Annotated in this window: 57 protein-coding genes (1 of these 57 running past the window's edge); 39 read left to right on the forward strand and 18 right to left on the reverse strand. The window is 50.4% G+C overall.

From position 1 onward, the window contains the following. The 4 genes from BDT_RS02810 to BDT_RS02825 all read right to left on the reverse strand — a co-directional run. Positions 1-336, reverse strand: the 5' portion of a protein-coding gene (locus BDT_RS02810) for a D-alanine--D-alanine ligase family protein (protein WP_015089747.1). 756 nt of this gene lie to the left of the window's left edge; only the first 336 of its 1092 coding nucleotides appear in the window; it begins with the start codon at positions 334-336; its stop codon lies off the left edge, out of view. A gap of 63 nt (positions 337-399) precedes the next feature. Then, positions 400-1053 (reverse strand): isoprenoid biosynthesis glyoxalase ElbB, encoded by a 654-nt coding sequence (elbB, locus tag BDT_RS02815; RefSeq protein WP_015089748.1) that lies wholly within the window; start codon positions 1051-1053, stop codon positions 400-402. A gap of 66 nt (positions 1054-1119) precedes the next feature. Beyond that, complete coding sequence (locus BDT_RS02820) at positions 1120-1989, reverse strand: hypothetical protein (protein WP_015089749.1); 870 nt, start codon at positions 1987-1989, stop codon at positions 1120-1122. Continuing rightward, complete coding sequence (locus tag BDT_RS02825; protein ID WP_015089750.1) at positions 1986-3077, reverse strand: GNAT family N-acetyltransferase; 1092 nt, start codon at positions 3075-3077, stop codon at positions 1986-1988. Before BDT_RS02825 ends, BDT_RS02820 begins: the two co-directional genes overlap by 4 nt. A 289-nt stretch (positions 3078-3366) precedes the next feature. Here BDT_RS02825 and BDT_RS02830 point away from each other — a divergent pair, with 289 nt between their 5' ends. From BDT_RS02830 to BDT_RS02855, 6 genes are read left to right on the forward strand one after another with little or no spacing between them, the layout of a single operon-like run. Then, entirely contained in the window at positions 3367-3603 is a 237-nt protein-coding gene (locus BDT_RS02830) for a ferredoxin (RefSeq protein ID WP_041576914.1), read from the forward strand. After that, positions 3590-4243 (forward strand): endonuclease III, encoded by a 654-nt coding sequence (gene nth, locus BDT_RS02835; protein WP_015089752.1) that lies wholly within the window; start codon positions 3590-3592, stop codon positions 4241-4243. The genes BDT_RS02830 and nth overlap by 14 nt, the downstream gene beginning before the upstream one ends. Positions 4244-4257: 14 nt before the next feature. Beyond that, the gene (locus BDT_RS02840; RefSeq protein ID WP_015089753.1) at positions 4258-4740 is read left to right on the forward strand and encodes a DoxX family membrane protein; all 483 of its coding nucleotides are present in this window, start codon (positions 4258-4260) and stop codon (positions 4738-4740) included. A 3-nt stretch (positions 4741-4743) separates the two neighbouring features. Next, positions 4744-5784: a thiamine ABC transporter substrate-binding protein gene (locus BDT_RS02845; protein ID WP_015089754.1), complete on the forward strand. Its 1041-nt coding sequence runs from the start codon at positions 4744-4746 to the stop codon at positions 5782-5784. Positions 5785-5813: 29 nt separating this feature from the next. Beyond that, positions 5814-7244 carry an ABC transporter permease gene (locus tag BDT_RS02850; RefSeq protein ID WP_235046238.1) on the forward strand — a complete coding sequence of 477 codons (1431 nt, stop codon included), beginning with the start codon at positions 5814-5816 and terminating at the stop codon, positions 7242-7244. Then, positions 7216-7848, forward strand: coding sequence for an ATP-binding cassette domain-containing protein (locus tag BDT_RS02855; RefSeq protein ID WP_235046239.1), 633 nt, complete (start codon positions 7216-7218; stop codon positions 7846-7848). The genes BDT_RS02850 and BDT_RS02855 overlap by 29 nt, the downstream gene beginning before the upstream one ends. A 229-nt stretch (positions 7849-8077) precedes the next feature. Here BDT_RS02855 and BDT_RS02860 read toward each other — a convergent pair whose 3' ends face one another. Continuing rightward, positions 8078-10807 (reverse strand): ATP-binding protein, encoded by a 2730-nt coding sequence (locus BDT_RS02860; RefSeq protein WP_015089757.1) that lies wholly within the window; start codon positions 10805-10807, stop codon positions 8078-8080. Between the two features lie 104 nt (positions 10808-10911). Between BDT_RS02860 and BDT_RS02865 the strand changes: the two genes are divergently transcribed. From BDT_RS02865 to BDT_RS02900, 7 genes are all read left to right on the forward strand, one after another. Continuing rightward, positions 10912-11652 carry a substrate-binding periplasmic protein gene (locus tag BDT_RS02865; RefSeq protein ID WP_015089758.1) on the forward strand — a complete coding sequence of 247 codons (741 nt, stop codon included), beginning with the start codon at positions 10912-10914 and terminating at the stop codon, positions 11650-11652. 110 nt (positions 11653-11762) lie between these two features. Continuing rightward, entirely contained in the window at positions 11763-12476 is a 714-nt protein-coding gene (locus tag BDT_RS02870) for a 3D domain-containing protein (RefSeq protein ID WP_015089759.1), read from the forward strand. Positions 12477-12536: 60 nt separating this feature from the next. Beyond that, positions 12537-13574: an alpha/beta hydrolase gene (locus BDT_RS02875; RefSeq protein ID WP_015089760.1), complete on the forward strand. Its 1038-nt coding sequence runs from the start codon at positions 12537-12539 to the stop codon at positions 13572-13574. 123 nt (positions 13575-13697) lie between these two features. Continuing rightward, a complete protein-coding gene (locus BDT_RS02880; protein WP_158320221.1) occupies positions 13698-14606 on the forward strand; it encodes an N-acetylmuramoyl-L-alanine amidase-like domain-containing protein in 909 nt (302 codons plus the stop codon). 468 nt (positions 14607-15074) lie between these two features. After that, the gene (locus BDT_RS02885) at positions 15075-15899 is read left to right on the forward strand and encodes a flagellin N-terminal helical domain-containing protein (RefSeq protein WP_015089762.1); all 825 of its coding nucleotides are present in this window, start codon (positions 15075-15077) and stop codon (positions 15897-15899) included. Positions 15900-17010: 1111 nt separating this feature from the next. Next, positions 17011-17844, forward strand: coding sequence for a flagellin N-terminal helical domain-containing protein (locus tag BDT_RS02895; protein ID WP_041576920.1), 834 nt, complete (start codon positions 17011-17013; stop codon positions 17842-17844). Between the two features lie 330 nt (positions 17845-18174). Beyond that, positions 18175-20322, forward strand: a complete 2148-nt coding sequence (locus tag BDT_RS02900) for a zinc-dependent metalloprotease (protein ID WP_148278680.1) — start codon at positions 18175-18177, stop codon at positions 20320-20322. On the opposite strand, the gene BDT_RS02905 is transcribed toward BDT_RS02900, so the two are convergent. Further along, positions 20312-22660: a phosphoenolpyruvate carboxylase gene (locus tag BDT_RS02905; protein ID WP_148278681.1), complete on the reverse strand. Its 2349-nt coding sequence runs from the start codon at positions 22658-22660 to the stop codon at positions 20312-20314. The genes BDT_RS02900 and BDT_RS02905 overlap by 11 nt on opposite strands. Before the next feature lie 144 nt (positions 22661-22804). Here BDT_RS02905 and BDT_RS02910 point away from each other — a divergent pair, with 144 nt between their 5' ends. The 14 genes from BDT_RS02910 to BDT_RS02975 all read left to right on the forward strand — a co-directional run bounded on the left by BDT_RS02910 (position 22805) and on the right by BDT_RS02975 (position 35707). Next, on the forward strand, positions 22805-23188 hold the full coding sequence (locus tag BDT_RS02910; protein ID WP_015089767.1) for a flagellar protein FlaG: 384 nt from the start codon (positions 22805-22807) through the stop codon (positions 23186-23188). Between the two features lie 196 nt (positions 23189-23384). Continuing rightward, the gene (gene fliD, locus BDT_RS02915) at positions 23385-24725 is read left to right on the forward strand and encodes a flagellar filament capping protein FliD (protein WP_235046240.1); all 1341 of its coding nucleotides are present in this window, start codon (positions 23385-23387) and stop codon (positions 24723-24725) included. A 35-nt stretch (positions 24726-24760) separates the two neighbouring features. Beyond that, positions 24761-25171: a flagellar export chaperone FliS gene (gene fliS / locus BDT_RS02920; protein ID WP_015089769.1), complete on the forward strand. Its 411-nt coding sequence runs from the start codon at positions 24761-24763 to the stop codon at positions 25169-25171. A 23-nt stretch (positions 25172-25194) separates the two neighbouring features. Continuing rightward, positions 25195-25620, forward strand: coding sequence for a hypothetical protein (locus BDT_RS02925; protein WP_015089770.1), 426 nt, complete (start codon positions 25195-25197; stop codon positions 25618-25620). A 146-nt stretch (positions 25621-25766) separates the two neighbouring features. After that, positions 25767-26813, forward strand: coding sequence for a tetratricopeptide repeat protein (locus tag BDT_RS02930; protein ID WP_015089771.1), 1047 nt, complete (start codon positions 25767-25769; stop codon positions 26811-26813). Between the two features lies 1 nt (position 26814). Continuing rightward, entirely contained in the window at positions 26815-27426 is a 612-nt protein-coding gene (locus tag BDT_RS02935) for a hypothetical protein (protein ID WP_041576925.1), read from the forward strand. Beyond that, entirely contained in the window at positions 27427-28935 is a 1509-nt protein-coding gene (locus BDT_RS02940; RefSeq protein ID WP_015089773.1) for a glycosyltransferase family 9 protein, read from the forward strand. Between the two features lie 56 nt (positions 28936-28991). After that, positions 28992-30446, forward strand: coding sequence for a glycosyltransferase family 9 protein (locus BDT_RS02945; RefSeq protein WP_041576927.1), 1455 nt, complete (start codon positions 28992-28994; stop codon positions 30444-30446). Then, the gene (locus BDT_RS02950; protein WP_015089776.1) at positions 30433-31116 is read left to right on the forward strand and encodes a hypothetical protein; all 684 of its coding nucleotides are present in this window, start codon (positions 30433-30435) and stop codon (positions 31114-31116) included. The genes BDT_RS02945 and BDT_RS02950 overlap by 14 nt, the downstream gene beginning before the upstream one ends. Positions 31117-31150: 34 nt before the next feature. Further along, positions 31151-33073: an ATP-binding protein gene (locus BDT_RS02955; RefSeq protein WP_015089777.1), complete on the forward strand. Its 1923-nt coding sequence runs from the start codon at positions 31151-31153 to the stop codon at positions 33071-33073. After that, entirely contained in the window at positions 33070-33417 is a 348-nt protein-coding gene (locus tag BDT_RS02960) for a response regulator (protein WP_038451406.1), read from the forward strand. Before BDT_RS02955 ends, BDT_RS02960 begins: the two co-directional genes overlap by 4 nt. Before the next feature lie 2 nt (positions 33418-33419). Then, positions 33420-34019 carry a 16S rRNA (guanine(966)-N(2))-methyltransferase RsmD gene (gene rsmD / locus BDT_RS02965; protein ID WP_015089779.1) on the forward strand — a complete coding sequence of 200 codons (600 nt, stop codon included), beginning with the start codon at positions 33420-33422 and terminating at the stop codon, positions 34017-34019. Then, positions 34012-34494: a pantetheine-phosphate adenylyltransferase gene (gene coaD, locus BDT_RS02970; RefSeq protein ID WP_041576929.1), complete on the forward strand. Its 483-nt coding sequence runs from the start codon at positions 34012-34014 to the stop codon at positions 34492-34494. Before rsmD ends, coaD begins: the two co-directional genes overlap by 8 nt. Positions 34495-34504: 10 nt before the next feature. Continuing rightward, complete coding sequence (locus tag BDT_RS02975; protein WP_015089781.1) at positions 34505-35707, forward strand: pyridoxal phosphate-dependent aminotransferase; 1203 nt, start codon at positions 34505-34507, stop codon at positions 35705-35707. Positions 35708-35763: 56 nt separating this feature from the next. Here BDT_RS02975 and BDT_RS02980 read toward each other — a convergent pair whose 3' ends face one another. After that, the gene (locus tag BDT_RS02980) at positions 35764-36984 is read right to left on the reverse strand and encodes a hypothetical protein (protein ID WP_015089782.1); all 1221 of its coding nucleotides are present in this window, start codon (positions 36982-36984) and stop codon (positions 35764-35766) included. A 161-nt stretch (positions 36985-37145) separates the two neighbouring features. Between BDT_RS02980 and BDT_RS02985 the strand changes: the two genes are divergently transcribed. Continuing rightward, positions 37146-38054 carry a DUF2802 domain-containing protein gene (locus tag BDT_RS02985; RefSeq protein WP_041576933.1) on the forward strand — a complete coding sequence of 303 codons (909 nt, stop codon included), beginning with the start codon at positions 37146-37148 and terminating at the stop codon, positions 38052-38054. Between the two features lie 351 nt (positions 38055-38405). Then, positions 38406-39203, forward strand: coding sequence for a S1 family peptidase (locus tag BDT_RS02995; RefSeq protein ID WP_015089785.1), 798 nt, complete (start codon positions 38406-38408; stop codon positions 39201-39203). 36 nt (positions 39204-39239) lie between these two features. Here the strand turns inward: BDT_RS02995 and BDT_RS03000 are convergent, their stop codons facing one another. Both BDT_RS03000 and BDT_RS03005 read right to left on the reverse strand, forming a co-directional pair. Beyond that, a complete protein-coding gene (locus BDT_RS03000; protein ID WP_015089786.1) occupies positions 39240-39749 on the reverse strand; it encodes a hypothetical protein in 510 nt (169 codons plus the stop codon). Between the two features lie 119 nt (positions 39750-39868). Further along, positions 39869-42823 carry a TolB family protein gene (locus tag BDT_RS03005; protein WP_015089787.1) on the reverse strand — a complete coding sequence of 985 codons (2955 nt, stop codon included), beginning with the start codon at positions 42821-42823 and terminating at the stop codon, positions 39869-39871. 131 nt (positions 42824-42954) lie between these two features. Here BDT_RS03005 and pal point away from each other — a divergent pair, with 131 nt between their 5' ends. From pal to smpB, 6 genes are read left to right on the forward strand one after another with little or no spacing between them, the layout of a single operon-like run. Then, the gene (gene pal, locus BDT_RS03010; RefSeq protein ID WP_015089788.1) at positions 42955-43461 is read left to right on the forward strand and encodes a peptidoglycan-associated lipoprotein Pal; all 507 of its coding nucleotides are present in this window, start codon (positions 42955-42957) and stop codon (positions 43459-43461) included. Positions 43462-43483: 22 nt separating this feature from the next. Further along, positions 43484-43795 (forward strand): DUF4398 domain-containing protein, encoded by a 312-nt coding sequence (locus tag BDT_RS03015; RefSeq protein ID WP_011163199.1) that lies wholly within the window; start codon positions 43484-43486, stop codon positions 43793-43795. After that, positions 43792-44463 (forward strand): tetratricopeptide repeat protein, encoded by a 672-nt coding sequence (locus BDT_RS03020; protein WP_015089790.1) that lies wholly within the window; start codon positions 43792-43794, stop codon positions 44461-44463. The genes BDT_RS03015 and BDT_RS03020 overlap by 4 nt, the downstream gene beginning before the upstream one ends. A gap of 4 nt (positions 44464-44467) precedes the next feature. Further along, positions 44468-45505 (forward strand): tRNA (adenosine(37)-N6)-threonylcarbamoyltransferase complex transferase subunit TsaD, encoded by a 1038-nt coding sequence (gene tsaD, locus BDT_RS03025; RefSeq protein WP_015089791.1) that lies wholly within the window; start codon positions 44468-44470, stop codon positions 45503-45505. Next, positions 45502-46326, forward strand: a complete 825-nt coding sequence (rsmA, locus tag BDT_RS03030; protein WP_015089792.1) for a 16S rRNA (adenine(1518)-N(6)/adenine(1519)-N(6))-dimethyltransferase RsmA — start codon at positions 45502-45504, stop codon at positions 46324-46326. Before tsaD ends, rsmA begins: the two co-directional genes overlap by 4 nt. Next, the gene (smpB, locus tag BDT_RS03035) at positions 46327-46785 is read left to right on the forward strand and encodes an SsrA-binding protein SmpB (protein ID WP_041576937.1); all 459 of its coding nucleotides are present in this window, start codon (positions 46327-46329) and stop codon (positions 46783-46785) included. It begins immediately after the preceding gene. Here smpB and BDT_RS03040 read toward each other — a convergent pair. Further along, positions 46730-47371, reverse strand: a complete 642-nt coding sequence (locus BDT_RS03040) for a hypothetical protein (RefSeq protein WP_041576939.1) — start codon at positions 47369-47371, stop codon at positions 46730-46732. The genes smpB and BDT_RS03040 overlap by 56 nt on opposite strands. A gap of 96 nt (positions 47372-47467) precedes the next feature. On the opposite strand from BDT_RS03040, the gene BDT_RS03045 reads away from it, so the two are divergent. Next, the gene (locus BDT_RS03045; protein WP_148278682.1) at positions 47468-48277 is read left to right on the forward strand and encodes a hypothetical protein; all 810 of its coding nucleotides are present in this window, start codon (positions 47468-47470) and stop codon (positions 48275-48277) included. 71 nt (positions 48278-48348) lie between these two features. Here the strand turns inward: BDT_RS03045 and BDT_RS03050 are convergent, their stop codons facing one another. From BDT_RS03050 to BDT_RS03065, 4 genes are read right to left on the reverse strand one after another with little or no spacing between them, the layout of a single operon-like run. Next, positions 48349-49191 carry a DMT family transporter gene (locus BDT_RS03050; RefSeq protein ID WP_015089795.1) on the reverse strand — a complete coding sequence of 281 codons (843 nt, stop codon included), beginning with the start codon at positions 49189-49191 and terminating at the stop codon, positions 48349-48351. A gap of 60 nt (positions 49192-49251) precedes the next feature. Next, complete coding sequence (locus BDT_RS03055) at positions 49252-49929, reverse strand: flagellar brake protein (RefSeq protein ID WP_015089796.1); 678 nt, start codon at positions 49927-49929, stop codon at positions 49252-49254. Beyond that, positions 49902-50804 (reverse strand): SAM-dependent methyltransferase, encoded by a 903-nt coding sequence (locus tag BDT_RS03060; protein ID WP_015089797.1) that lies wholly within the window; start codon positions 50802-50804, stop codon positions 49902-49904. The genes BDT_RS03055 and BDT_RS03060 overlap by 28 nt, the downstream gene beginning before the upstream one ends. Next, entirely contained in the window at positions 50801-51103 is a 303-nt protein-coding gene (locus tag BDT_RS03065) for a hypothetical protein (RefSeq protein ID WP_041576941.1), read from the reverse strand. Before BDT_RS03065 ends, BDT_RS03060 begins: the two co-directional genes overlap by 4 nt. A gap of 207 nt (positions 51104-51310) precedes the next feature. Here BDT_RS03065 and BDT_RS03070 point away from each other — a divergent pair, with 207 nt between their 5' ends. Next, positions 51311-52537, forward strand: coding sequence for a hypothetical protein (locus BDT_RS03070; RefSeq protein ID WP_015089799.1), 1227 nt, complete (start codon positions 51311-51313; stop codon positions 52535-52537). A 64-nt stretch (positions 52538-52601) separates the two neighbouring features. Here BDT_RS03070 and BDT_RS03075 read toward each other — a convergent pair whose 3' ends face one another. The 4 genes from BDT_RS03075 to map form a co-directional block, all read right to left on the reverse strand. Continuing rightward, positions 52602-53129, reverse strand: coding sequence for a MarR family winged helix-turn-helix transcriptional regulator (locus BDT_RS03075; protein WP_015089800.1), 528 nt, complete (start codon positions 53127-53129; stop codon positions 52602-52604). A gap of 226 nt (positions 53130-53355) precedes the next feature. Further along, complete coding sequence (locus BDT_RS03080) at positions 53356-53751, reverse strand: hypothetical protein (RefSeq protein ID WP_015089801.1); 396 nt, start codon at positions 53749-53751, stop codon at positions 53356-53358. Between the two features lie 92 nt (positions 53752-53843). Beyond that, a complete protein-coding gene (locus BDT_RS03085; protein WP_015089802.1) occupies positions 53844-54350 on the reverse strand; it encodes a GlcG/HbpS family heme-binding protein in 507 nt (168 codons plus the stop codon). Between the two features lie 72 nt (positions 54351-54422). Next, positions 54423-55181: a type I methionyl aminopeptidase gene (gene map / locus BDT_RS03090; protein ID WP_015089803.1), complete on the reverse strand. Its 759-nt coding sequence runs from the start codon at positions 55179-55181 to the stop codon at positions 54423-54425. A 25-nt stretch (positions 55182-55206) separates the two neighbouring features. Between map and BDT_RS03095 the strand changes: the two genes are divergently transcribed. Further along, positions 55207-56055 (forward strand): NAD(P)H-hydrate dehydratase, encoded by an 849-nt coding sequence (locus tag BDT_RS03095; protein WP_015089804.1) that lies wholly within the window; start codon positions 55207-55209, stop codon positions 56053-56055. Between the two features lie 90 nt (positions 56056-56145). Next, entirely contained in the window at positions 56146-57084 is a 939-nt protein-coding gene (locus BDT_RS03100; RefSeq protein WP_015089805.1) for a hypothetical protein, read from the forward strand. Positions 57085-57408: the final 324 nt, after the last annotated feature.

Here is a 57408-nt window from a genome sequence, read left to right on the forward strand (position 1 = left end):
GCCGTCTTCGCCCATGGTTCCATGCAGAATAGGGAACGCCACATCCACTGCCGTTTTAGACTGATCTTTCAAAGAATAAAGAACCGGCTTGCCTTGCAAGGACATCAAAGCCACCGATTCTGCTTTGGATGGAAGGGCACTGTCAACAATCTTGGTCGCCTCAGTGAAAACACCCATATCCGGGAAACGATACCAGCTGCCTTCTTTGCTGATGCCAATCAATACGGGCGTAAACTGATCCTTATCCAAAGCATCAGCCACATTCTTCGCTGAACGCAAAGAAACTTCATGCTCCGCAGATTTACCACCAAAAATCAAAGCCACAATTTTTTTCATACTCAAAATCCTCTAACGTCCTACGACCTGTTTCCTACGCCAATTCCCAATATCTAATATCCACTAAGCCCATTCCACGATTTCGTGGGCCAAACCAAAGATGCCGGCAAAGACTTCATTTGGTTTTGCATCTCCGTACATATAAGCCGGAGTCGTTACAACTTTTCTTTCGCGGTCGGTGATATAATCATTCACCGGGCATTCTTCGTGAATGGCACCGGTTTTCTGAATTTCTGCCGCGGTGGCAGCGTCATCACCAATGGTCACAGTGACCTTTTTGTCGCCCAGAACTTTGGCCACCAGAACCGGAGCAATACAAAGAGCTCCGATTGGTTTGCTGGCCGAATGGAACTCCAGAATCACACGTTTTACATCCGGATTCACGTCACACTGAGCGCCTTTTTCAGCCCAGTTGCTCAGATTCTTCGCAGCGCCATAGCCACCGGGGAACACAACCGCATCAAAGTCTTTGGCGTGAAGTTTATCCAGGCTTTGGATGTCACCGCGAGCGATGCGGGCCGCTTCAGTCAGCAGACTGCGTTTTTCGTTTTGGGCTTCGCCATTGATGTGATTGGTGATGGGAATCTGAATGTCAGGTGCGAAGCAGTGAACTTCGGCACCAGCCTGGTGAAGGCCGATCAACAAACTGACGGATTCAGTGATTTCACTTCCGTCGCGGTGACCGCAGCCGGAAAGTACAACGGCAATTTTTTTCATAAAACCTCCACAGGAGGTTTTAGCCTACAAGATTCACCAGGTGTTGGCAACGAATCGCGGGGCGGACTAGGTGCCGCCCGGTTTATAATTTTTCAATCGAGTGCAGACGGTCACGAGAGCTTTTTGTGATCCGGCTTGCGCCAGCGCACGATAGCAGTAGTCAGTCACACGGGAAAAGAATGGCAGGTCCGGAGTAATGGAGATGCTGTAATTGACCTTCTGCTTCTCTGTGGTTTCACCTTTTTTATAGTAAGCAGCCCAGTCAAATGAAACGGTTTTCACTTTCATGGTGCAGTTGGCAAGTCCACCGCAGTTGGCCTGAGTTTTCATCAGATCCGGAGCCGGACGCATTTCTTCCGTCACCTGCAGGTTGGAACACTTCACCTCGCAGCTGTCATAGCCAAGAGTTTCCGTGCAGATTTTCATCTGGTCACTTGTCAGCTGGCAGGCATAAGCCAAGCCAATCAGGCGCTCAAAACCCAGGGACATTTGCAGGTCGTCGGCTTTGGCAGAGATTTCACCTTTCAGTTTCGGACCACGGGCGAAGACTTCCATCGCCGGTTCAGCTTTGGTGACTGAGCGGTGGTCTTCGCGGGTGGACTGCTGGGTGTTGCCGTCAGAGGTCAAAGACTCGGTCTGGTACAGATACGTGTACAGCCAGTCATTGGTGCGCTCTTCTTTTTTGGAAATGGTGATGCCTTCCTGCAAAAGCATGCGGTCTTCGCCAGTTTCAATTTTTCGGAAGGTCTGCTGCAGCAGGAAATCGTTCGGAGTCATGGTCATCGGGTCCGCAGAACCCCAGGCTTCAGACAAAGAGTCCTGAACCTGCGCCAATGATGACGGGTTTTCTTCTTCTTCCAGTTCCGGGGTTTTAATACATGACACGGCCGTCGCCGCCAGAAGCAGCGGCAACAGGGGTTTTAAAAATCGGTTCATATAGAGTCCCATCCCCAGATCCACAGATTCAGTGGCAGAATTTTTTCAAGTTTGATCGCGGTTTCTTCTTTAAAGATGCCCAAGCCACGGAAGTCCACCGGGCCAAACAGCAGGCGCACCATGTCTGTTTCGTTGTTGATCGTGTAAAGATCCTGACCCACTCCAAAGACAAAGTGATTCGGATGTTTTTCCAGAACGATGTCGGCAATGCCTTCAGCGCGGAACGCACGTTTGATCTTGGCGGCCAGCTGGTCAAAGTTCACCAGCTTGATCATGCCCAGATAGCCGTGATTCATTGTCACGTCTTTGGTTTGCAAAGCCTGGATCAGGTTCGTTGCGTGGCGCGGGCAGATGATTGTGTAAGGCTGATCTTTTTGCGCACGGATGAATGCAAACAGCGCCATCAGTTTTGAAACCGAGCCGCCCCATTCATGGATATAGCCACCCAGATCCGCACCCTTGCCTTCGATCGCATAAGCTGCCAGCTGACCGTTCGGTTCCCAGGCGGTGTATACTTTTGTTTGCGGGATTGAGAGGAACTTTCTGGTTTCCTCAATCGTGCGCACAGAATTTACTGAATGAGCCGCATAAAGGCGGTAAATCGCATCCGGTGACACTTTGTTGTCGGTAGAGAAGCGCAGGTTGATCGGCGGAACATCAAAGTTTTCCTCGATCACAAAGCTGACTTCAGATCCCGCCAGTTCAAAGCCCATGCGGCGGTAGAAATCAAATAGGTCCGTCCAAAGAATCGCGATGTCACAGGATTGCTCGGTCGCGGATTTCAGGCAGTCGTTGATGATCTGGGTGCTGTAACCCTGACCCTGGTGCTGATCGTCGGTGACGACAGAACCAATCGCTCCCACCTTAAAGATCACATGGGGGCTTTTAATGATAAGAGGTTTCATAACCGCGTGCGATAGTACGGAACCCTCATCGGCGATGATACGCATATTATGCAAGTTGTTAGAGGAAAAGGCCGTTGGATATTCCGCAGCAATGGACCAAGCGGCATCATTGCGAAGCTTTTTATTGAGGAAATCCAAAACCTGAGGAAGCTCAGCTTCCAGGGGGGAACGAGGTCCTTCCATGAACTCTCCTTATATCTACATAGAGCGCCCCAGAGGGTCTTTAGGACCAAACCGCTTCGGACACATCCTCGCGGACGTGGTCCCTTTCGGGACCTACTGCTGCGGAACTTGCGGTTTGTTCCTAAAGGCCCTCTGGGGCTCATATATAGATACTATACGAGGGACGGGGGGAGGACCCAGTGGGGACAGGAGAGGTCTTGAAAAATGCGACCCAAGTCGGGAAGGGGGTTTGACATCAAGGGCAAAAGCCTTATATTAAGGCGGCTTGGCCCCCCTAAGGAGATTCGTAATGGCAGAGAAAAGTCAGTCTTGGAAAGATAATAAGCCCGGCAAGATGTTCGTAGATCAATCTTGCATTGCTTGTGATGCCTGTGTGCTGACGGCGCCTAAGAACTTCTCCATGCACGAGGAAGACGGTCACGCGTTCGTAGCCAGACAGCCGGAAACTCCGGAAGAGGAAGCTCTGTGCAAAGAGGCGATGGAAGGCTGCCCGGTTGAAGCTATCGGAAACGATGGCGACCAGTAAAAAGCACACTGCCAAACAGGCGGCGGCTCTCGCAACTATTGAACTTCTCAAGAGATATTATCCTGACGCTTATTGCGCCCTGAATTACACCAATCCTTTTGAGCTTCTGGTGGCCACCGTTCTTTCAGCCCAGTGTACGGATGAAAGAGTCAACATGGTGACCCCGGCGTTGTTTAAGAAATACCCAACTCCGAAGGCCATGGCGAAAGCTCCGGTCGAATCCTTGGAAGAACTGATCCGTTCGACCGGGTTCTATAAAAACAAAGCCAAAAATCTGAAAGCCTGTGCGACCACTTTGGTGGAAAAACACGGTGGCGAAGTCCCGCAAAATCTCGAGGCTTTGGTCGAGCTGGGAGGCGTGGGGCGCAAGACCGCCAATGTGGTGCTGGGAAATGCATTCAATATTCCCAGTGGGATCGTCGTGGACACCCACGTGACCCGCTTGTCCAACCGTTTTGGATGGGTGAAAACCGACAACGCGGTGATGATTGAGCGTCAACTGTCAAAGTTCGTCCCCGTTGAAGATTGGATCATGTTGCCGCATTGGCTGATTTCTCATGGTCGAGCTGTCTGTAAGGCGAGAAAACCTGCGTGCAGTCATTGCTTTCTCGAGGAGACTTGCCCTAAGAAGGGTGTCTAGTTCACAATGGCTTCATGTTAGTTTCATTCTTTGAGAGCGTTAAATACGTAGGTCATCTTCTTCCGATCTCTTTTTTAAGAATCTTCCTGGGTTACTATTATCTGGAACATGCCCTGATGAAATATCGTGGCGATTTCCTGACCCGTCCGCGCATTGCGGATCAAATGGCTGAATGGCTTCCGGCCAGTCATGCTCCGAACTGGTTTAAAATCTTCGCCAGCTCCACGATGATTCCCAACTGGCAGACCGTGGCCTTTATTATTCTGGGCCTGGAATTTGCCGTCGCTATTTCCTACATCATCGGATACGTGGTTCGTCCTGTGGCATTCCTTGGGGTGCTGTTGTGTGTGACCATGCTCTTTATCTCGGGTCCGGCGATGGAGGATTTGTATAAAACCTTCCTGGCGATTCACCTGATCCTGGCTTGGGTGGGTGCGGGACGCTGTCTGGGCTTTGACTATTATTTCTTCAAGCGCCGTCGCGGACTTTGGTGGTAGAGCGTGAAGCACTTTGTTCTTTTCCTGACTGTTGTATTTTTGGGTCTGTTCTTGGCGGTGCTAAACCGCACGGACACGGCGGCACCGAACAGCTCACTTCCCACGGTGCGTGTTTTTGGTTATGCGTCTTTCACTGGTCGCTGGGGACCGGGACCGGCTTTGAAAGACCTGTTTGAAAAAAGCTGCAAGTGTAAAGTGGAGTTCATCGAAGGCAGTGATTCTGGAATTTTGCTGCAACGTCTGAAAATCGAAGGTGAAAGCCTGGGTGCAGATGTTGTGGTGGGCCTGGATCAGTTTGATCTTTCCAAAGCGGTGTCTGAGCAAAGCTGGAGAAAACTAAGCCTGGGTCAGCTGGATGTCTATGATGCCGTGAAACCAGCCTTGGCCAACAGCTTCTTTGTTCCTTACGACTGGGGTGCTTTGACTTTCGTGGCCCGCAAAAATGAATTGATGCGCATGCCATCGTCTTTGGATGATTTACTGGCGCCAGAGCTGGTCAAGAAAATCGCCTTGCAAGACCCACGCACCAGTTCCCCGGGGATGCAGTTCCTGTACTGGGTGATTCGTTCCAAGGGCGAGGAAGAGGGCTTCCGTTATCTGCAAAAACTGATGACTCAGGTTCACAGCTTTTCCCCGACATGGTCCACGGCTTATGGTCTTTTCACCAACAAGCAGACGAAGCTGGTTTATTCCTATGTGACGTCACCGCTGTATCATGAAATCGAAGAAAAAAAGAAAGACTATGTGGCTTTGCCGTTCAACGAAGCCCTGCCAGTGCAGTTTGAATTTGTGGGCATCCCGGAATTCTGCCGCCACTGTGATCTGGCTGAGCACTTCGTGAATCTGATGCTTTCCAACGAAGGCCAGAAGATCATCATGGAAAAGAACTATATGTTCCCCGTGATGAAGGGCGTGATGGAAAACACTTCCTTTGCTCCTTTGATGAATGTCAAAACCATGCAACAGGTTGAGATCCTTTCTTCCACCGAAGTGGACCGCCTGCTTCGCCGTTGGACTGAGATCCGCCGGGGCGATCTCAATTGAACCTGCGCCAGTGCCTCAGAATTGGCCTGGTGCTGTTTCTGATTTTTCCATTTCTGTTTCTGCTGACTCAGTTTGGTTTTTCCGGCTGGCCCGACATGGGCGAGCTGGTCTGGGCCTTTAAGAACAGTTTCCTGCAGGCTTTCTTTTCTTCTGTCTTTTCATTGATCATGGGTTTTTGGGTGGCGTTGGGTTTGTTGACCCTGCACTCGGCCCGCGGGCGCAAGGTGCGCTGGGGGCTTGAGATTCTGTGCCTGCTTCCCAATTTTATGCCGCCGATCTTTATCCTGCTTTCCACACTCAACGTCATTGATCCGTTTCCGATGGGAATTCCCGGGATTGTGATCGTGCACACTTTGATGAACTTTGGCCTGGTGGCGGTTCTTTTGGCGTCGACCATTGAAAACAAACTGGGTGGCATGATCGAGCTTGCTTATGTGGAAGGGGCGGGCCGCTGGCAGTTCCTGATGCGCGGGTTGTTCCCGATGCTGAAAAAAGATTTCTGGCTGCTGGGGTTATTCATCTTTGTGATCTGTTTTGGCAGCTTCGCGGTTCCGCTGATTGTCGGCGGCGGGCGTGGCACCACGGTGGAAGTGTTGATTTATGAAAAGATCCGTCTTTCAAGTAACTGGGGGGACGCAGTTTTACTGGCATTCCTGCAATCAGTGTTTATCTTTGCGCTGTCCTTTGTCGCCAGCCGCGGAAAAGGTGTGCACAGCACCCGCACTGCAAATTTGAGCCTGCTGAAAACGCCGACGGGGATTGTCGTTATCGCAGGATTGTCCTTCTTGTATCTGTTTGGGTACGTGCAGGGGTTCCTGTCCGGGCTTTCGCAGATTTCCACGTTTTATGAATTGCAGTCAGCGCTAATCTGGAACTTTATTGGCAGTCTGACTTTGGGAATGAGTGTTGGTATTTTGTCCTATGCCGGGCTGATGCTGATTGCCTACTGTTGGCCGAAGACGTGGTTTGAAAAATTCCTGAATGGTTATGTGGCGCCGTCCACTTCACTGGCGTGCTTTTGCCTTTTGATCTTAAGCCCGAACGAAGGCTTTTATCCGTTTATCAAAATTCCGGTGGCGCTGACGCTGCTTAGTCTGAACAGCCTGTTCCGTATGGGTTGGGACAGCGAACTGCACGCTTTGCAAAATCAGATGACCGTGGCTTACTCCATGGGGGCTTCCAAAGCGCAGATTTTTAAAGAAATTCTGTTCCCGCAGCTTTCTGGTCGTGCGGGATTACTGGCGGGGATAGCGTCGATCTGGGCAGCGGGTGACTTTGCCGTATCGCGGATTCTGGCGCACCGGGATCTGAGCATCGCGATGATGACGGAAACCTTGATGTCGGGTTATCGCTTGAATCAGGCCATTGTTCTTAGCAGTTTGATTATTGTCGCCGGTTTGATTTGTTTTGCTTTGTGTGTGGGAGGCAGCCGTGTCCTTGGTCGAAAATTTGCACCGTGATTACGGAGACTTCAAATTAGATATCGATTCCTGGGAAATCCTCGATGAAGGCGTCACTGTATTGTGGGGCCCGTCGGGCTCTGGGAAAACATCGGTGTTTCGCATTTTGCTGGGCCTTGAAAGCTGCCCGGGATTCAAGTGGACTTATCAGGGGACCGATCTGGCTAAGCTGAAAACTCCGGACCGAAACTTGGGCGTGGTGTTTCAGACTTTGGATCTTTTCCCGCACCTGAGTGCTGAAGAAAACATGATGTTCGCAGCCCGCGCCCGCAAAGTGAATCCAGCGAAATCCAGTGCGCGTTTGAAAGAACTTTCTTCAATCCTGAAAATGGAGTCTTTCCTGCAAAGGCCAGCGGCGGTGCTGTCGGGCGGGGAAAAGCAGCGTGTCGCCATTGCGCGCGCCTTGATGGGCGAGCCTCGTTTGCTTTTGCTGGATGAACCTTTTTCCGCTTTGGATCAGGAACTGCGCGATGAAAGCCGTAAACTGGTGAAAAGTGTGATTGAGACCGAGAAAATTCCAACCCTGCTTGTAACCCACGACCAGCGCGACGTGGAGATCCTTGGGAACAAGGTCACCACCATCCGCAACGGCCGCCTTGCTTAGTCGGCTGGTGAAAAAGGGCCATCCGACTGCGTGTGGAGGGCTCCTGCCCTCCACCCTTCGGGCTGACGCGCAAAAATAGCATCCTGCTATTTTTGTGTCGGGCGGCCTTCTCGCTTCGACGTGCTTGGAGCACGCCTGCGCTGCGAGGGCCTACTCCGCCTTGCGGCTGACCCTTTTTGACCAGCCTTTAAACTCGTTAGAAGGAAGTTTTGTAGTTCTGGCGGGGTTTTCAGCCTAGATATCTTTGAATCATTTCTAGCAGGGCTGACTTTTTGATGGGCTTGGTGACGTGTTCAGTGCAGCCGACATCCAGTGATTTTTGCATGTCTTCAGCCATGGCGTTGGCGCTGACAGCGATGATTGGAATTGGTTCGGTGCCTTGATCTTTTTCCCACTGACGGATCTTGCGGGTGGCCGCATAGCCATCCATCACCGGCATCTGAATGTCCATCAGAATCAAATCAAATGGTTCAGCCAGAACTTTTTCAACGGCCTCTTTGCCGTTTTCGGCCTGCACAACTTCAAATGGCAGTTTTTTCAGATAAGTCAAAAGCAGGAAGCGATTGTCTTCAGTGTCATCCACCACCAGAATGCGTGCCGAACGGGTGACCGTCAGTTCATTCATTGGCGGACGTGGAGTCGCATTGGCAACCGGGGCTTTTTCAGGTGCCACCAGTTCGCGCGGAGCTTCCGTCGGAATGTAAGGAACTGTAAAATAGAACGAGCTTCCGGTGCCTTCTTCGCTCTGGAACCAGATGCGTCCACCCATCAGCTCAACCAGATTTTTTGAAATCGTCAGACCCAAACCACTGCCGCCGAATTTGCGGGTGATGGAACTGTCGGCCTGAACAAAGCTCTGGAACAGCAGGTGCTGTTTGTCTTTAGGGATCCCGGTACCGGTGTCACGGATTGTGAAACGTACAAACTTTTGCGAAGTCCCGTCAAAGTCCAGGGACACGGCGATTTCGCCTTCTTGAGTGAATTTGATGGCGTTTCCGATCAGGTTGAACAGGATCTGGCGCAGACGGGTCGGGTCCCCGATGACCAACGGCGCACGGTTCTTTGGTAAATTCACACTTAACGAGAACTTCAGATCTTTTTCAGACGCTTTTTGTTTCAGGATATCGCAGATATTCGTGGTCGTGGATTCCAGATCAAACGCGATTTTTTCCAGACGCACTTCGCGGGCTTCGATTTTGGAAATATCCAGAATATCATTGATCAGCGCCAGCAGATTTTCACCGGCATTGGCGCACACGCGCACCAGCTGGGATTGTTCCGGTTTCAGATCAGATTCCGCCAGAATGTCGGTGATACCGATGATGGCATTTAACGGGGTGCGGATCTCGTGGCTCATACGAGCCAGGAATTCGGATTTCGCCTGGGATGCTTTTACGGCCTGTTCACGCGCTTCGATCAGGGCGGTTTCAGCGGTGATACGGTCGGTGATGTCGGTGCAGACGAATACGAAGGTCAGGTCTTTGCTGGTGCGGTTTGGAAGGGCCGCCCAGTTCATCAGCACCGGCAGACGACGTCCGTCCTGGGCTGTGATCTCGGCCTCGATGCTGTGACGGGTTTGTAGCAGCCAGGTGTAGTTGTTGAATTCTTCCTGCGTGCTGATCAGTTGTTTCAGGTCCACATGGGAAATCTGATTCGTGGAATAACCCAGGAACTTCAGCGCGGATTCATTGGCCTGTGAGATCATGTACGATGCCTGTCTCCAGTCGTCGTGATGGCTCACTTTGACGATGAACAGGAAGGCCTTGATAGATTGAATGACACTGTCCAGGAACTCTTTGGAAACGGTGGTGGTTTCCAAACGGTCGGCCAGCTGATTGTACTTGCTCACCAGCAAACCGATTTCGTCCTTGGAATTATAGTTGATCTTCTGGGTCAGGTTGCTGGTACCCAGTTTTTCCAGGCGGTCGGTCAGAAGCTGGATGGGTTCCACGACTTTTCCGGTGGCGGCAAAGGTCGCAAAGAAGAACAGGATAAAGATCAAAACCGCCGCGGCACTGGAGGCAATCGCGATACGGTCCAGGACGGCAAAGGCTTCGCTTTCGTCAATCTTGGTCTGGATGTACCAAAGCTCACCGTTGGGCAGATAGATTTTTCCGATCGAGCGGATGACTTTCTGCCCGCGATAGTCAGTGCCCAGCTCGCGCACTTCGCTCAGGTTCTCAATTTTTTTGATGTCTTCATCGCCGCGGTTGGATGAAAGGACTTCGGCTTCAAGGCTTCCCTGAGCAGCTTGGCTGGCTTCAACGCGGAATCTTCCGGTGTTACGCAGACTCCAGTCTTCGCCGTAAATCAGCGTCTCGCCCGTTTGGCCCATGCCGTGGGTCGGCCATGCAAAGTTATCACTGGTGATGCGATCAATTTCCGAGATGGAAATTTTCAGAACCAGAACGCCGACCGGGCGCAGGTTGCGATAAATCGGGGAGGCAACAAAGCCGGTGGCTGAATTGGGATTCAAACTGTCCTTGTCAAAGTCCAGAAACAGGGTCGAGCCTTCTTGGGCCTTCACGCCCCAAGTGTAGATGTCCTTGAGCTTTGATCCCGGAATCGAACCTACAGAGACGGATGAACCGTCTTCGATGTCTTTGCGGGTCGTGTAGACCACAACGCCCTGATTGTTGATCAGCGCCATGTCGTAGATATTGAAGTCCAGGACATAGTTATCCAGCAGGCGGCGGAACTCGGGCAGGCTGTCGACTTTCTTTTCATGCAGCAGATCGTCCGTCAGTTCGTGAGAAGAGATCAGATTGATCGCCGTTTGCAGATCACGGAAATAATTTTCGATGGAGCTGGTCTTGCTGATACGGATTTGAGTCAGACGTTCATAGGTGCTGTCGATAACGGTGGATTCAACAATCTTGAGGCCAATAAGCGCGACGACAAACGTCGCAAGAAAGACGGAGATTAAATTGAATAAGAAAATTCTTAAACGTAATGTCATGCTTATTGATTAGCCTATGCATTTTTAGTGATATCGTATACGTGTTCCTAGTTCAATCAGCGAGTGAAATACAAGTGCGAAACTAGGCTTGGGAGTAGAGTTAAATGAATGTAATCAAGGCGTTCTTTCTGACGGCAGTGCTGCTGCTCTCAAGCTCGCGGTCCTATGCGGAACGCTGGGTGGTGATGACACTGGAGTGGCCTCCATTCACCTGTTCGCGCTGTCCTGAAAACGGAGCAGCGGCAAAGGCGTTGAAAGACACTCTCAACAAAGCCGGCATCAGTGTCGAATTTGTGTTTTACCCTTGGACTCAAACTCAGAAAAAGGCTGAACAGCCTGATGTGGTTGGTTATTTTCCTTCATGGAAAGATGTGTTGCCCGGTTTTACACGTTCCGAATCATTGTTTAAGTCTCCACTGGGTTTTATTCAGCAACGAAGCAAGCCTCTGGTCTGGGCCAAACTGCCGGATCTGAAAGGAAAAAAGCTGGGTATCACCGAGGGCTACAGTAACACCACTGAATTCAATCGCCTGGTTAAGGATAGAGTGCTGACGGTCGAAGCAGTGATAAGCGACGACACCAACGTGCGACGGGTGGCCCAGGGGCAGATTGATGGTGCTCTGATGGATATCAACAACGCCCGGTATCTGATTTCAAAAACTCATCCCGAATATGCCGGCAAGGTTTCTGTCAATCAAAGGATCCTGGAAGATAAAGAGCTGTATTTCGCCTTTAACACCCATAATCGTGATAAGGCGGCTAAGCTTAAAAAAGCCCTGGAGAAGGTCAACTATCAGCGCATCGTGGATGACTATTTGCTGAAGTACCTTCTGCGCCTTGATTAAACTTTGGTCATCAGTGTAAGCCTTACACGCGCTGTCTGTATTTTTCCGGCAAGGCCGCAAAATCCCTCTGAAATTTGCTATAAATAGCAGGAACAAAGGAGGGCCAAACTATGAAAATCTTCAGTCAGACTCTGGCTCTTCTTGCGGCGGTGGTGTTGCTGAACGCCTGCGCGGCTTCCAAGTCCAGCGATGGTTCCGGATTAATTCCCACCATCTATTTTAAGCCCACAATTCAACTGGATAAGAACAAGTGTTCTTCCGCATCACTGCGTGATCTGCTTTCGCCCGAGGGCCGCGTGCTGACGACACTTTGTGATTCGGATTATGCTCAGTGCTTGCTTCAGGGGTCCTGCCTGATTGAGGACGACGGCGTGTCGACCTCTTACAATTATCATTCTACCAAAGACGGCGTGGCTCGTTTTATTGTGACGGACACCAAGGTTTGCCCTTTCGGTTATGGTGTCAGCAACGCATGTCTGGATCCTTATTTCTCGGCAGCCGCAGATTTGAAAATCTATAAGCTGGGTGATGTGCTTTACATTCCACGCTTGGTGGGCGCGAAGATGCCAAATGGCGAAGTTCATGATGGGTACATCGTCATTCGCGATGCGGGCGGCGGAGTCAAGGGTGCTGGTCGTTTTGATTTCTTCACAGGCTACATGGATCATCGTAATAAGAAAAACACCATGGCGCGCCTCGGTTTTGGGGATCCCAAGAATCGCATTGAATATCGTGTGGTCCGCGGCGAAGAAGCCGCCAGTGCGCGAGACCGCCGGGGATTCCCGGGACTTAAAAAATCCATTCTGGAAGAACAGCAAGACTAGCATAAAAGCTCTATTTTTTAGCTGTTGCCAAGGCCCAGAGCCTTTGTTACTTCCAGCTGCATGAAAACAATCGCTCTGTTCATTTCAGTTCTTCTGGTATCACTGACAGCCGCGGCAAAGGTTCAGTATCTTCGTTTGGGATCCGGCAAAGTGATTGCCTATGAATACATCCAGACCAACAAAGCCTCTTCGATATTGATTTTACTTCCCGGGGTGAACCGCGCACTCAGTGCGGGCGATCGTTCAGTGCAACTGCTGGCAGAACAAGGGTGGAATCTTTTGCTGCCTTCATTGCCGGCGCATCCTCTTTCCATAGAAGGTCTTTCTGCCAGTGAAACGCCGTACTTTCTGTATGACTCGACCATTCGCTCTGCGGATTTTTCTTCTGACATTGAACAGCTTGTTGCGGTTTTGAAAATCAAAGACGTCGTTCCGGTGACGTTGTCTTACACGTCGACGGTGGGGGCTTTCTTAAATCCTAAAATTTTCCCGCATGTGATTGAAACAGTTCCGCTGGGTATTCCCACCGAAACGAATCCTGAAGCGGCCAAGAACGCCGAGCTGTGGGAAGGCTGGCTGCGCATGAATCCGCTGATGGCGCCGTACTGGATTCGTCAGTTCCGTGATCAGGCTTACACCAAGCACTGGGGGGCGACTGTTGATGCGAATCTTGCCAGTGATCCTGAATTCTACGGCGCAAAGCCACGCACGGCAGATATCAAGACGGGATACGTGACGATCGCCCGCGCGGCCGAGGACTTTGATCTGACCAAGGTGGATTACAAAGCAGACGCTGTGACTCGCGATTTTATTCTGGCGGGGGAAGAAAATTCCGAACGTCTGAAGAATCAGATTCAGGCTTTGAAAAATTATTTGCGCTCAGGCAAGCCGGTGCGTGTGATTGTGGTGGCGAATGCAGGGCATGTGCTGCCGTCGGAATCTCCGTCGGTGTATGCGGCGGCGATTGGGTTGCTGGCGCAGGAGCCTGTATCTGCGACGGTGTCTTTCATGGTGGTGCGTAAGGCCGCAGATGTGCGCAAAGCCCAGTGGCAGGGGGCTTCCGCGCTGGAGGCCTGGATGACCGAGGCTGTGAAATAGCGGCTTTAAATGTCGCTGTGTCAAAGTGATACACAGTTTTTTACAGTGAGAATGAATTAAACGGGGGCTCTTTGAGCCCCCGTTTTGCTTTGTATGGGAATGCTGGATTTTCATGAGGTGACTATGAAACGTTCTTTGCTCCAATCACTGCTTGTTTCCTCCCTGATTATGGGGATGGCGCCGGTTTATGCGTTGGCTGAAGTAACGGGGGCCGACCAGCGCCTGCAAAGCCTTTACACCTCAACAGCGCAATTGAAGCAGGGGCAGGGCAAAGACCGTGTGTCGATGTTTGCTTTGCAGTTTCTTTCTGAAAAAAGCCCGTACATTGTGGATCCGCTGGGTGAAGGCCCTCAAGGTGACATCAGTCATGGACCGCTTTATCGCTTTGATGGCTTCGACTGCACAACGTTTGTAGAAACAGTGCTGGCGTTGTCGCTCTCATCAAGTCCTGAGCAGTTCCGCACGCGCATGAATCAGATTCGCTACAAAAATGCTGTGGTGTCGTACAAGACACGCAATCATTTTCCAAGCATCGACTGGATTCCTAATAATATTGAGAATGGTTTTGTAAAGGACATTACGGGTTCTATTGGCGGGTCTAAAACCAAGTGGTCGCAGACGTGGATTGAAAAAGACGCGTGGTTTGCGAAGAAGGGACCAGAGTACGTGCAGATGAGCCGCGAATTCAAACCAACGTTGGGCCAACTTCCCTACGTCGCCAAAGCAGATCTATTGAGTAGTCCCGAAATGCTTGCGAAAATTCCATCGGGCACGATCTTTCACGTGGTGCGCCCAAACTGGGATTTGCGCGAAGGTGCAGGATCTCGGCTAGATGTTTCTCATATGGGATTTTTAATTCGTGAAAATGGTGTGTTGTACATGGTTCACGCCAGTAACGGTATTACTCGTGACGGTAGTAACGACGAGAAGCAGGTAAAAAAAGAGCCGTTGGTTGCTTATGTGGAGCGCGTGATGATGGCTTCGCCGACCACCGCTGGAATCAACATCCTGGCCGTTCGTAAAACACCGTAAGGTTTTTTGCGTGTAACATAAGTCTTCGATAAAACATCGTTTTTTAGCCCTTGGTCGAGCCTTGCCTGGACCTTGGTCAAAAATTTTTGAGTCCTTAATATCCAGTAAAATCAAGCACTAGCAAATCCGCCAAAAAAAATCCTAGACCTTGGGCTAAAGTTTTCTGGACCTAGGTCCGAAGAGTTTGTTGTACACGTTGGGCAAGCTAAAAAGGATCTCCAGATCAAATCAGGATACCTCCTCTCGAAGCTCAAGCTCCTCTCAAGAAACGTCCAATCACCGTTTCTTCAGAGGGGCGGCTCCAACCTTAAATAAATTTTTTAAAAGTTAAGAGTTACTAAAAACAAAATCAGATCACGGGACGTAGGCGGATTTCGGGTGTTCAAAAGGTAAGTGGTGCTACCTTAGTTCATTTTAGATTCCATCAAAAACCAGCGGCTCCGGATCTCTAATCCCAAGGGGGGTTCTATGGGCTTAAGAATCGCAACAAACACCGCATCTATCGCAGCACAACGTGTGCTATCCAAACAACAGAAACGCGCAGAGCATGCCGCTCAGGCACTGGCTTCTGGTAGCCGTATCGTAAATGCGGCCGACGACGCCGCAGGCTTGGCGATTTCTGAGAACTTCAAAGGACAATTGAAAGGTATCGGTCAGGCGCGAAACAACGCCAACAATGCCATCTCATTTGTTCAGGTCAGTGAGGGGGGCTTGAATGAGGTCTCCAACATTCTGGTGCGTCTGCGAGAGCTGGGCGTACAGGCCGCTTCCGATACTGTGAGTGACACAGAGAGGGAGTTCCTAAATAAAGAAACCCAACAACTTATCCAAGAGGCGGATCGTATTGCCAAGACCACGGTCTTCGGTACGAAGAAAATGCTGGATGGTACTGCCGGAGCCATGGAGTTCCAGGTGGGTGCTTACTCGGATGAGAACAACGTTATTAAATTTGAATTTGATGCCGACTCGACGGCCTCGGCTCTGGGAATCGATTCGATTGCCATGGCGGAAAGAGGGGATGCGCGAGCGTCTCTGGAGCAGGTCGATCAGGCGATTGAAAAAGTCTCGGGTATGCGAGCGAACTTCGGTGCGATGCAATCGCGAATGGAGTCCGCGGTGAGTAACCTTGACGTGTCCTATGAGAACTTGTCAGCGGCGAATTCTCGAATCCGCGACACCGACGTGGCGAAAGAAACGGCCGAAATGACATCTGCAAGTATTCTGCAAAATACAGCGGTGTCGGTTCTGGCTCAAGCCAACCAGTTGCCTCAAGTTGCAATGAAGTTGGTCTAATTATATCAGCGTAAAATATTTAAGATTCACATTCGCGATTACGGAATGTCGGGAGAAGCCTGTTCTGGGATAAGGCTTCTCTCGGGAAGAGGGGTCGCCCACATATACTCCTCGTCTTAAGCCCACCCCGGGGACACCCGTCCCCGGGGATTTTCGAAAAGGTGCCTGGTTGTTTTTTCTGGCTACAACGCACAATTTTCGAGGGGAGAAAGACGACTGTCTAATTTGGGTAAGGCAAACACTCCCTTGCGAAGTGCTCTTCTTACCAAGTCCCAACTTTCCTCATTAGGTTTGGCGTTCAGCCACCGTAATGTCTGCACCCGGCTGTCCCAGGTGCTCCAACGAGGGTCTTCCAGTACGGGAACCTCTACCATCTTTCTTCCCAACAATGCTTGTATCGTTGAATACGGATAGTCCTGAACTCTTTCGCAGAGCCCTGCTTCCACCGGATTTCTATATACATATTTATAGGCGTGATCGTAATGCCGTGGATGAGCGATCAAACTACGGTGAAAGCGACCGCCATAAGTCTGATTTATTCTTCCGCTGATTTCCCGCAGATCATCACCCGTTGCGCGCATGAAGTACTGCATGGCTTCACTTAAGTTTGCCTGTGGTGATCGGACTATCATGTGAAAGTGATTGCTCATCAATACGAAGTTATGAATGCGCAGATCAGAGAGTGAAGAGCAAGATCTTCGCCCTGTTTGCGCTTCTTCTTATTAGTTCTTAGGTCCGGCAGTCGAATTTTACTGCTTTGTAGCCAGAAAAAACAACCAGGCACCTTTTCTTAGTCGGGGTAGACGTTGGGTGGGACTGGACCTTGGTATTGAAAAGTGCAGGGTTTTGGTCTGTTTTTCAGGATCTTAGTCCAGCTTTTACTGGATCATGGTCCAGAAGTGCTGGACGCGACTAAAGCCTTTCAAGACCTCGCCGAAAGGTACGTCAGAAGCAACGACGCAAACCAAGTCGAAGCTCTCGAGGAACCCGCAAGGAGTGATTGCCTTACGAAGATTCGCTTGAGAGAGCCAGACAAAAGTTTGGGTCAACAACGTGTACAAACTGGCTAGCCTAAGTAGGTATAAGGCGGCCGATTTAATGGAGGTCCCAAATGGGAATGAGAATTTCTACGAACGTATCCGCAATCAACGCACAGAGAACAATGGTTAACTCTCAGCGTGAAATCGGTAAATCAATGTCACAACTTGCATCCGGCTCCCGCATCAATAAAGCGGCGGACGACGCAGCAGGTTTGGCGATCAGTGAAAACTTGAAATCGCAAATTCGCTCTCTGGGCCAGGCTTCCCGAAATGCGAACGATGGTATCTCCATGGTTCAAACTGCAGAGGGTGGTTTGTCAGAGATCTCCAACATCCTGACTCGTATGAGAGAACTGGGTGTACAAGCCTCTTCTGACACTATCGGTGATACAGAGCGCGGCTTCCTTGATAAAGAGGTTCAGCAACTTAAATCTGAGGCACAACGTATCACTCAGACTACCAGATTCGGTACAACAAAACTTCTGGATGGTTCCGGCGACAAGTTCGACTTCCAGGTAGGTATCAACAATGACCCTGAAGCAGATAGAATCTCCTTCAACGCCGGTGAAACAAATGCATCCACGTCCTCTTTGGGAATTGACAGCTTTGACTTCTCTTCCAAAGAAGGTGCACAAGAGGCACTGGCAGCAGTGGACTCTGCACAATCTCAAGTGAATGGTTACCGCGCAAATCTGGGTGCCCTTCAGAACAGATTGCAGTCCACAGTTGATAACTTGGGTGTGCAACATGAGAACATCTCCGCAGCTAACTCTCGTATCCGCGATACAGACGTAGCAGCAGCAACTGCAGAGACGACTCGTAACCAGGTACTTTTGCAGGCGAATACATCTGTGTTGTCTCAAGCCAACGCAATGCCAAACTCTGCACTAAGACTGATTGGTTAATATTAGAATTTTTTTATAAGGATTTGACCTGAGAGGATACCTCCGTTTCCTCTCGGTACCAACCTACCCAGGAAGACATGGGTCTTCCTGGGGTACTTAAGGGGTTGGGATTCCTCGCAACATAATTAGGATCATACGGTTGCCTCGGTTCACGGGGTTTTTTGCGTTTGGTTTGATTATCCCTGTCAGTGGAGCAGTTCTTGCTTTGCTGTAATTCCTGAAAGTTTAAGCCTGTTAAGTTGGATATGGTGTCCGGCTTAGACCCAATTTTGGGTTCGCTGTCTCGTTTTTAGACGGCGGCAAGGGGTTTAAATCGATTTGGGAGTACGTATGCTGTCCTGGAGCCGTTCTACATTTGCCATGCTTCTTTGCTCGTCCCTGCTGGTTGCCTGTAGTAAAGAGACCGAAAAAGTCATCGTCAAAGACTCTCTGCCTCCTGAAAAAATCGAAGCTTCCGCCAAGGTCAGTAAAAATCATGTGACCTTCGAAAAGTCCTCATTAGGAAAGCTGTTCATGCTGGTGCCGACCGTTATCGAGTCGTCCCGTTCAGCTGCGCCCAGTTTCTTCCGCCCGCAGTTGGTGTCTTTTGAAAGAAACGGGGATCGCATCGCGATCTTCAATCAGACTGTCAAAGACGTGGTCGAGACGGTCACCGCCGATCAGTTGATTCAAAGTTTTGCCATCGTCGATGAGACCGCCGATCAGGTGGTGTTCGACATGGGCCAGGGCTTCCTGTCTATGAATCTGCAGGACTCCATGGATATCGTTTTGCCCTATACGTATTCCGACGTGATTGAGCGGGGCGAACGAAAGTTGGAATCCCATCTGGATATCAAGGATTCCTATGTCAGCTCTTTGTCCCTGCGTAACAACTCGATCTTCATGAAGCAGGTGATCCGTGTCGTGGAAAAAGCCCGTGAAACCGGCGAGGCCAACAAAGAAGCTGAAGAAAAGCTGAAGCAGATCGGGATGAAAAAGCCTGAAAAGTTTGAAACCAGCAAAACTCTGTTTTTTGAAATCAAACCTTACGTGCAGAACGATGAATTCAAGTCCAAACCCATGGATGCGCAGAGCCGTTTTGGATTCTTCATCAACAACACCTTTAAAAAAGGTGAAGACAACATGAAAACCCAGATCATCCGCTGGAACACCGACGAAAAAGCCGGTGACATTCGCGTGTTGATCGATGCCAATGTTCCGGCAAAAATGGAAGCGGCAGTGAAAGAGGGTGTGACTTACTGGAACCGCGTTCTGGGCCGTGACGTTCTGAAAATTGAAACTGGTTACAAGGATTCGGATCCGCAAACGGACCGGTCAATTGTGATTCGCTGGATTCACTGGGACAACGGGTTTGGTGCTTACGCCAATGCCCAGGTGGACCCCCTGACGGGCGAAGCCTTCCGAGGCTTCGTCTATATGACGTCCTCTTTCATCAAGAAGGAAGACATGACATCCGGTGGACAGAACGATGTGTTTTCGTTCAAGCACGGTGATCTGTGCGGGATGAGAGTCGACATGAACCAGCCGGACCAGGAAGACAATGTGCGCGCTGTGATCGCTCATGAAATGGGTCACGTTCTGGGACTTCGTCATAACTTTGCGGGCAGTTCTTCCACCGAATACACGGATAAAGAGATTAAAGAAACGATCGAACAGCGAGCGAGGGGAAATCTTGCCGTTGAAAAGGCTGTTGTTACCACCGTGATGGATTATACGGACAATGCTGCTTCCTTGGCTTCGGGCGCCTTCATTAAAGACAAGGTGATGCCTTATGACCAGAAAGCCATCGACTGGGCCTATAAAGGCATCGAGTCCGCGAAAAGCAAAGGCATGTATTGCTCGGATGAACATATTCTGGAGGCAGGATCCGGTGGAAGAAATATCATTGGCTGTGATCGTCAGGATATGTACCGCAATGTCTTCTTTGCAGAACGCGAAAAGGTTCTAAGGGCCGCAAAAGATGCGTTGAACAGCACTATCTATTCCCTGGAGTACATGAAAAAAGCCGGGTACAAGATCGAGCACAAAGCCTTTGTGCAAGTCACCTTCAGCCCGTCTTTGGAAATTGCCGAGTCCCTGTATAAGAGCGACAAGAAAAATCCTCTTCTGACAATTGCCGATGTGGTGGAGGACTTTATTTCTCCGTACATGCGTTGGGGTTACAGTGGGAAGGACTTTAACAATGGCAGCACGACCGGGGACGCCGAAATCAACGAGCAGTTGAAGGAAATGGGTGGCTTGACGGCATACCTGAAAACCTTGAGTCCTACGGCCACCGATCCTGAATTCTTCCAGAAGCTTGCCAAAGAAGCCCTTGCCGCAGGGAAATTCGACCAGCTCGGTCTGACCCCTGAAGAGCTTGTTGTCGTCAAAGAAGGTTTGATGGAAAACTCCGCCAAGCTTGATGCCGAAGCCATGGACCTTGCCATGAAGGCGGTCGACCTCACCAAGCTTCGCGACACCATTACTAACCGGTAGTCAGCATTCCACTGGCAACGCCGGTGACTGTTTCCCTGAGCAGCTTGATGTCCTTGGTTTCAAGGGCCACAAGTTGCAGGACATTCAAAGGATGAATCAGCGGCGAGCGCAGGCCGATGCTGGTTTCAAGCCACGGGCGGTACCACAGCAGGCTTTTTTCACCTGTGATTTCCCGAATGCATTTGACGGCTTTCGCATATTCCATGCGGAAGCTTTTTTCGTATTTGACGACTGTGCTTTGTGAAAGCTTCGAGGATCGCAGATACATAAAGAACACATCCAGTTCGATCTTTTCCAAAGTAAAGCCCACGGCCTTGATGTAGGTTCTAAACATCGAGGATTCCTTAAATGCCCGACGGTATTTGTTTTTGTCTGCCGCCGACAGCCCTGTCCAGAAAGAACCAAGTCCCCACCATGTCGGGAACAGCGCACGGGTCTGAGTCCAGCACAACACCCAGGGTATTGCGCGCAGGCTTTTTAGCTGCACAGGTCCCTGGCGTTTCGACGGCCGGGACCCCATGCGCAGGTCTTTCATAAAGGAATAAGGCGTGGCTTTTTCAATCAGCTCCAGGAAATCTTCCTGCTTCAGAATATTTTGATAGCTGGATTGAATGGCCCCGGCCAGAGTGCTCAAGGCTTTTTCCGTGGCGACAGAGCCGCGCGAGGCGGGTTTCTGTTTTCGGACATCACGGTTTTCCACCAGCAGATTCAGCTGTCTTTGCAGAATGTCCGGTGAATTGTAGTTGCGATAAATCATTTCGCCCTGCACGGTCATCTTGACGGTCTTCAAAGCAGAAAGAGGCCACCACTCGGTCTGTTCCTGGATGGAGCCTCCACCGCGTTCTATGCTGCCGCCGGACCCATGGAAGAAGATCGGGGTCAGGCCTCGGCCTTCAATGGCTTTTTCCAGAGTGCCAATGGCGGATTGGATCATATAGCGCGATGGGAAGGATCCGTTTTCTTTGGCGGAATCCGAATACCCCAGCATGACCTCCAGTTGCCCGGACCAGTGCTTTTTTATCAATTGCACATGTTTCTGGGTGCCAAGGAATTCAGAGATGATCTGTTTAGAGCTCTTAAGGGAATGTGAACTTTCAAATAGCGGCACCACGGGCAGACGGGGCCCCTTCAAGTGTAGTGAACTTAGTCGAACTCCAGCAGTGATATCTTTCGCCGACTCGCACTGACTTAGGACAAATCCCCGGACGTAATCGCGGGGATTGTGATCGGGGCAGAGGCGTGACAAAGCCATCAGCATGCGTGTGATGTTCGGACGCTTGGAAGGATTTGCCAAAGCCTCATGCACCAACGTGCTATCTTCACGAAGCTCCAGTGGGACCACCAGACCGGGGAAGATCTTCAGCAGAAAGCGGATGCGGTTCAGTTTTTCGGATTCGGTCCCGAAGATCCGCCCCTGTTCGTGGGAAAGATTCTGCAGGGATTTGGTCAGGCGATCCACCCGGGCGGCATCACCGGCAGAAATGCGGCGAATTTTGATCAGGTTTGCTTTCACGGCGCGGGCGTGCTGCTGCAGCTTCTGTGTTGGTTTTCTTTGGTCAAGCCCCGAGCGCACCAATGGGGCAAGCTCTGTCATGTATTCGGAAAACTGTCGCGCCACCCACTGATGCAGACGCTGACGGGACATGTTCAGACTTCCCAGCATGGTCTTTTCATCCACCCCCGGGTGTCCGTCCTTGTCGCCACCAACCCACGTGCGGATATAGAACGGATTTTTCTCCTGCCGCTGTTGCAGATAAATATCAATGACGTTGTCCTGCAAAACCAGGGAATAGATATATTCAGCCTCGTCCATCACTGTGGGTTTTCGCTGCTTGGACATGGGCAGGTGCCAGGCCATGCGAATCAGGGAATGCAGCCGCGCCGTTTGTGTGCTGTGGCTGGATTGCAGGCGCTGTAAAAGCAGCTCGTGAATCATGCGCAGATAAACCAGCATGTCGCTGTTGCGCGATTCAGTCGGGTGCGCGGTCAGGACATGGATCACGCGCCCATAGGAATGTTTTTCTTCACTGACAACAAGGCTGCTTTCCTCACGAAGCCGGTGGGTGCGGTACGCCGATTCGCAGGCATTGATAAGCTCCAGCATCAGAGCAAAGGAATGGGCGATCTCGAAGCGCTCCTGATTGGAAAGATTCTCCATGTCAGTTTTAAGTTTCAGCAGTCCGTTGATATCGCGCGTGGCTTTGGATTTTACATGGAGGCGGATGTTTTCAATGCGCTGAAAGGCACGGGTCCCCAGCTCGGCCTCGATGACGTGCCCAAGTTCTGTTACGGCCCAGTTCACAAGTGATGTCAGTTCCTTCGCAAGCTGTTTTTGCATGGCCACTCCTGTCCGTAGGGATAGTTTAGGCCTCTTTCCTTCGTCGAGGGAAGTCGTATATTGGGACGACTTCTGTCTGGGAATGATGCGCTATTGCCAGAAAAAACAACCAGGCACCTTTTGGGGAGGGGGGAATGTGCCGATATGTTGGGCATGAATATCAAGGGACTGATTTCCAACATTCTACCGAACAATGAAGTTCGCCATGTTGATTCGATCGGAAAGACGATTCAGTCCGATTCTGCACACGATCGTGATGCCAACGGGCAAGAGCAATATCAGAATCAGCAGCAACAGCGCGAGCCGATGACTGAAGAGCAGCTTGAAAAAGCCATGGATCACCTGCGCAGTCTGCCAGCAATGAAAGAACACAAGTGGACCGTAGAGCTTGAAGACGAAGGCGATGGACGCTTTGTTGTCGTGAAAGACAATCTGGGCACGATTATCCGCCGAATTCCTGAACTGGAATTATGGACTTTGCCATCTGATAACTCTTCTCGAGGACAGCTGCTTAAGCGTTCCGCATAAGTTTTAATTTCAAAAGTGCATAAGATTCCCGGCAAGAGGTCCAGCAAATCAGGACCCTGTCAAAATCCCTGTGGGTTTATTTTCATTAGAGCCCTGAAAGCCTCTCCACTGGCCTTTCCTAGAGACATTTAATTGACTCACGGTCATTGAATCATTTTGACACAATGAATTCATGGCAGGGATTCGTATAACCGGCATGGCCTCTGGGCTACCACCAAATATCGTTGAGCAGCTGATGGAAGCTGAGCGAATTCCCGTGAAACAAATGGAAGTCGGTCGCGCCAAGCAGGAAGACAAGCTCAAGCTGGTGCAGGATCTGGAATCCAAGGTGAATGATATCACCAAGAATCTGGGTGAGATGACTTCCACCAGCGGTTTTGTCGACAAAAAGTTTCTTAGTGGCGATCCCAATGTAGTGGAAGGCCAAGTCGACCCGCAAATGGCCATTCCCGGGGAATACTCGCTGGAAGTGGTGCAGTTGGCGCAAAAGCCAGCGGCCATGTCCAACGGTTTCCCGGACAAGGATCAGACTCAGATCGGTGTTGGTTACATCAAATTCCAAACCCCCGAGGGGACGAAAGAGGTGTACATCAACGGATCCAACTCCACTTTGGATGGCGTGATGAAACAAATCAACGCTGCCAACGTGGGCTTGAAAGCCCAGGTGCTGGAAGACCGCAAGGACCAGGAAAATCCGTTCAAGCTTCTTGTATCGGGTCTTTCCACGGGTAACGACAGCCAGGTGACCTTTCCAAAAATTTATCTTTTGGACGGGGATCAGGACATGTACTTCGAAGAGTCGCGCAAAGCGCAGAACGCGAAGGTCAAAGTCGATGGCTTTGAGATTGAACTTCCCGACAACAAATCCACGGATTTGGTGCCGGGCGTGACTTTGGATTTTAAATCTGCGGCGCCGGGACGCGAGATTCGTCTTTCAGTGAAAGAAAATCTTGAGGTCATCAGCGGCAAGATCAAAAGCTTCGTGGACGCTTACAATGCGGCTCTGGATTTCATCCAGAAGCAGAGCAAGCTCCAGGCTGGTAACGGCAAGAACCCGTCCCTGGGCCCTTTGGGTGGTGACGGCATGCTGCGCTCGATTGAGAACAGCCTGCGCCGGGTGATTTTGAATCCGCAAATGGGTGTGGAATCTCCGATTCGCCGTGTGGGTGAGCTGGGGATTGAGTTCAACAGAAACGGTACCCTGAACTTCTCGCAAGACAAGTTCAACAAAGTACTGCAGGCCAACCCACAGGCGGTGGCGGCGTTTCTGCGCGGTGACGGTTTTAACACAGGTTTTGTGGCGACCGTGAAGCGTGAGATCGGGAATCTGGTGAACGGGCAGTTCGGCACCATCTCCAACCGTAAACGTGGTTTGGAGGATCGTATCAAGCAGGTGAACAACCGTATTGAAACGAAAGAACGCCAGTTGGAAAGAAAAGAAGACAGTCTGCGACGCAAATTCGCGGATCTGGAGTCAAAGATGTCGGACCTCAATGCGCAGCAGGCACGCTTCGCAGCGATGGCACCCAAGGCATAAGAACGTTGAATAAGTAAGAATGGAGTGAGGGGTCTATGAACAAAAATGCATATCAGAAGTACAAAACGACTTCAGTACAAAGCGCCAGCCGCGAAAAAATCCTGCTGATGCTTTACGAAGGTGCCATTAAATTCACGAAGCTGGCTATCAAGGCAGCCGAAGAAAAGAAAATCGCAGATCGCGGCACGAACATTGGGCGCGCCTTCGATATCATTATGGAACTGAACAACACTCTGGATCACAAAGTCGGTGGCGATGTCGCGAACCAGCTTGAACAGCTTTATATGTTCATGATGGAGCAATACACCAAAGCCAATATCACAGGCAGTCCTGAGCCATTGAAAGAAAACTTGAAGCTTCTGAACACGCTGTATGACGGCTGGGTTCAGGCAGTGGAAAAGTTGAAGCAGGAAACCAACAATTCACCAGACAAAAAAGCAGGCTAAGAATGAGTCACTGTGGAGGGGACATGACCAGAATTATCACCTTGTTGAACGAAAAGAATCATTACCTCGAAAAATTCTATGCACTGAATGAAGTGGAATTGGCAAACTTCGCCCAAGGGCAGTTTGACAATCTGGAGCACTTCTATCAGACCCGTGACCGCATTCTGGATGTGCTTAAGTATGTGGACGCCCAGATTGAAAAGGCTCACTCCGAGATCGGTGCAGACAGCGTGATCGCTGACAACGAACGCCGCGAGGTGAAAGAGGCTTTGTCCATCAAGGATGAATATGTTGCCCGCATTATCGAGCAGGATATTCAAGTGTTGGCTTGCATTGAAATGGCCAAGAACTCGATTATCCGTGAACTGCAGGAGGTTCGCCGCAACCGTAAGGCTGTGGGTGGTTACAAGACCAAGACCTTCAATCAGCGTCTGGATGAAGAGGTCTAGGAAAAATTTTCCTGACAAAAACATGACGGCGAGTTTGGCCAAAGAGTCAAACAACTGGCTGAACTTGCCTCAGATTCAATTAAATCACAAACGACCCATTGGCATCTGTGTTGCTCCATCAAGTCTTCGCGAGGAGAGCACAACAGATGTTGGAAAATCAGATCGTTCAAAAGTCCAGTGAAATTTCCGGTGACCAATCAGGTCCTGAGTTCGTTCAGGAATCCACTAAAATTTATTTTGATCCGCAACAGGCCATTGCCGATTTCGATGCGGAACTGCCGGAAGTCAAAGAAGAAAGAATCACGGACCCTCGTGTAGCCAACTTCATTCGTCACGCGCAAGTATTGATGAAACATCGTGAATACCCTCTGGCGATGAATCTGTTACGCGAAGCCAGCAATAAAGATTCCAAAAATCCTGCAACATTGAACATGCTGGCGAACTGTCTGGACAAGATGTCCCGCAATTCTGAAGCCTTGATCGTCAGAAAGACCCTGGCGCAAGTTGACTATGGCTTTGAAAGCCTGCATGGCTACGCCACGTCTTTATATAAATCCGGTCGCGATCAGGAAGCTTTGGACAAATACTTTGAAGCTTTGGCTGTTCTGACAGATGAGTCCGACACTTTGTTTGAGACCTACAAAAACATGGGCAATATTTTCGTGCGTCAGGGCGACTTCGACGGCGCGGAAGAATACTATAATAAAGCTTACACAATGAACCCGCAGTCTGATGTGCTGCTGGTGAACTTCGGTACGTTGGAAGTTCAGCGTGGCGATTATGACAAGTCCCTGTACTGCTTCCGTAAAGCCGTTGAAATAAATCCGGAAAATGACAAAGCCTGGGTTGGCCTTGCCATGGTACACAGCCAATTCGGTGATATGGAACTGGCTTGGGCCAATATTGAAACAGCTATCGATATCAATCCACAAAACCGTACAGCCGTTCATCTGGCTGCGAACTGGGGTCTGCGTGATGGTAAGTTACAAAAAGCCATCGAAGCTCTTCAGGGTTATCTTGCAAGTGTGGAAGAAGATGAAGACATGTCCCTGGTTCTGATCAATCTGCTGTGCAGTGCCGGTCAGGTCGAGCAGGCGATGCTTGAAATCGAGCGCGTTCTTCTTTGGAATCCTGATCACAAAGAAGTCAGAAATCTTAAAAAGAAAATCACCGCATCACAGAAGGTTGCTTAAAATGCCTATGATCACATTCTCTGAAAATCACGAATCATCTTTGATTGCTTTTGAAGAGGGGCAGGCCCTGGCTTCTTTGCGCGATCCGCGCGGTGAGGGCTTGAAGTGGGCTTATTCTTTGGGTGTTTTGCCGGCAGAGCATGTTGTGGTTGTGGGTCTTGGCGCCGGTTTCCATGTGGCGGCTTTGGCGGACGTGGATCCGGATGTGCGTATCACGGTGATTGAATCCCGTGAATCCCTGATTCCAGTGTTCCGTTCCCAGTTCCCGGATCTGGAAGACCGTGTAGAGATTCGTGTGGTGCAAACCGCTCAGGATCTTTTCAAGTCTGAACTGTTCCAGGAAGTGCTGAATCATCGCTCTTTCGTTCTTTCTTTCCAGGAATGCTGGGGGGCGCAGGCTCAGTTCTTCACTGAAGCGTTCGCGCACCTGACGGGTCGTTCGGTGGAATCCGTTCGTTATCATTTCGAAGAATTCGGTATCAACATGAAAGCCCTTTATCTGCAGCCAAATCAGTTGTTGTCCATCAACGATGTGATTCCGGTGATTGAGGCTTCTGCGATGCCTGAAACTAATAAACAGATTTTCCGCGTGCTCGGTGAATTGGTGAAATAAATGAAGATTCTGGTTGTCTCTCTTCTGAGGCTTGGTGACATCATCCAGCAGGAACCTCTGCTGCGCGGTCTGCGGGAAAAACATCCCACGGCCGAGATTCATCTGCTGATGAACCGTCAGTTCGCAAATGTCGAACGCATCCTTCACGGTGTGGTGGATAAGTACATCCATTTTGACCGGGAAACTTTGCAGCGGGGCCTGGGCGAGAGCGGCTTTAATATTCTATATTCCTATTCCGTGCTGGAAGAGCTTGTACAGTCGCTGAATGGCGAGAAGTACGATCTGGCTTATAATTTTACTCATAACAGGCTCAGTGCCTATTTGCTGGGCGCTTTGGAGATCCCGGAAAAGCGTGGTCTTCATCAAGAAGACGGTCGCTTCCGTGGAATGGACAACCGCTGGCTTAAATACTTTAACGACCGCTTTTCGGGGGCCCAAAAGTCCTTGTTCCACTACGTGGAGCTGTTGGGGAATTCCTTCAACCTTCCGGTGCGGCCTCAGGCCGCCGGGGTTCGCAAGAAAAGCAAATCCATTCTGTTCCAGTGTCTGACCAGTCAGACAGCTAAAAACTGGGGCCTGGATAATTTCGTTCAACTGAAAAGAACCATTGAAATGGCCCTCGTGGATTACAAGGTTCAGATTCTGGGGGCTCCGTTTGAACGCGAAACCTTGTTAAGCGCATTTTCGGAAAAAGATCTTTTGATCTGTGATCTGTCCGAAGCCCGCAAGCATCTGCAAGACTGTGCGTTGCTGGTTACCGGCGACACCAGCATCAAACATCTGGCAGCGCAAATGGGCGTCCCTTTGGTGGAACTGGTTATGGGCACCAGCGATGCTGTGAAAACCGGGGCGTTTTCCGAAAACGCAAGAATACTGACTGAAGATATCACCGTGGAACGTGTGTTCGGTGAGGTGTGGGATGAACTTAGTGGTGAATCCCGGAATATCGAAAACACCGCGGGATCTTTGGAGCGGGCGACCTGGAAGCTTTATTTGGATAAAGCTTCGCGCGATGCTGAGCCTGCGTATGTAGCGGCTTTGCAGCAGCTGTTGGATTCCCATCCGGAAAAGAACCTGTTGCTGGCTTTGAACAGCTATCAGGAAAAAACGCAGATTTACCTGGCTTGGCAAAAACGCATTATCGCGGCGTTACCGTCACGGGAAATGCTGACCAGCCGCAAAACGGTTTCAGCAACGGATGTGGCTGAACTGATCTTGGTGGCTCAGGATATTATTAAAAGTAAAAAAGATGACGCCGGTTATTTCCAGGGGTTCGTGGAATCCCTGCTGGCCCGCTATTCTCAGGCGACCCAGGTTCTGGATCGCGTGAAAGCGGATCTGGAAGATCAGGCCGAGCTTTTGGCAATTCGTGAAACATTGACTCGTCATTTGCAATCTCTCTCCATGGAAGGAGCGTACTATGCAAAAGGAATTGGACAACTATCTATCAGTGGCTTTGAAGAGACTGGAAAAAGCCTACAGCGAGATCTTGAAGACGCAAAGCTATAGCAAGGAAGCTGAAAAAGTTCAGTTGTTGAAAGAACTCGTTAAGGAACAGATTAAAAATGAAAATACTCATCCTGCAACTCGCTAGGCTCGGGGACATCTATATGACCTGGCCTGTTTTGCAGGGCCTGCGTCGTACTTATCCCACGGCAGAGATTCATATTCTGACTCGTCCGCGCTTTGAAAGCGCCCTTGAAGGGTTGCAGGCGGTGGATCGTCATTGGTCATTGCCTTCAAGTCAGATTCTGACGCCGCTGATTCAGACGGAACCGGATCTGGAAGCGTCTTTGAGTCATATGGACGAATTTGTGACGACTTTGAAGTCCGAACAATTCGACCGCATCATTAATTTTACGTTTTCCCCATTTTCAAGCTATCTGACTCATGCTTTGTCAGAGCCAAACACGGTGGTGAGCGGTTACACCCGTAACGCCGACGGCAGTTTGTGTTTTGCTGATGACGTCAGTGCCTATTTCTATGCCCAAGTGGGACTTGATAAGCCCAACCGCGTTCACGTGGCGGACATTCTGGCATCCATGGTCGATGTACAGTACACCGAAGAGGACTGGGGCATTTCCACGTATCAGGAAGCTTCAGTGACTTTGCCTGAACGATACATGGTTTTGCATGTCGGTGCCAGCGATCCACAGAAGGCTTTAAGCCCCGATGCATGGGTGCGCGCCTTGAAGGTGACTTCGCAAAGATATGCGCATCTTCCAGTGGTGCTGATCGGTTCAGCTGCCGAAGCGCCATTGGCGCTGCAGATTGAAACCCAGGTGCCGGATATGACTTTTGTGAATCTGGCGGGCCGCACGCAGGTGTCCGAACTGCCAGCGATCATCAAGAAAGCTGAAGTGCTGGTGGGTTGCGACAGTGCGCCTGTTCATATTGCCTCTTTGACGGACACACCGACTTTGAACGTCAGTGTGGGCCCCGTGAATTTCTGGGAGACGGGCCCGAAAGCAAGTCTGTCCTTTATCTATCGCCGCGAAAGTGAATCCGAAGTGGTGGCCGAGGACCTGGGTGCGGTGCTGGGGGATCTTTTGGATGGTGAGGTCCGCGAAGGACTGATCGTTAGAACGGGCGGCCTTGTGAGCTATGCTCGCGAAGAGGCGCCTTCAGAAGCCTTCCAGTGGCAGTTAGTGGAGGCTCTTTATATGGGCGGCAGTTTCCCGGTGGCCGACCGCATGGAGATCCTGCAAGGGGCCATGAAACTGAATGATATCAATACTTTTGCGATGGAACAGCTGGCGTTGATTCCAGAGCTGGGGGTGGCCAAGGTCGCTCCTTTCCTGGATAGCGCCGAAGAAGTTATCAACAACATTAGCCGAATGGTTCCGGAATTGAGTCCTCTAGTAAGCTGGTATCAAGCGGAAAGAATCCGCATTGCACCCGGCTCGCTCGAGGAAATCCGTACCGCAACATTGAATGTGCATGAGCGATTCAAACGCTACCTTCATGTATACATTCCACATGAGGCACTCAAGGAAGAGGCAGGCAATGGAGCGGTTTAAAGTCAGCGGAGACGATCTTCGCAATTTCTATAACGAGAATATTCCTTTGGCGCGCGTGTTCAGTGATATTGAATCGGACCTGCGCCATACCAACCAGGTTGTTTGCCGTTATATCGTCAACGGTCTGGAAGTGGCTGAAGCCGATGAGGCGCGTTTTTCAACAGTGACGCTGGAGCAGATTGAAACCTTGGAGTATCTGACTGAAAACAGCCGTGATCTGACGGGCATTGTTTTGCGCGGCTGGATTGAGGCGATGCCGGAATTGATTCAACAAAATGAAAACCTGGCCAAGCGCATGCGTGCTCAGGGCCTGAGCGGTCTTTTAAAATCCATTCACGATCTGGTTCACAATTGTGAGTTCCTGATCGACAGTGCGATGACGATCAAAGAAACCATGGGTGATCAGTTCTTTGGCGCCACGCCACTGGACTGGGATAAAACCGAAGCTGAAAGCAAAAGAACAGTTCTTGAGGCCTTGCGCGCTCTGGAAAATAAGGATTTTGTTCTTTTAGCGGATGTCCTGGAGTATGATTTAAACAATGTTCTTCAGATGTGGCTGGACCACCTGAAGGTGTTGGAGAAATCACTTAATGGCGAATACACAGGAAATCAGTTCGATTCCGAACAAGCTCGATCCCATTCTATGGGTCGGAAACGTATCGCCAATTAGACTTCCCCACTTTTTCCCGTTTCAAAAGCGGGAAGTGGAGATCATTTTCAGGGCCTCTATTGCTGAGGCCCTTTTGCTTTTGCAGAGTCAGCGTTTTTCCTCGATCTTAGTCCAGGAAGTCGGCAACTCTGATGCGTTGGAATTTTTGTACCAAGCCCGCCTGTTGCAGCCGATGGCTCCGCGTATTTTGATCGCAGAAGAACTTAACGAACAAGAGGTCCGCGAGGGCATCAACAAAGCCCAGGTGTACCGCTTCATGCGCTGGCCTTTGACGGAGCATGAGATCTGGGAACAGCTCGAAAACGCTTTGCAAAAGCACGCGATGTTTTTATCTCGCTCTTTGCTGCTGAAAGAATCTTCCCACCAGAACAAACAGCTGGAAGCCCTGACCCATTCCCTGGAGGGCATGGTTGAAGAGCGCACCCAGTACATTGAAATGTCCCACCATGAGGAAAGCGAAAAGTTGACCCGGGAACGCCAGTTGATTCGTTTCATCAAGGATCTTGCGACGCAGACGTCATTTGAAGACATCCTGGCGATCCTGCGCAAGGAACTTCGCAAGTTCCACAAGATGGGAGATCCGATCTTGGCCTTCCGCTTGGGTGGATCAAAAACCTTCTTCTTAAGTTTTCAGTCCGGGCATTTCACTCAGACCGAATCCACCAGCTATTTTGAATTTCCCAAGACAGCGCAAGTGCCCAGTGCGGAGCTGATTCGCTCGTTTGCCAATCACTTTGGCCGTCCGTTTGTTAAAGCGTATGTTGTGCCTTTTGAACTGCGTATGACCAGTCACCTGACCAGCGGTGAAGGCGAAGCGATTCTGTGTATTGAGAACTCGCTGAACGACAAAGAGATGGGGCCGTTCATGGATTTCATGAACGACCGGGTTCGTCCGTTAAGTATGGCTTTGGACCGTGTTCTGCTGGAAAACCAGCTTTCCAGTTTTTCGTATCGTTGGGAAAAGACCTTCGATGGTATGCGCGACCCTATTGCGATTGTGGACATCGACTACAACGTGGTTCGCGCCAATCGCAAATTCAGTGACCGCTTCATGCACCACAAGTGTTATGAAAGCTTTGCTCATCGCAAAGCCACGTGTGAAGGGTGTCCGGTGCCGCAGGCTTTGAAGGAAGGCGCACCGGCCGCGGGCCAGATTCAGGTGGATGGGCGCATCTATCAGGTGCACAGCTATCCGGTGCTTTTGGATCAGGGCAGTCGTCCAACAAACGTTGTGAACCAGTATGTGGATATCACCCAGTCCCGCGAACTTTACCTGCGCATGCTGCAAAGTGAAAAAATGGGAGCCATTGGTTTGCTGGCCGGAAACATCGCCCATGAACTGAATAATCCATTGACCGGTCTTCGCTCGTTGTCGCAGGTGCTGCTGCAGGAAGCCGAAGAGGGCAGCAATCTGCATTCAGATCTGGTCGAGATTGAAAAGGCCACAGCACGGTCTCAGCGCATTATTAAAAACCTGCTCGATTTTTCGAAAGGGGAAGACCAGCCTTCGGAATTCATCAGCGTGGATGAGGTCGTTGAGCGCACTTTGCCGATGTTGAAGTCGGCGTTGCGCACCCACCGCCTGGAGGTGGATTTACAAACTTTGGGCTCCACGGTTTATGTGGAGCCGCATTTGTTGCAGCAGGTGGTCTTTAATCTGATAAACAATGCCTGTCAGGCCATGAAAGATCCGGGCCGCTTGAGCCTGCGCACTAGTTTGGTCAATGGATCTGTGGTGCTGGAGATTGAAGACACCGGGCCGGGCATTCCGGAAGACATCCGTCGACGCATCTTTGAACCCTTCTTTACGACAAAAAAAGAGGGACTTGGTACCGGTCTTGGGTTAAGTATGTCTAAGTCAGTCATTGAAAAATTCGGAGGCACCATCGAATTCCGAGACGTGGATCCCCACGGGACTTGTTTCACGATCGTGCTTCCGCAAAGGAATGCGCCTTGAAGATTTTAATTGTTGATGATGAAGCTCTGGTCCGCCGCTCTTTGAGTCGTGCCTTGAAAGGCAAGGGTCATGACGTGCTGGAGGCCGGTGATGGCAATGAAGGCCTGCAACTGTGGCAGACTTCCAATCCGGATCTGGTGTTTTTGGATGTGCTGATGCCGGGTCGCACCGGTCCTGAAGTTTTGAAGGAAATGCGCGATCAATCCAAAGCCAAAGTGATTCTGATGTCAGCGTTCGCTGGTGAACACAATATGGAAACCGCCCAGCAGATGGGTGCGAATCTTTTTGTGCCGAAGCCTTTTGAAGATATTTTTGCCGTTGTGAAAATGGCAGAGGATTTGTAGTCATGAGAATTATTGCGGGGAAATATCGTGGACATCAGCTGGTGGCATTTGATGCCGACCACATCCGCCCCACAACGGATCGGGTGAAAGAAACCCTGTTCAATAAATTGCAGTTTGATATCGACGGCGCTCGCGTAGTGGACTTGTTCTGCGGCACCGGCAATCTGGGCATTGAGGCTTTGTCGCGCGGGGCGGAGTTCTGCACTTTCGTTGAAAAGAACCCCAAGTCGCTGGTCATCACGCGCAAGAATTTTGAAAAACTGCGTGTGCCGGCTGCGGATTACAAGATCGTCAATATGGACGTGATCGCTTATTTGAAATCCTACGAGGGTGAACCGTTCAATATTATCTTTGCCGATCCGCCGTTCACTGAAAAGATGGCTCACTTCGTAATGGAAGCAGCCAGTACCAGTGCAGCCTTTGGCAAAACGACCCTGCTGGCGATTGAGTCCCAGGCCAAAGAACGCATGGAAGACCGTTACGGCTCTGTGATTCGTTACAGCAAAAAAGAATATGGCGATAAAATCCTAAGTATGTTCTGTCACGAAAGTGCCTTGGAACAGGATGAAGAACCGGCAGCCGAAGAGGAACACCATGAGTAAAATTGCCGTTTACCCAGGAAGCTTTGACCCCATCACAATGGGGCATGTTGATATTATCAACCGTATTTCCCCTTTGTATGAAGAAGTCATCGTGTTGGTTGCACAATCTTCACAGAAACAGAGCATGTTTTCTGTTGAAGAAAGAAAGACTTTGATCGAAAAATCCTTGTCCCATCTGAAAAACGTCAAAGTCGATATCTTTGGCGGTCTGACGGTGGAGTACATGAAAAAAGCCAAAGCCCAGGTGATCGTGCGGGGCTTGCGTGCGGTGTCGGATTTCGAGTACGAGATGACCATGGCGAACATGAATCGCAAGTTGGCGCCGGACTTTGAAACCCTTTTGGTCTTTGCCAGCCCCGAGTTCTATTATATTTCTTCGCGCGGGGTGAAAGAGGTGGCCATCAACGGTGGCGCCTTGAAAGGCCTGGTGCCGGACGTCGTGGTCGAAGCGATGGAGAAAAAAATCAGAAAGTAAGGAGCGAATCTTGATTCAGCTTTCCAAACGAGCGCAAAATCTGAAGCCTTCTCCGACCCTGTTTCTGGTAGCAAAGGCCAAAGAGCTGGCTGCCCAGGGGCACGATGTGATCTCCCTGACCGTTGGAGAGCCGGATTGGCCCACTTTCAAGGGCGCTTCCGACGCTGGCATTGAGGCCATCCAAAAAGGCATTACCAAGTACACTCCGGCCAATGGCACGGTGGAGCTTAGAAAATCCATTTCTGAAAAGTTGAAATCTGAACTGGGGTTTGAATATTCCCCGAAAGAAATCACCGTGGCTTCCGGTGCGAAGTACATCATCTTTTCAGTGCTGCAGATGATCTGCTCGCCAGGGGATGAGGTCGTGATTGCGACTCCGTACTGGGTCAGCTATCCCGCGATGGTGGAGCTGGCGGACGGTGTGCCTCACATCGTTGAATGCGGCGAAATGGAAAACTTCAAAATCACGCCTGAAAAATTGGAAGCGGCGATCAATGCCAAAACCAAAGGCTTCTTGTTCTGTTCACCCAGCAACCCGACGGGTTTGCAGTACTCGGCGGATGAACTAAAAGCCCTGGCCGAAGTTCTGCGCAAACACCCGCAAGTGGTGATTATTTCTGACGACATTTACAACCGCCTGGTCTTTGATGGCAGCACGGTCGCTCCGCACATTCTAACCGTCGCGCCGGATCTGAAGGATCGCACAGTGCTGGTGAATGGCGGATCCAAGGCCTATTCCATGACCGGCTGGCGCATTGGCTGGGCTTCGGGCCCAGAGCGCCTGATCACGGCAATGGCGGACTATCAAAGCCAAAGCACGGGTTCACCTTCCAGTATTTCCCAGCATGCGCTGCTTTCGGCGATTAAGACCTCGGAAGCGGATATCAAGGACGTGGTGGCTAAGCTTGTGGCCCGCAAGAATTCAGGTTTGAAAGAGCTTGAAACAGTGCCGGGTTTTAAAACCGCCGAACCGCAAGGGGCTTTCTATTTCTGGGTCGACATCCGTGCACATCTCGGGAAGTCCTATCAAGACCGCGTGATCAGAACCTCAAAAGATTTCTGTGATGTGCTGCTGGAAAAATTCTTTGTGGCGACCGTGCCTGGGGCTGAATGCGGAACCGAAGGGTTCATGCGTTTAAGCTTTGCGGTTTCAGAAGAGACCATGAAGCGGGGGGTAGCCCGCATGAAGGATCTTGTCAGTCAGCTTGTGTAAAAAAGCAAAAGGCCTTGATCACTCAAGGCCTTTTTTATTTTCATTTATTATTCCGGTTAGAACAGATTTCTGAAGAAGCTCAGCATTCGGCTGAAGAAGCCTTCTTCTTTCAGCGGGGTCACTTTGCCGCCGACAGAGCTTGGGCTGCGGCTGTCATCGGCACACTGGTAAGTAATGTCGACAGTGCGGCCTGCTGGAACGGCTGTGCTAAAGACGATGCTTTGGCCTTCCACGCGGGATTCAACCGTCCCAATGCTTGGTGTGATGGTCACGTTCACCGTACCTACCGGAGTACACTCTAAAGGCACAGAGCTTAAAGAGTCTTTGATCTTATCAATGAACAAATTCAAGTTCATGGAATAGTCGCTGTCACAGATACTGCCGACGCCACCACCAGTCAGCTGAGACAGTTCCGCGTACTTAAAGCCGTAATGGCTTTTTGCGCCGCCAGCGTCCTGGGACGCCTTACAGGAAGAATCACCCGGCTTTACGATGATGGAATTCACCGTGAAACGTTGAGTAGCCCCGAAAGTAGAGCGAACATAGTCGACAAACACTTGTGGCTTGTCTTCGTTTTCAAGGGCTTTCAATTCACCCGCATAAACCTGCTGGGAAGCATCGCCACCGATGCTGCGCTCGTCTTCGTCAGAGATAATGATATAAGCGATACCGGCATCCGCACGATAGCAGCCGTTGTTGGGATTGTAGTGATAGTCACCGTTATAAACGTGGTGATAAGCGGCTTTGATCGCGCGCTCGTCATCCGAGTTTTTATAGCCGGCACCAATATATTCAATAGTGTGGGCGAATACGGCACTCAGATCCACGTTGCTGGATTTTTTAAGCACCATGCCCAGGGAAGTGGAGGCGGTGGCGTTTTTCTGCCAGTAGATGGAAGCACCCCAGGCATTTGTGGTGTCAGTCACCGGAAGGGCGCGGGTGACGGTGGCACACATCTGCCAGTCGATATTGGAGTTTTGCAGCTTAGTGATAAAAGATGAAAGGTTCGCCGCCAGTTTGCGGTTGTCCGGAAGCATGGAGTTGGAGTCGTCGATCACCAGAATGATATCAAGCTTGTTGTCAGAGGCTTGAACGGTGTTGTTGTAGTGAACATCGCGAAGAGTGGTTCCTGGAGTTGGAACCGGATCGGGAGTTTTTCCATCCGTACCGACATCGTCGTTGGAAGGGGCAGAAAATTTTACAGGTCCACAGGCACTCAAAGCCAACACCAGCAACACAGAGGCCCAACGCACCCCTTGCCATTTTTTCAACGACATAATCCACACTCCCCTTTGTTGCATAATAACACACTGATTTTTGTGTCCCAAAGCGAGTTAGGGTCTAGGTCCTGCTTTGATACATTTAGGACTTTGGTCTCATTGTGAGACGGACCTTAGCCAGTCTAAAATAAATAACAGAATAGCCGGGGAGGCCATGGGTGAGCTTTTGGGTCTTGCTTCAAGTACTTGTGAATTTGATTTTGTTGGCGGGCGTTGTGGGTTTGTGGGTGCGCTTGAACCGACCTCCTAAAGACGATCCAAGACTGAGCAAAGGTTTGCAGTTGCTGCAATCCAAGATCGCCGTTTTGGAAGACCTTTCCGACCGCACGGAAACTCAAGTCAACCAGCTGACCGCGCTGCTGGAACAAAAAGTAAAAGACATTCAGGCCAAGATTCAGGCTGCCGACAAACAAATCGGCAAGATCGACCAGAACATGCAAAAGAGCATGGAAGTGGCCAAGATCTTCCAGGATCGTATTCCTCACACGGAAATCATTGAACGCCAGAACACAGTTAAATACGTAAAGGCCGCGCGCATGGCCCATCAGGGTTCCAGCGTGGATGAAATCGCCCGTGAAGTGGACTTGTCCCGCGGTGAAATTGAATTCATCGCCAAAGTGAATCGCGATCAGTTGATGTTCTGTGAAGACAGTCTGCCAGAATGGGCAAACGAAGAGATCGAAGAATCCGCTCAATCCGACTTGAGCGACGTGGACAACATCAGCTTCATGACTCCGCTGCAAAGAGAAATCCCGATTGAAATCAGCACCGCTTTCGAGGTTCCAAAAACCGACCAGGAAGCTTTGAAAAAATTGGGTGATGCCTTTAAAGCCGCCTGCAATGAAGTGAAGGCTGAAGAAGCCGCCGCTCAGCAGACCGCAAACAACGTATCTGCTTTGTTCAACGTGACCCAGAATATCGCGCAAAATTTCCTAAGCGAGAAGCCGACGCCGGCTGCGCCAACCGCGGCCCAGGTGGAAAAGAAAAGACCGGTCCTGCACATCGGCGAGCCAGAGATCCGTCCGGTTCAGTTCCGTCGTATTGATCTGGCGAAGGACTTGGACTAAATGGCATCCCGGGCCTTTCTTAAATCTTTGGAGAAAGGCCAGATCCTGCACGCCCAGGTGGAAGAGGTCACTTCCCCCACCGAACTGCTGTGTAACTTTCAAGGCGAGCTGCTTCTTATCTTTAATCACACGGGTAGCGGTTTTAAAAAGAACGACCCTATATCTTTGCAGGTCCTCAGTATCAATCCCCTGAGATTTCAGGTGTTTTCACCCTCCAGCCCCAAGTTTCAGCGGGTTGTGTAATTAGGTAAATCCGCCCTTTCAGACAAAAACCCCACAAAAGTGTCAACCAATACGCTGGAGTATCCAGTCCCTGTGTAATAAACCTCCGCCCATACAAACGGAGGCTTTATGAACAAAGCATTACTATTGGTTTCTTCCCTTTTCCTGATGGCGGCCTGTGCGCCACAGAATTCCCCGAATCTGACCGTAGCGGATAACGCAGCTATCGTCGGTGGTGACAAGGTTGAAACCACCAGCAGCATCGGTCGCAGCACCGTGGGCATCTATGAATCCAAAATCGGTTACATCTGCTCTGGAACTTTGATTGCAAAAAATCTGGTTCTGACAGCGGCTCACTGCGTGGATCCTAACGCCAAAGACCTGGCGATCTACTTTACTTCAGAAATGAAGAAAGCCAGCAAAGAGCAAATCCGCCGCGTGACCGGTCAGGTTGTGCATGACGGTTACACGGGTGCGGTTCAAACCAAAGACACCAACGACATCGCGGTTCTGCGCTTTGAAGGCGAAGCCCCGGCGGGTTACACGGTGGCGCCAATCTTGTTTGAACAAGGTCACCTGAACAACGACGTAAAAACAATCGTTGCCGGCTATGGCTTGAACTGGACAATTGTGATGAGCAAAGGCGCGGGCACTCTGCGCACGACAAAGTTGTCTATCGACGATATTAACTTTTCCAGAACTGAAGTGATGCTGGGTCAGTCCCTGCGCAAAGGTATCTGCAGTGGTGATTCCGGTGGTCCGGCGTACCTTGAAATCAACGGCCGCCTGCATGTGTGGGGCGTGGCAAGTCGCGGGGACTCTTTGCCGGGTCTGTTGACGCCGAAGTGCATGCTGTTCTCGGTATTCACTCGCGTGGATGCTCACCAGACATTCATTCAAGATGCTGTAGCGGAACTGTCCCGCTAAGGCAAAAAAAGCAAAAGGCCCCTTCCGGGGCCTTTCTTATTTGGAGCTCTCTTTGATGAAGAGAGTCAGATAGTGGCGAACCATGTATTCCAGCTTTGCCGGCTGGTTCTGGTATGTCCAGATGACTTCGCCGAAGGCGCCCCACTTGGCCTCGATGATGTGTTCGTCCATCACGTTGGTTGCGGATTGAGAAGCTTCCGCGCCCGGAGTAGGGATGTAGTTGGTTCCGATAAAGTTAAAACGAATGCTGATCTGGCCCGGAGCTTTCAAAGAGAAGATCATCTTGAAGCCGTTACGGAAAAGCATGAAGTCAGCGTGGGTTTTTGCAATCCCGTAGATTTTGATGCGACCCAAAGCTGATGGTTTCAGTTCGTTGAAGGATGTGGATGCATCCACGAACTCAGTTTTCATAGCCAGCAGGAACTGAATCGTCTCGTTGATCAGAATTTTATCGGCGTCAAAGCCGAAACTCATGTCCACAAGACCGGACTCTTCCATCTGTTGTTCAGCTTTCACAAGTTCTTTAATCCAGCTGATTTTCTCCATGAATCCCCCCAAAATTGACAGCGCAGCATCCTCGCCGCTAGTTGTCGATATTCTCAATAATTTCGAGGGGCTGTGTCTTTGTCAAGATGGAGCGGTTTGGCTCGCCGCAATAACAGGGTCTAGAACCCCGTTATTTGCAATGCGGTCGCCAGAACACCCTCGGCACCCTTCGGCGCTTGGAAAGCGACATAGTAACCAAGGACCACATTCACCGGGATCACGTAACCCAAAGTGGTTTCCAGTTTGGCTTCGACTCCGGCGCTGTAATAAGGCTTGTTCATGCTGGTGACTTCATACACCAGGTCCACGTCGTTCACGAAACGGCCGTCGGCAGCAGCGGCATCACCCACCACCGCCGCAGAAAGGCGGCGGAAGAACAGGGCATCAGTGCCTGAACCACGGTAAAGATCCTTCAGCGGCAGGCGGTATTCGGCATTGACGGTCACCAGATTTCGGCCAAACAGTTGCCCCCGTTTGTAGCCACGCAAAATATACTGAGGCAACGGGCTGTTCGGGATAAAGACCATGGATTCGGTGGAGACACCGTAAATCGGTGACACCTTTTCCGGAGTATACACGCCATTCAGTCTTAGCATGATCGCATGGTGTTTCGGCAAGAAGCGGGAAAGATAGATTTCACCACCAGCCAGGAACTGCGAGTGGTTCAGATAACCTTCCTGCGCGATATAATTGTAAGCCCCCAAGTACGCTCCGCCCCCGGATTCAGGGGAAATCTGGGCGCCGGACTGGGAATAATTCGCGTAACTTAAATAAGCATAAGGCCCCGTGCGTTTCACTTCGGTTGTCAGGGTGGATCTTTCCAGATACTGCCAGCCCACTTGCAGGTTGGAATAAATCGAAGCCCAGTGGGTGTCAGGAAGCACGGACAGTTGTGCGCCAAAGTCTTCAATCTCGTTCGACACGGTTCCCAGATAGTAGCTGCGTTTGTAACTTAAAACTGCAAACGGCCACGGGGTTGTCTGGTTGATGTAGCTTCCCAGAATGCTGCCTTTGTTGATCCCGGTGTCCCAGGAAGCGGCAATTTCATACATGTGTTTTTTTAGTGGATCAAAGCCCGAGGTCTGCGCTTCGATTACCAGACCGGTTTCGCTGGAAGACCCTGAAATGAACGGCATCCAATACCGCGGTAGCAGATAGCCATACGGAGAATAGTCATCAAGCTCGGAAGCTTTCACGGCATTCCTGGCTTCTTCTTCAGCCTGGGGATTGCGTTCGGCTTTGGCGTAACGATCGCCCATCAAAGAACTGACCTGAGGCAGAGTGTTCGGTGTCTTTTGCCATTCATCGGGCTTGATCGCTGAAACTCGCAAACCCTGGGAGGTCATCTCGGTGGCGAAGATTTCTTTATTCAAAGGATCCATGTCTGCGGTGAACAGAGCCGTCAGCGTGTGAGAAATCGGGCGGACGTTTTTAAATTCCACGTCTGACAAATAAAGATTCGGCACGCCGTTTTTAGTCGAGGCAAAGATCACGCCTTCCCCCGTTTTTCGCGCAAAGCGGGCGTTGGGATAATCCGTCAGCACGGCTTCGGAAGTTTTGGAGGAGATGGAATAGCGGTGCAGATTTTCGCGGCCGTCTTCGCTGCGCAGTGAAAATACAATCGTGTCTTCATTCAGGAAGGTCGGATAGGACACTCGCTGCTGCATCGGTGGCGAGAAAAGCAATTCCGACGGGGGATTCTTTTCGCCAGTCAGGCGAATCAACCCCAGGTGAGTGCGGTTGCCATCCAATTTAACGAACGCCACCTGGTTGCCAGAGGGGGATACGGCGGGTTCACGACCGCGAAGCCCTTTGGTCAGAGCCTTCGCCTTTCTTTCGCCAAGCTCATACACGAACAGGTCGGAATATCTTTGGATGCGATTGGTGTAGTCGATCTTGTCGTAAATCAAACGTTTGGAATCCGGGAACCAGCTGATGCGCTGAATGCTTCCGGTGGGCGGCCCGTCTTTTTGGGTGGCCGGGATAAAGCTTTCACTAAACCGTTCAATGGTGTCGGTCATGCGCGAATCCAGGAAACTTTGACCTTCTTTTTCTTTGGTCAGGATTTTTACCGCGCGGGAATTGCCGTCATCTTCGGTGATCAGGGCCAGATGTTTGCCGTCAGGTGAAATCGCCGGGGCGCTGACTGATTGGAAATTGTTTTGCGGGGTGATCGTGGCGGTCGGTGCAACTTCGCGCAGGGTTTTTAGCTGCTCCAGGGCGCGCAGTTCGGTTTCCTTCATCATGCTGTCGTATTCAGTGCTGTAGCTGGCACCCAAATAGTCCCGCGCCGGGGTTTCAATAAAATACGGAACCCGGCCGCCCTGGCGTTCATGCAGTTCGCCGACAACTTTGGTGCCTTTGTCCGCGATCATCTGACTCCACATCAAAGAGCCAAAAAGATAAGGTCTGGCCCCTTGAGGCCAGGTGTAGATGTTTTCATTGGCTTCGGCGATATCAAAATCACGCAGGGTTTTGGCGTCGACCATCGCTCGAACGGTGGCGTCCTGATAGTGCGAACGCAGGCGGCCGTGATCGGACAGGCGGGTTTCCATTTCAACCGCCACGCCTTCCTTCCACCACTGGGGCATCAGGATGTTCGGGGCGATGATGGTTCCAAAAACCGCACGCAGGGGTTTCATGATTCCGTTGGCCGGTTCAAAAGTCAGGATGTGGGTGTATTCATGGGCCAGAAGCTCGAACGCCCAGTCGCCTGTATCAGAAAGACTTTCTTCAGGGCCGGGGAGCACGGGATAAGCCATGATGTGCGGATATGGGATTCTTGTGGCGTATCCATTTGTGACATCGGTTTTGTCGTTGATAATGACGATTGTTTTGTCAGGGCGGGAATGAAAGTAAGAGCGAAGTTCTGAATAGGCTTTCTCTAATTTTTCCGCATACAGATAGCCAAGGTCCTGCTGCTCGGCATTAAAAATAACTTCGAAGTGGGCGGTCTTGAGGGTTTTCCATTTTAACTGCGGAGGCACTTCAAGTTGTGCCTTGGCTTGGGACACTGAAAGTAAAATTGTCAGAAATAGAGACGCCAAGCTGTAAACTGCGGAGTATTTTTGCATAAATCTTTGCTAGTGGTCCGGCTGTACAGCAACGCAACATCAATTTAGGAAATCTAAGGTTTGACAATGAGCTGCTATAAATTAAAGTTTTTAGTGTTATAATAACGACTCGAAGTTCATAGGAGGACATCATGGTTCGTAAATTGGCTCTTGGTCTTGTTGCCATCGCATTCGTAGCAGGTTGTAAAGGAAAACAAACTCAGTCTGATCAGTCTATCGAGACTTTGCCTACTGGCGGTCAGTCCACAGCAATTGACTCTGCTCCATTGAGCTTCGACCCAATGGGTTCTGATTCCGGCAAGATTTCTGGTTTGGTAACTGTTCATTTCGGTTATGACAAATCCAGCCTGGATGCTTCTTCCAAAAAAGACATCGCGACTAACGTCGAGTGGATGAAAGCAAATCCTTCTGTTCGCGTACAAATCGAAGGTCACTGCGATTCTCGTGGTACTATCGAATACAACGTGGCTTTGGGTGAAAGACGTGCCAACGCGGTTAAAGCTTACATGGTATCTTTGGGTATCGGTGCTGACCGTTTGAGCACTATCAGCTACGGTAAAGAAAAACCACTTGAGACAGGCGACACTGAAGCTGCATGGGCGAAAAACCGCCGTGCTAACTTCGTACCTGCTCAGTAACATCTAAGCAGAAGGGCGCAGAGTGAACCTACAGAGACTTTTCATCGGAGTTTTGCTTTTCACGGTGATCGTCAGCTGTCAAACTGCGCCTGTTCCCCTGGATGACTATTCCTTAGCTCGAGCCGCACTGGATGCGGCTCGTTCTGTTCAAGCGGCCCGCCATTCCCCCGGATACTGGCATCAGGCGGAAGAAGCCTATCGTAAAGGCCGCATCTATTTCGAAGACCGTGATTACGGCAAAGCCAAAGAACAATTCATCCGCGCCCGCATGGCAGCTGAAAAAGCTGAGAACTCGGCTCGTCTGATTCGTCAAAAAACTGGAGATGTCCTATGAAGTTGATCATTCTTGTTGTCGCAGCCGCGACCTTGCTGACGGGCTGTTTGAAAACCCGTACCGATGTTCGTGAAAATGAACAGCGTCAGGTGATGCAGCAGCAGGTGGTCACTCTGCAAAGGACCAATGCCGATGCTTCCGGTCGTGTCGCAGATCTGGAAGAACAAATGCGCGAGTTGAACGGCCGCGTGGATGTGGTTGAAAACAAGCTGGGTTCCAGCCACTCGGGTGTGGAAAATGCTCTGAAAAATTCCCAGCAGCAGAATCAGGATCTGAATGGCAAAGTGGCCATAATGCAAGAAGCCCTCACAACCATGGAAAAACAAATCTATGCGTTGAATGCCGAAGTAAATGCCCTGCGTGCTGAAAAAGCCGCGGCTCAGGCTGAAAAGTCGGCGAAACAGGCCAAAAGGGACTCTTTAGAGGCAGCTCAGGAGTTTTTCAGCAAAAAAGACTGGAAACAGTCCATCCTGAACTTCCAAAAATACCGTGATGAAAATCCGAAAGGTCCTAAGTTTGCGGATGCGACCTATAAAATCGGGGTGTCCTTCCAGGAATTGGGCATGAAAGACGAGGCAAAAACCTTCTATGACGAGGTGGTCAGCAAGTTTCCGAAGTCAGAAGAGGCTCGTCGTGCTAAGATCCGTTTGAAGGGTTTAAAAAAGTAATACTGTGATTGAAAGAGTTCTCGCCATTGAAACCAGCTGTGATGACACCTCTGTCGCGATCGTCGATCGTACCGGCTGGGTTCACTCTGTGGTGGCGGCCTCTCAGGATCTGGATCACGAAATCTATGGCGGCATCGTCCCTGAAATTGCCGCCCGCAACCATTCCATCGCTTTAATTCCATTGATCGAAGAAGCCTTTAAGAAAGCCAATATGAATTGGTCTGACGTGCAGGGTATTGCCGTCACCAACCGTCCGGGTTTGATTGGCGCCTTGATCGTGGGTCTGGTTACGGCGAAGTCACTGTCTCAGGCCAAGCATTTGCCGTTCCTGGGTGTGAACCACCTTGAAGGACATTTACTGGCGCCGTTTTTGCGCGATGATAAATATGCTCCACCGGAAGATTTCGGTTACCCGTATGTGGGTTTGGCCATCAGCGGTGGACACACAAGTTTGTATCAAATTAAAGGACTGGGCGATTATCGTATCTTGGGTGCTACCAAGGATGATGCGGCCGGGGAGTGTTTCGATAAATTTGCAAAGATGGCAGGCCTGGGGTTCCCGGGTGGTGTGCGCGTCGATCAAATGGCCAAGGCGGGTAATCCGCAGGCGTTCGAATTCCCCCGCAGCATGATCCATGATGACACTTTCGACATGAGCTTCTCGGGGCTGAAAAGTTCCGGCCAGCGCATGCTTGAACAATTGGGACCAGAACTTGTGCAGGAACGTCTGCCGGATCTGTGTGCCTCTTTCCAGGAAGCCATCGTGGATGTCCTGATCGCAAAGCTGGATCGTGCGGCGAAAGTCTTCCGTTCCAAGCGTGTGATTCTGACTGGCGGGGTCAGTGCGAATTCGCGCCTTCGTCAGCGGGCTCAGGAATGGGCTGATAAAAAAGGTTATACTTTGGTGATTCCACCTCTGCGTTACTGCACTGATAATGCCGCGATGATTGGTTATGTCGGCGCTTTGCGCATGGCTCGTGGTGAAGTTTCTGAACTGGATCTGGGACCGTCACCTCAAGCTCTTGCATCGGATTTTAAATGAGTTATTCACGTGAACGTTTGCAGCGCGCGCAAGAGGCCATGGGCATTGCCGCGAAAAAATCTTTGGGCCAGAACTTTCTGGTCAGCGACACGGTCATCAATCGCATCATCGATCAGGTGAAAGCTTTTGCGCCGGAAGAACTGGTCGAAGTGGGCCCCGGCCCGGGCGCTTTGACGGATCTGTTATTAGAGCTGAATCTGCCAATGCAGGTGATTGAACTTGATACTGCGATCGCGGCTTACTGGCGCGAAAAAGGTCTGACGGTTATCGAAAAAGATGCGCTTCGTTTGGACTGGAAGCAGTTCTATACCGGCAAGCGCGTGGTCTTTGTCAGCAATCTGCCGTATCAGATTTCTTCCAGCATCGTGATTGAACGTTCTTTGGAAAACGAAGGTGTTGCGGCAATGGTGCTGATGTTCCAAAAGGAAGTCGCCCAGAAAATCCGCGGCACGGTGGACAGCGACCTGTACGGTCTTTTAAGTGTCTATGCACAAGCTTTCTGGAAAATTGAAACTGTGACGGATGCGGGGCCAAGAGACTTCCAGCCGCCTCCGAAGGTGGCCAGCCGGGTGCTTTCTTTCGAACGTATTGAGTCTGAGGTCAAAAACCGCAAGGCTTTCTTAACATTCGTGAAGTGCGCCTTCGCGCAAAGACGCAAGCTTTTGAAGAAAAATTTGTCTGGTCTTTTAAGTCAAAAGAAGCTAACTGAAGAGCAAATGGTCGGCTGGTTGGCCGAGCTGGGCTTTAAAGAAACGGCCCGCGCGGAAGAGCTTTCTCCGAAGCAGTTTGTGGCCCTGTATAAGCATTTTGGATTTGAGTAAATGAGCGAAAACATCCTGATTGTTCATGAGAACAAAAAAGCACGCTTTGACTACACGATCGTGGAAACCTACGAGGCGGGTCTGCAGCTTATGGGCAGCGAGGTGAAATCCCTGCGCAACAAGGATGTTCAGTTGAAGGATTCCTACATCTCTTTCAAAGGGGATGAGGCATACCTGCAAAATGCGCATATCGCGGAATACAAAGCTTCCAGTTACAACAATCATGTTCCGGAAAGACACCGCAAGCTTCTGATGCACAGAAATGAGCTGGATGAAATTTTCGATGCTTTACGTGAAAAGGGCTATTCCTGCGTGCCGCTGAAGATCTACTTCAAAAACGGCCGCGCCAAACTGCAGATCGCTTTGGTGAAGGGTAAAAAGACCCACGACAAGCGCGAGGCGATCAAGAAACGCGACGTTTCTGATCAAATTCGTTCATCTCTACGACGTTCTCGTTAAGGATAAACTCTTCTTTGATGCCCAGGCGGGCACGTTTTTCAGACAACAGGTGTTTCCACGCGGCATAGGCCTCGCGGTTCTGCGGATCGATGCTGAGCTTTTCCAAAAGCTTCAGCTCAGTCTCAGTGTTCGCTTTCAAAGCACGATAGAAATAATCATAAGTCATCGACAGATCGCGGAAGTCATCTTCTTCCGGCAGGTGATAGTCGGGGATATGCCACTGACCCAGCATCAATTGGTGCATGTGCTTTTCCATCGCAACAAGCGGCGATAGCAGATTTTTGGTCATGCGGATCACCAGGAACAGTGTAACCCCGGTCAGGAAAACAAAGCTTGCCGCCAAGAACACCTGCAACCACGTGATCTCGCGCTCCAGATGCTGAACCAGCGTCGGATGCGTGTCGTAAGCAAGACTTTTGAACAGTTCGTAATTCTGATTGATGAAGTAAAAAGCCGGAAGTAGGAACAAGATAGCGCCGCCAGCAACGGCTGTGATCATGTACCAGCAATACTTGTACTGGAAGGCTTTGTTCAATATGAAGCGGCGGGGACCCTGTCCCTGAGGCACGCGTTGAGGTTCGATCACCCTTCTTCCATACAACATATGTCCCACTTATCGGCGGGTTGTGTTTTGTGTAGAGTCCAATTATTCTCAAAAAGAAGCAAAATCACGGAGGACAGCATGAGTTTATCACCGGCTTTCGCAACTGCGGGGTCCAAGCTGCAAGATACATTGAGACCTAGGTCTCATGGGGAAAGACTAAGGTCTTTAATATACGTTCTATTTCTTACCTTGGTCGTCCTTCTTTCCGCGATCGAGTCCCGCGCTCAGAACGAAGGTCCTGAATCAACCACTCTGGTGGATGAAAATTATTCTTTGAAAGCCGACCGCGAGGCGTTTGAAGAACTACGTAAAAACATCCCGGCCAACGTAAAAAAGGACAATGATGAAAAGGCCTTCATGGATGGTCTGGTTTCAGACTTGTCCCGCACACCTTCCGAGGTTCGTGGCAAGTTCAGTTCTATCGTGAACAAGAAGCGTGATTTGTTTAATAAAGACATGACCAAGGCGCGCGAACAGTTCGGCAAGATCCAGAAAAAAGAGCGCGACGAATTCACCAAAGATCTGGCGGACAAACGCAAGGCCTTCGCCAAAACGAAATCGACCTCTGACGAACGCAAAGAGTTCTATGACGAACACGAATCCAAGCGCAAAGACTTCTACGAAAATCAGAAGGAAAAACGTGACCAGTTCGAGGCCGACATGCGCGACAAACGCAAAAACTTCGATGACTACATCCGTTCAAAGACGGACGAATTCAATCAGCTTCACCGCGATTACACCAAGCGCTTTGATGAAAACAAAAAAGCCGTGGCTGATCAGAAGAAACAAGCCGAGCTAAAAAAGAAACAGCAGCAGCAGGATCTGGATAAAGAATACGAAGCCATCCGCAAACAAGATCCAACGATCCTCGGACCTACCGGCGAATAAAAGGTGCCTGGTTGTTTTTTCTGGCTACGCAGCATCTAACGCAGGGTGGGCCTAAAAAAGAACCGGGAACCTTATTGTCTGTCGGTAAAAAGAAGTGCCAGCGAGGCACCGATGATCATCAGGCCGCTGACAACGACCCACAGGGTGATCGGCTGGCCGAAAAGAATTGCGGCGAAGGCGATTGCGTAAACGGGTTCCAGGGCGATGAAGCCGCTGCAGGTTTTGGCTGACAGGCGGCTCAGAGCAAACAGATACAACTGATGCATCAATGCGGTTGTGACCACTCCTAAAACTACCAACCACATCCAGTCAGAGCCTCGTTCCGGCGCAGGTCCCATGAATCCCAAAAAGGGCAGCATGCTGACCACGACCACAATATTTTGAACAAATGAAATGGTGATTGGTCTCATGTACAAGGTCAGGCTTTTGGCGAATACTCCGAAAAAGGCAAAGGCCAGGGCCGAAGTAAGACCGATGACGGTGCCAAACAGTTTTGCACCTTCGGCTTTCACATCCACAAGCATTCCGACGGCGATAACGATGACAGCGCCTGCGGCGATCTCAATCAGGTTGGGCCATGACTTCGCGCGGATACTTTGCAGCAGAATCGTGAACAGCGGGAAGGTCGCAAAGGTCAGAGTCGCAATGGCGATATCAGCCATTTGAACCGAAGCAAAAAAGCTGACCCAGTGATAGCTCAGGAGAACACCGGTGATCACCAAAGGCTTTAGATGATTTTTTGCCGACGTCAGATTCAGGCCGCCAACAGTGAATGCATAGAAAAACAAAGTGATAGCCGCGAACAATCCCCGTGCCCCCACAATCCAAAATGGCGAAGCATGAAGCTCTCCGAAAAGAGCGGCGGAGCCAAAGATGATTGCTGCAAGATTGATTGCGATAAGACCAGCGTTCATACCGGGCCATTGAACACTTGATGAAGCGCTGTAGACCCGAAAAAGAACCGGGAACCTTTTTTAGCGGCGGAAGACTTCTTTGTGGATTTCCAGGGTGATGGCGAAGAGTTTGTTTTCCAGGATTGCTGACAATGGAGTGAACTCGATGCCGAAGGTTTGGATGACCTTGTTGCCGTCGTCGACTTTAATGTGGCGGACTTCGCCCTGCACTTCGATGGGACTGCGTTTGCCGATCAGGAGGTGACCTGTGACCTTGTCGCCCATCTTTAATAGCGGAGCATCCAGTTTATAGACGACTCGGCAACCCTGACCGCTCAGGTCGGCCAATTGGCCGGTGATCTTCTGTGGTTTATCGTTCACCAGAATAATATTATAGAAAGCCTGATAGCCGTCAGGGATGTGCACGCGATAGTTCTGGCGACGCTGCAGGTGATACAGCTCCTGCGGAACCGGGATCAGCACCTTGCCGTTTACGACTTGCGCTTTGCTTTGGAAGTAGTACTTTTCACCACCCAAAAAGAAGTGGCCCAGATATTCTTCCTGATCTTTCATCAGTGTCGGGGATTCAAAAGTGCATTCCAAAGCCTGATGTTTGGAATTGAACAGAACGACCTTCAACTTGCAGATGGAATCTTCCGTGCCCTTGCACAGGAATTCGCCGCGGGCTTTGGCCATATCATCCCAAAGTTTTGCTTTTTCATCAGCGCGGGCTATGAGCTTGAAGGTGCTTTGATCCATACCGTGACCTCGTGCTTGTTGTGGTGCAAGTGCTGTATACGTACATTATCGAGCGCCAGAAACTTTTTCAAAGTCTCGTAGTCGGTCTTACCTTGGAATTTTATCGTGCAAACGAAGTTTGAGCAAAGTCCTGAAGCTTGCCAATTTTGAACTAACTCGAGCAATTTCTCGGGATAGCAGATGATGTCCGAGAAGAACCAATCAATGGCCCCAATGTCCTCGGGCTTTACGTTAAAGGCATTGGTCTTCATGAACTTCACGCCGGGCAATGCGGCGATATGTGGTTCCAGCGGGGCGCGGTCGATACTGACGACCTCACAACCCACGGTTTGCAGCACCCACGTCCAGCCCCCGGGGCAGCTTCCGAAGTCCACGACTCGTTGCCCTTTTTTGGGCTTGATGCCATGGACGGTGAATAGCTCCCACAGTTTCAGGTAGGCGCGAGACGGAGGATTCTTTTTGTCTTCATTGAACTGAATGTCCCCCAACGGAAATGGAGAGTTCGTCGTTGGCGAAGCCAGCAGCGTGTTTTTATCCAGCAGCATCCACGCACCCAGATTGTTTTCTGGAAGTGGATCCAGGAAGTTAATCACACGCGGGCGCAGCTTCGGCAGCTGATCCTGGATCAATTGGGCTCGGCGGTGATTTTCGATAGTGTAGGGGGCCCACAGTTTGCCTAAAGCTTTTAAAGCCTTGGCGGCCTGGGTGATGGATTCAAAAGGAATGATTTCGGCATCAAGCCAAATATTTTGGGCCCATACAGGATTCTGCAGGGGCCCATCAGTAAGTACCAGATTTCCGTGAACTGATTTTACGTATTTAAGTTCTTCCAGAAGATCAGGCAGAAATTTTTCCGGGGCAAGATAAGCGATCATGCCGCCTTAGTTGCCACAGCCGGAGTCAGAAGTCCACGGTTATCCCAAACAACCATGCAGTCTGCCCAGAACTTCTCTTTTAGTTTTACATCAGAAGGACCCATTTTCACTTTTGGGAAATCCTGTTTTTCAAAGTGTTCAGTGAACTGGGATTCGTTGCACGCGCGAACCACTTTCATCATCAGATTAAAGTGCGCTTCAGTGAACGGCTTGTTGTCCACGAGCATTTTTCTGAGACCGCCCTCTGGAGTATGCAGAAGGAAATTAAAGAGGTTCGGTACATCATATTTTTGACTCATATTGAGACTCCCTTTTTGTTGTTTACCTACCCCTTTATTATCGGAGGACCCTTGGCAGTTCTTAAACACAAAGTACGGTCCTAGGTCCAGAGCGTTTCTGTTTATTAATTTTTCAGTTTTCCCGGACTTTACCAAGATCCTGAAAACTGGACCTTAAAATGGTCCAGAACGCCTTTAGTCGCGCGACCTAACTCCGATCTAGGAGGTATGAAAACACAAAAAAGCACAACCAACATCCTGATGGCTCTTCTAGTAACAACAACCGTTTCCTCCACGACCTTCGCCATGGCGAAGAAGCCGGTGAACTCTGGCGGTGGCAGTAACGCAGGCACAACTCCTCCTGCTACGACGCCTCCGACAACAACTCCACCAACGACAACCCCTCCGGTTCGTGAACCAGCGGCGGTGACTGATTCCATCACTCCAGAAGGTTTCAACGTCTTTACCGAAGTTGCTTACCCGGTCGGTGGTGTGGTCGATACAAAATACAGTAACTACCGCGAACTTCTGCCAGTGCGTAATGCTCAGGAAGCTCATGCCACAGATAAATGTGACACAAATCTGGATACAAACGACCGTTTTGCAGATCGTATCGCTTACGCGGTTGAACTGAAAATGCAGCCAAGCAAAGCGCAGCTGGGTTATGTGGCTTCTTATTTCAACCTGAATAAAGACGTGAACACATATCTGCCAAACAGTTTGATTTCACATCCACTGTGTAACGTGACGTCCTCGACTTTGAACACGACCTTTGCGGGTAAAAATGTTCCAGGTGCAGCGACGATCAAAAAGATTAATGATTTCACAAATCTGATGAACGGCTATCGCCGTGAAGCTTTGTCCGGCAACCGCGAAGGTTACGTGAAAGCTTCCAAGTTGTGGTCCAAGTTCATGATGTGTCTGTCTTACATGGAGTCTTTGACGACAGCAGACACCGCGAAAGCTCAGAAAGTGGCGGATAAGTATGGTCCATCCGGCTATCGCCGCCCAGCAGGTGTGAACTTCTATGAAGATCCAAATCAGCCGGCGGAATCCCGCTTGAACATCGGTCTGTTCCAGTTCACTCCGGATGCTGGTGGTAATATCCAGGCTTGTATCCGTGAATGGAATCAGTTGTACCCTAAGTGCGGTATCAAAACGAATGCATCCCAGTCTGAACTGATCCGTGTATTGGGAAGCTCATTGCAAACCTTCAATGCCTTCTGTGCGGCAGCGAAAGTGACTGGCAGTTTCGCGGTTCAGGTGAATGCAACAAGTTCCAAGAACACGCACCCGTACAACGTGACTTCCAGCGGTTCTTTGAAAGCACCGGCAGAGCGTTGCGTAAGCCCGCACATGTCCGTGGGCAGATCTTACAACCACTTCGGTCCGTTCCAGAACACATCTGGTTTCACTCTGGACAACATCATCAGCTGTACAATGGCCGGTGAGTAGTAAAAATTTAAAAATTGGTAGTGTGAAAAAGAAAAAGCCCGCTGTTGTAAGCGGGCTTTTTTATTTATTCGGCAGCAGGTTTGTGGCCGATTTCTTTCATTTGTTTGATCAGTCTTTCGAAGTAGCCGTTGATCTGATCTTTTTCCTGGGATGGGAATTCACTCCAGAATTTATTGATGCGGGTTTGATACTCCGGCAGGATCTCGCCGGTTTGTTTCTTGCCCTTTTCAGTCAGCTTGATCACGTAAGAACGGCCGTCTTTTTCGTGCGTAGTTCTTTGTACGATTTCGGACTTTTCAAGGCTGTTGATCAGACCTGAAATAGTGGCTTGAGTCACACCCACCATCTGCGCCAACTCAGAAGGCATCAGACCGTCCACATATTTGTTCAGCAAAATCATCAGCGTGAAACGACCTGAGGACAAACTGTACTGCGAGAAAAATTTGTCCAGATTGATTTCAAACTCCGTGGTGATTTTGCGCAAAAGAATATGCGAGTACCAAGCCTCGGGATTTACCTGAGGATAAAGAACACCAGCCTCTTCTTGAATGGCTTCACGGGAGGGGATTTCGGTAAGGAACAGCTTTGCCATAGAACCTCCTAGAACTGTCAGCAAGCATATTTAAGCTACCTTACTATTTTAATTAGGGGGCTAATAGGTGGCAAGTAAAAGGACGCAAAAAAACTATTAGTTTGCTCACCTTTTTGTGCTCATTATGCGCTCATTTCGAGATGAGATTTTCCTGACGAAAATAAAAAAAAGGAAGAAGTGTTGAAGCACTTCTTCCTGCAAGTGAACTGAGAATTGTGTGGAGCAATTATTCCAGAGTGTAAACGATCACTTTCACGAAATCTTTATCGCTCAAAGATCTTTCCAGACATGCGCGGGAAGTTTCAAAAGTGGATGGGGATTTTGTACCGGAGAAAGTGATCAGCACAACGCCGTTCATCGCTTCGCCCACCACCTGACAACGGTCGTCCATCAGTTTCAGAACGCGGCCTTTGGTTACAGGAAGCTCTCCGTCAGTTGTGAACTTGATAGCGCAAGAAAAGAAGCTTTGAGGTTTGTCCGTAGCCCCAGAAACATTTTTCAAGCACGTGTTGTAAAGGTTGGAGATTTCTCTTTCAACAGCGATGATGTTTCCGACTTTACGGTCAGAAGCTTGTGCAGAGAAAGCCACTAGCAAAGAAGCGATAGCAAAAAACAGTTTCATAAATCCTCCGGTTATTTTAGGAACGTAAACAGCCTTTCACCGTTTTCTTCCGGATTAAAGCCTTTAGGCAGCGTGTCGGGGAATCTAGTGTTTCAATTTCCTAGTCGATCCTTGATTTTGTCGATTCCAGCTTGAGCGCACTGGTCGTCCAAAGGACCGCCTGGAGCACCACCCACACCAATAGCACCAATGACGATACTGCCAGCTCGAATGGGAAGGCCCCCGCCGAGCAATAGGAATCCGTCAATGGCGCCAAGATTTTGAGCGGCAGGATTGCTTTGAGATGCTGCAAGCATTGCGGAGGTTCCGTTCTTTGCTGAAGCGGACGTGTAGGCTTTGCGGCGGCTGGCATCGACGGTATGAGGGCCCGCGCCATCGGCGCGAAACATGGCTTTAACGTCGCCTGCCTTATCGACGACGGTAGCGGCCACTTGATAGCCCTTGGTTGCGCAGTTGGCGACAGCTTCTTTGGCCGCTTCTTCAGCCAAAGCCAGAGTGATATTGGATTCGATTTTAAAGCCTGCAGACGGCGAGGCAGCATAAGCCAGAGGACTTGCCACCACCAAAGCCACAGACAGAGCGGCGATGCGTTTGTTCATAAGGTCTCCTAAGGGTGAGGAGAAAATCTTAGAACTTTTAAAAGGCCCTCTGCAAAGAAAGCCCTCGTGTATTTAAACAGAATCAGGAATGGTCACGATCAGGGCGCGGTCCTTCAGAACCACCATCGTGTGCTCGAACTGAGCGGTGCGATGTTCTTTGCCGGCCACCAGTGTCCAGTTGTCGGGTTCTTCATCGACGAATCTTGCGCCGGTGGAAACGAAAGGCTCAATGGTGATGACATGGCCTTCCTTCAGCTTTCGTTTGTCGTTTTTGTCAAAGTAACCCGCGATGAATTTCGGTTCTTCGTGCAGGCCGCGGCCCACACCATGACTGCCCAGATTTTCAATAACGGTGTAACCGTGGGACTTGGCGACTTTTTCGATGTTATAGCCGATCACATTGATCAGCTCGCCGGCTTTCACGGCCTTGATAGCCGTGTCGAGTGCCAGACGGGTGACTTTCAAAAGCTCTTCATCAGTTTTTTTTGCCGGAGGCACGATGAAGGATCCGCCGTTGTCGGCAAAGTAGCCGCCGAATTCAGCCGACACGTCGATGTTGATCAGGTCGCCGGCTTTGATGATCTTCTTGTCAGAGGGCACGCCGTGGGCGACTTCGTGATTCAGGCTGATGCAGTTGTAGCCCGGGAAGTTGTACGTTGCCATGGGACCGGACTTGGCGCCATGAAGCTCCAGATACTGGCCACCGAGATTGTCCAGTTCTTTGGTGCTCATGCCGGGTTCCATTTTGCGGGCCATGTACTGCAGGCAGTTGGCGACGATTTTCCCGATTTTTTTAAGACCTTCCAGGTCGGCTTCTGTCTTTACGATCATGGATTTGGTTTATACACTAAGGTTTATGGAAAAAGCCAATGATCCCGTTCGCATCCTGAAGAAATCAACCGCGCGGAAACTTTTACCCGCCGTTGGCACCCATGATAATAAAGCCACCAGGGGCCGCAGCCTTTTGCTGGCGGGCAGTGCCCAGTACCCCGGAGCCGGGATTCTGGCCGCCCGCGGGGCTTTGCGCATGGGCAGTGGTTACGTGATGCTGGCCCCGCAAGGGGTGATGATTTCGTCTTTGGAAAATCCGGATTTTTTGGTTTTGGATCTTAAGAAAAACCACTGGCAGCAGCAAAAGTTCGATGCGCTTTTGTGCGGTCCCGGTTTTGGCGTCAATGAATTCACCGCTGAGGTGATTCGTGATCTGAAAGCCCGTAATGTCGAGCGGGTGGTGCTGGATGCCGATGCCCTGACCGTGTGTGCGGAACAGGATCTGTTTCCATTGCCTGCAACCTGGATCGTCACACCTCATACCGGGGAGCTTGCGCGCTGCCTGGGGGTGGAGGCCGAAGAAATCGCCGGCAACCGCTATGGATTTATTCGCATTGCTCAGGAGCTGATGGGCTGCGTGGTTTTGCTGAAAGGCCCACAAACTTTGGTGGCCGGTCCCAACCGAGTCTTTGGAATTTCCACCGGAAACGCTGCCTTGGCGAAATCCGGAACCGGGGATGTGCTGGCGGGGGTTATAACGGCTTTGAGGGCGCAAAAGGTGCCCGCTTTAAGAGCAGCCCTGCTCGGAGCCTATGTTCATGGCGCCACCGCGAATCTGTGGAAGTCGCAAAAGCGCGATCTTTTAAGCATGACGGCGTCCGACGTGGTCGAATACTTGCCTCAGGTGCTCTATAAATTACGTGAGGAATTTTAGAAAAAACTACCTGCCCCGTTCCATAACAAAAGCATGACTTTCCTTTTCCCTCTTGGGCGGGTACAACCTGCCGAAACTTTGGGGGATTTAATGACTAAAGGGCTTTTGTTCGCAGCGGTGCTGGGTCTTTCGTTGGCAGCCAACGCACAGACTTCTTCTACAACTCTTTCCACTCCATCTGTGGAATCCGGAACTCAGAAAACAACCACTTCTGTGGGCGACGTTCTGAAAAACAAAAAATTCGAAGACGACAAAGACATCACTGATTCCAAATTGAAAGCGGAATCCGGTTCATTGTCCCGTTACTCTTTGAAGTTCTCTTTGTCTTACTTCGGTCCTCCAATCGGCGATCTTGACAGCAAGTTGCAGCCCAATCCGGATGGTTCTATCGGTGTGAATCAGGTTTCCCTGAGCGGTTCCATCAGCGGTCGTTACCGTTTGGATTCCAAAGCGGCGATCAGCGCGGGCACGGGTATCAACGTTTTGACTCCGTTCCAGGGTGCTGAGCGCACGGATGTTAAAACTCCATTCATCAGCTATGACCGCAATGCGCGTTTGGGCGATGTTCAGGTTCGTAACTCTTACGGTGCTTCCCTGACGACAGTTCCAAACTTCCGTGACGTGGGTCAGTACTCTTCTCTTTCTTATGACAACTCTCTGGTTTACAACATCGGTTCTTCCGGTGTGGCCGTGGGTCTGGATACAGGCTTGAGCGTGTTCTTGTATGAGCGCGGTTATGAGCCAAAAGACGGTAAGGCTTCCCGTTACCACCTGGGTTTCTACCCACAAGTGAAATACAACTTCTCTGATAAATTGAATGTGTACACTTCTGTGGCGATGAACTTCTGGAATCCACGTTACCGCGATGGCGAGATGGATTTGCTGAACAAAACCCTGAGCGGCCGTGTGGGTATGGGGTATGCGTTTTCTCGTGACATCTACTTTGCACCTTACCTGAATTACTACCCTAAGGATGCTCGTACCGAGTCCACGACTCTGAGCTTCTCCACGATCTTCTCGATCCTGTAGTTTCAGACGGCATTTTAAAAAACAAAAAAACCAGGGCGCCTTAATCGCTCTGGTTTTTTTATTTAATCACCAATCAAAAATCTGATCTTGTCACTTAAGGCGGACCCGTCTCTGTCAGGAGAGCCAATTCACGAATCTCCCGGTTCCAGATATATTCCTTACGTACGACATGCTTTTTAGCCATTCAAGGCTCCTTTCGCAGAACCTAACCTGAGGTTCATAAAACTTATCGGCCAGACCTTTGGATAGTTGAGCGACTTTTTTTAAATTCTGGAAAAAACCGAACGTCGTCCAATCGTGAGACGTGAAAAGCGCCGCTGTACG

The organism is Bdellovibrio bacteriovorus str. Tiberius (genome assembly GCF_000317895.1).
GTDB lineage: Bacteria > Bdellovibrionota > Bdellovibrionia > Bdellovibrionales > Bdellovibrionaceae > Bdellovibrio > Bdellovibrio bacteriovorus_F.

Excerpts from the sequence above, each read along its gene's own strand:
- elbB (WP_015089748.1), bottom strand. The coding sequence starts at position 1,053 with ATGAAAAAAATTGCCGTTGTACTTTCCGGCTGCGGTCACCGCGACGGA.
- BDT_RS02820 (WP_015089749.1), bottom strand. The coding sequence starts at position 1,989 with ATGAACCGATTTTTAAAACCCCTGTTGCCGCTGCTTCTGGCGGCGACG.
- BDT_RS02825 (WP_015089750.1), bottom strand. The coding sequence starts at position 3,077 with ATGGAAGGACCTCGTTCCCCCCTGGAAGCTGAGCTTCCTCAGGTTTTG.
- BDT_RS02830 (WP_041576914.1), top strand. The coding sequence starts at position 3,367 with ATGGCAGAGAAAAGTCAGTCTTGGAAAGATAATAAGCCCGGCAAGATG.
- nth (WP_015089752.1), top strand. The coding sequence starts at position 3,590 with ATGGCGACCAGTAAAAAGCACACTGCCAAACAGGCGGCGGCTCTCGCA.
- BDT_RS02840 (WP_015089753.1), top strand. The coding sequence starts at position 4,258 with ATGTTAGTTTCATTCTTTGAGAGCGTTAAATACGTAGGTCATCTTCTT.
- BDT_RS02860 (WP_015089757.1), bottom strand. The coding sequence starts at position 10,807 with ATGACATTACGTTTAAGAATTTTCTTATTCAATTTAATCTCCGTCTTT.
- BDT_RS02865 (WP_015089758.1), top strand. The coding sequence starts at position 10,912 with ATGAATGTAATCAAGGCGTTCTTTCTGACGGCAGTGCTGCTGCTCTCA.
- BDT_RS02870 (WP_015089759.1), top strand. The coding sequence starts at position 11,763 with ATGAAAATCTTCAGTCAGACTCTGGCTCTTCTTGCGGCGGTGGTGTTG.
- BDT_RS02875 (WP_015089760.1), top strand. The coding sequence starts at position 12,537 with ATGAAAACAATCGCTCTGTTCATTTCAGTTCTTCTGGTATCACTGACA.
- BDT_RS02880 (WP_158320221.1), top strand. The coding sequence starts at position 13,698 with ATGAAACGTTCTTTGCTCCAATCACTGCTTGTTTCCTCCCTGATTATG.
- BDT_RS02885 (WP_015089762.1), top strand. The coding sequence starts at position 15,075 with ATGGGCTTAAGAATCGCAACAAACACCGCATCTATCGCAGCACAACGT.
- BDT_RS02895 (WP_041576920.1), top strand. The coding sequence starts at position 17,011 with ATGGGAATGAGAATTTCTACGAACGTATCCGCAATCAACGCACAGAGA.
- BDT_RS02900 (WP_148278680.1), top strand. The coding sequence starts at position 18,175 with ATGCTGTCCTGGAGCCGTTCTACATTTGCCATGCTTCTTTGCTCGTCC.
- BDT_RS02905 (WP_148278681.1), bottom strand. The coding sequence starts at position 22,660 with ATGCAAAAACAGCTTGCGAAGGAACTGACATCACTTGTGAACTGGGCC.
- BDT_RS02910 (WP_015089767.1), top strand. The coding sequence starts at position 22,805 with ATGTTGGGCATGAATATCAAGGGACTGATTTCCAACATTCTACCGAAC.
- fliD (WP_235046240.1), top strand. The coding sequence starts at position 23,385 with ATGGCCTCTGGGCTACCACCAAATATCGTTGAGCAGCTGATGGAAGCT.
- fliS (WP_015089769.1), top strand. The coding sequence starts at position 24,761 with ATGAACAAAAATGCATATCAGAAGTACAAAACGACTTCAGTACAAAGC.
- BDT_RS02925 (WP_015089770.1), top strand. The coding sequence starts at position 25,195 with ATGACCAGAATTATCACCTTGTTGAACGAAAAGAATCATTACCTCGAA.
- BDT_RS02930 (WP_015089771.1), top strand. The coding sequence starts at position 25,767 with ATGTTGGAAAATCAGATCGTTCAAAAGTCCAGTGAAATTTCCGGTGAC.
- BDT_RS02935 (WP_041576925.1), top strand. The coding sequence starts at position 26,815 with ATGCCTATGATCACATTCTCTGAAAATCACGAATCATCTTTGATTGCT.
- BDT_RS02940 (WP_015089773.1), top strand. The coding sequence starts at position 27,427 with ATGAAGATTCTGGTTGTCTCTCTTCTGAGGCTTGGTGACATCATCCAG.
- BDT_RS02945 (WP_041576927.1), top strand. The coding sequence starts at position 28,992 with ATGAAAATACTCATCCTGCAACTCGCTAGGCTCGGGGACATCTATATG.
- BDT_RS02950 (WP_015089776.1), top strand. The coding sequence starts at position 30,433 with ATGGAGCGGTTTAAAGTCAGCGGAGACGATCTTCGCAATTTCTATAAC.
- rsmD (WP_015089779.1), top strand. The coding sequence starts at position 33,420 with ATGAGAATTATTGCGGGGAAATATCGTGGACATCAGCTGGTGGCATTT.
- coaD (WP_041576929.1), top strand. The coding sequence starts at position 34,012 with ATGAGTAAAATTGCCGTTTACCCAGGAAGCTTTGACCCCATCACAATG.
- BDT_RS02980 (WP_015089782.1), bottom strand. The coding sequence starts at position 36,984 with ATGTCGTTGAAAAAATGGCAAGGGGTGCGTTGGGCCTCTGTGTTGCTG.
- BDT_RS02995 (WP_015089785.1), top strand. The coding sequence starts at position 38,406 with ATGAACAAAGCATTACTATTGGTTTCTTCCCTTTTCCTGATGGCGGCC.
- BDT_RS03000 (WP_015089786.1), bottom strand. The coding sequence starts at position 39,749 with ATGGAGAAAATCAGCTGGATTAAAGAACTTGTGAAAGCTGAACAACAG.
- BDT_RS03005 (WP_015089787.1), bottom strand. The coding sequence starts at position 42,823 with ATGCAAAAATACTCCGCAGTTTACAGCTTGGCGTCTCTATTTCTGACA.
- pal (WP_015089788.1), top strand. The coding sequence starts at position 42,955 with ATGGTTCGTAAATTGGCTCTTGGTCTTGTTGCCATCGCATTCGTAGCA.
- BDT_RS03020 (WP_015089790.1), top strand. The coding sequence starts at position 43,792 with ATGAAGTTGATCATTCTTGTTGTCGCAGCCGCGACCTTGCTGACGGGC.
- rsmA (WP_015089792.1), top strand. The coding sequence starts at position 45,502 with ATGAGTTATTCACGTGAACGTTTGCAGCGCGCGCAAGAGGCCATGGGC.
- smpB (WP_041576937.1), top strand. The coding sequence starts at position 46,327 with ATGAGCGAAAACATCCTGATTGTTCATGAGAACAAAAAAGCACGCTTT.
- BDT_RS03045 (WP_148278682.1), top strand. The coding sequence starts at position 47,468 with ATGAGTTTATCACCGGCTTTCGCAACTGCGGGGTCCAAGCTGCAAGAT.
- BDT_RS03050 (WP_015089795.1), bottom strand. The coding sequence starts at position 49,191 with ATGAACGCTGGTCTTATCGCAATCAATCTTGCAGCAATCATCTTTGGC.
- BDT_RS03055 (WP_015089796.1), bottom strand. The coding sequence starts at position 49,929 with ATGGATCAAAGCACCTTCAAGCTCATAGCCCGCGCTGATGAAAAAGCA.
- BDT_RS03060 (WP_015089797.1), bottom strand. The coding sequence starts at position 50,804 with ATGATCGCTTATCTTGCCCCGGAAAAATTTCTGCCTGATCTTCTGGAA.
- BDT_RS03065 (WP_041576941.1), bottom strand. The coding sequence starts at position 51,103 with ATGAGTCAAAAATATGATGTACCGAACCTCTTTAATTTCCTTCTGCAT.
- BDT_RS03070 (WP_015089799.1), top strand. The coding sequence starts at position 51,311 with ATGAAAACACAAAAAAGCACAACCAACATCCTGATGGCTCTTCTAGTA.
- BDT_RS03075 (WP_015089800.1), bottom strand. The coding sequence starts at position 53,129 with ATGGCAAAGCTGTTCCTTACCGAAATCCCCTCCCGTGAAGCCATTCAA.
- BDT_RS03080 (WP_015089801.1), bottom strand. The coding sequence starts at position 53,751 with ATGAAACTGTTTTTTGCTATCGCTTCTTTGCTAGTGGCTTTCTCTGCA.
- BDT_RS03085 (WP_015089802.1), bottom strand. The coding sequence starts at position 54,350 with ATGAACAAACGCATCGCCGCTCTGTCTGTGGCTTTGGTGGTGGCAAGT.
- map (WP_015089803.1), bottom strand. The coding sequence starts at position 55,181 with ATGATCGTAAAGACAGAAGCCGACCTGGAAGGTCTTAAAAAAATCGGG.
- BDT_RS03095 (WP_015089804.1), top strand. The coding sequence starts at position 55,207 with ATGGAAAAAGCCAATGATCCCGTTCGCATCCTGAAGAAATCAACCGCG.
- BDT_RS03100 (WP_015089805.1), top strand. The coding sequence starts at position 56,146 with ATGACTAAAGGGCTTTTGTTCGCAGCGGTGCTGGGTCTTTCGTTGGCA.